Raw genomic sequence first — 57,671 nt, 5'->3', positions numbered from 1 at the left:
TCGTCATCCTGACGCAGGAGAACCGCAGCTTCGACCACTACTTCGGGATGCTGCGCGGCGTACGCGGCTTCGCCGACCGCAGCGCGATCCAGATCGCGGGCGGCTACAGCGTCTTCAACCAGCCCAACGGCCTGCTCTCCCGGCAGTACCCGTGGCAGTTCAGCGCCACCAAGCCGGCCGGCGGCGCCGACCCCGAGCGCCTGGCGCAGTGCAACGGCGACCTCGCGCACGGCTGGTCCGACCAGCACCGGGCCTGGAACGGCGGCAAGATGGACTCCTGGGTCGCCGCCAAGGGCAACGTCCGCACCCTCGGCTACCTCACCCGCCAGGACATCCCGTTCCACTACGCGCTCGCCGAGAACTGGACCATCTGCGACGCCTACTTCTGTTCCATCCTCAGCGCCACCGGCCCCAACCGCACCTACCACTGGTCCGGCCAGATAGACCCGGCCGGCGCCGCGGGCGGACCGGCGTACGACGGCGGCGACGAGAAGGGCCTGCGCTGGCAGACCTACGCCGAGGCGCTGGAGAACGCCGGCGTGAGCTGGAGGGTCTACCAGAACGCGGCCGACAACTACGGCGACAACGCGCTCGCCTACTTCACCCAGTTCAGCTCCGCCCCGGCCGGCAGCCCGCTCGCCGTCAAGGGCATGGGCTCCGTCCCCAAGAAGACCGGGAAGACGCCGGACGACATCGTCGCCGCGATCAGGGCCGACGTGCTGAACGGCACCCTCCCGCAGGTCTCCTGGATCGTCCCCGACCAGGGCTCCTCCGAGCACCCGTACTCCACCCCGGCCGACGGCGCCCACTTCGTCCACAACGTGATCGACGCGCTCGCCGCCGACCCGGACGTGTTCAACTCCACCGTCCTCTTCCTCAACTACGACGAGAACGACGGCTTCTTCGACCACGTCCCGCCGCCCGCCGCCCCGGCCGGCACCCCGGGCGAGTTCTACAGCGGCACCAACATCGGCCTCGGCTTCCGCGTCCCGATGATCGCCGTCTCGCCGTGGACCCGCGGCGGCTGGGTCAACTCCGAGGTCTTCGACCACACCTCGGTGCTGCGCTTCCTGGAGAAGTGGACGGCCGCCATCGGCAAGCCGGCCACCTGCCCGAACATCAGCGACTGGCGCCGGAAGGTCTGCGGCGACCTCACCGGCCTCTTCGACTTCGCCAACCCGGTCTACGGCCTGCCGGCGCTGCCCAACACCGACGCGGTGATCGGCATGTCGACCTGCGGCCCGCTGCCCAACCCGGCCCCGGTCGACAACAAGCTGCCCGTCCAGGAGTCCGGCACCCGCCAGGCCCGCGCGCTGCCGTACCAGCCGAACGCCAACCTCGACCACCTGGAGTTCGGCTCCGGCGGGGTGATGAAGGTCTGGCTGACGATGGCCAACGAGGGCACGGCCGCGCAGAAGGCGGTCCACTTCGCGGCCTACGCCAACGCCTACCGCAGCGGCGGCCCCTGGCAGTACACCGTCGACCCGGGCGGAAACCAGAGCGACTTCTTCAACTGCGGCACCAACTTCGGCAACGGCCCGTACGACCTTTCCGTGGTCGGCCCCAACCGCTTCCTGCGCCGTTTCAAGGGCGACGCCACCAAGGCGGGCAAGAACGCGGCCGTCACCGCCTCGTACACGGTCGAGCCGGGCACCGGCAAGCCGGCGGTCTGGTTCAAGCTCGCCAACTCCGGCACCACCCCGCTGACCTTCACCATCGCCTCGAACAACTACCGCACCGACGGCCCCTGGACGTACCAGGTGCCGGCCGGCGGCAGCGTCAGCGACTACTTCAACGCGGTCGCGTACAACAACGGCTGGTACGACTTCACCGTCACGGTGGACGCCGACACCACCTGGTCCCAGCGGTTCACCGGTCACCTGGAGACCGGCGCGGCCAGCATCAGCGGCTGAGCCCTCCGCCACGGGCTCCGGGGCGCCACCCCGGGGCCCGTGGCCTGGGGATGCGTTCCTCCCGTCCCGGTGTGAGAGTGGGGACAGCCCGGTATCCGTCCGGAGGAGGAGTCATGGGCATCTTCGACAGGTTCCGCCACAGGGCGCACGACGACGCCGGGGAGGCCAGGTCCTCCCTCGGCGGGAGCCACGAACAGGACACCACCGCGATGACGGACGCCGCCCAGCGGGCCGCCCTCGCCCACGACGAGGCCGCCGACGCGTTCGGGCCCGAGATCGAGAAGGCCCGCGAGGCGCAGGAGGCCGCCGGCCTCAGCGACCGGGAGGCCGAGGAACGGGCCCGGGAGGACATGACGGCCGAGGGCGACCCCTGGGACTGAAGGCCGGCCCCTGAATCCCCGGACCCTGAACCGGCCGCGTGCTGACGTGACGAGGGGCGCGCCCACCGAGGGCGCGCCCCTCGTCACGTCCGCGGTGGCAGCGGCGGCCGCCGCAGGTCCGGGCGCGGGGTGTCGTCCGGTGGCGGGACGGCGGCCGGCGCGTCCTCCAGCAGGTCCAGCGCCAGCCGCACCGCCGTGACCAGCTCGACGTGCCGCCCCCGGGCCCAGTCCTGCGGGGTGCGCAGCACGTGGACGTCCGGCTCCGCCCCGTGGTTCTCGACCGACCAGCCGAGCCCGCCGGTGAACCAGGAGGCGTTCTTCGGCACCGAGATCTGCGTCCCGTCGCCGAGCGTGTGCCGCCCGGTCATGCCGACCACCCCGCCCCAGGTCCGGTTGCCCACCACCGGCCCCAGCCCGAGCAGCTTGATCGCGGTGATGATGACGTCCCCGTCCGAGCTGGTCGCCTCGTCGGCGAGGGCGACCACCGGCCCGCGAGGTGCGTCCCGAGGCCAGCGCACCGGCTGCCGTCCGCGGCTGAAGTCCCAGGCCAGCACCCGCCGGGTGAGCTTCTCCAGCACCAGTTCGGAGACGTTGCCGCCGGCGTTGCCGCGGACGTCGAGCACCAGCGCGGGTTTGTCCAGCTCCCGGCGGAGGTCCCGGTTGAACTGCGCCCAGCCGGAGCCGCCGAGGTCCGGGATGTGCAGGTAGCCGCACCGGCCGTCGCTGAACTCCCGGACCAGGCTGCGGCGTTTGGCCACCCAGTCCTGGTAGCGGATCGGCCGCTCGTCGGTCAGCGGGGAGACGGTGATCCGGCGGACCGGGCCGTCGGGCCCGCTGCGCAGGGTGAGCTCGACCGTGGTGCCGCCGGTGCCGGCCAGCAGCGCTCCCGGGCCGCGGACCGGGTCCAGCGGGCGCCCGGCCACCGCGAGCAGCTCGTCGCCGTCGCGGACGCCGTGGACGGCGAGCGGGGCGCGGGCCCGCGGGTCGGAGGACTCGCCGGGCAGGACGCGGTCGACCAGCCAGCGCCCGTCGGCCGCGCGGTGGGCGTTGGCGCCGAGCAGCCCGAGCGGCTGCTGCGCGAGCGAGGGCCCCTCGCCGCGCCGGGAGGGGGTGACGTACGCGTGCGAGGTGCCGAGCTCGCCGAGGAGCTCGCGCAGCAGGTCGGCGAAGTCGTCCGGGCCGGCCACCCGGTCCAGCAGGGGCCGGTACTGGGCGACCAGCGCGGGCCAGTCCAGCCCGCACATCCCGGCGTCCCAGAACTGGTCCCGGACGATCCGGGCCGCCTCGCCGTACGCCTGGCGCCACTCGGCGGCCGGGTGCACGGTGTGGGTGATCCGGCGCAGGTCCACGGTGGTGCCGGCGGAGGGGGCGGTGACCGGGACGATCCGCAGGGTGCCGGCCGAGTAGACCGCGACCGAGCCGCCGTCGCCGGAGACGGCGTAGCCGTCCAGCCTGTCGGCCAGCGTGGAGCGGCTGCCCCGGGCCAGGTCGAAGTACTCCAGGGAGGGGCGGCCGGAGGTGTCGTCCGGGTTGGTGAAGGTCTGCCCGAGGGTGCCGGAGATCGGCCAGCGCAGCCAGAGCAGCCCGCCGCGGGCGGCGTCGGTGGCCGAGTACTTGGAGGCGATCACGGGGAACGGGAGCAGCCGCTCGCCGATGCCCTCCGGGTCGACGTGGACGGTGCCGTCGCCGCCGCCGTCGCCGCGCGGGGCGCCGTCCTCGGCGGGCGCGGCGAACGGGGACGGGGTGTCGGCGGCGAGCGGGACGAGGTAGGGGCGGCAGCCGAGCGGGAAGGAGAGGTCGCCGGTGTGCACGTCGTGGACGGGGTCGAAGCCGCGCCAGGAGAGGAAGGCCAGGTAGCGGCCGTCCCGGGTGAAGACGGGCTGCTCGTCCTCGAACCGGCCGTCGGTGACCTCGGTGATCGCCGAGGGCACGTCGGTGCGGGTGAGCCGGATCCGGCGCAGTGAGCGGCCGGCCACCGGCTGGGACCAGGCGATCCAGCGGGAGTCGGGGGAGAAGCGGGCACCGGAGACCGGGCCGTGGTCGGAGGAGGCCAGTTCGCGGACGGCCCCGTCGGCGGTGGCGACCAGCAGCAGCCGTCCGTCGGAGGCGGCGGCGGCCAGGTGGGCGCCGTCGGGGGCGGCGGTCAGTTCCAGGACGCGGCCGAGCCGGGCGGCGGCGAGCAGCCGGTGTCCGTGGTGGCCGGGGGCGTGCTCGTGCCCGGGCAGCGGAACGATCTCGACCGCGTCCTCGCCCTCGGTGTCGGTGATCCAGCCGGCCTCGCCGGTCTGCCCGAGCACCACCGGCAGCCGGGTGCGCACGCCCGGGGTGTCGGCGAGCGCCCGGGCCGGGCCGTCGCGGTGGGTGAGCCAGTACTGGCTGCCGCGCACGGTGATCACCCCGGCGCGGCCGGTCTGGTCGCAGGCGAGGTCCTTGACGTGCGAGGCGGCGTTCACCTGGTACGGCCGCCGGCCGGCCCGGGCGCCGCCGAGCGGGACGCGCAGCCGGTGCGGGGCGGGGGCGTCCAGGCTCTCCAGCAGCCAGAGGTCGCCGGCGTGCTGGTAGACGATCCGGGTCCCGTCGGTGGCGGCCTCGCGGGCGTAGTAGGAGGCGTGGTCGGTGTGCCGGCGCAGGTCGGTGCCGTCGGGGCGGCAGGAGTAGACGTTGCCGATGCCCTCGTGGTCGGAGAGGAAGGCGACCCGGTCGCCCTCGGCGGCGGTGACCGGCATCGGGGAGGCGAGGTGCCCCCGGTGGCCCTCCAGGACCTGTGTGCCGTCCACCCAGAGCCGCCCGACGGCGCCTCCCCGGTAGCGCTTCCAGGCGGCGGGTTCGTGCGGAGCGGTGCCGGTGAGCAGGACGGTGTGCGCCCGGCTCATCTGGGCGTCGCCGACCGGCCCCCAGGGCATCCGGCGTCCGGGCGAGCCGTCCGGCGGCAGGGCGTGTGCCCAGGTGTAGTGGCCGAACGGCTCTTGGTAGGACGTGACGGCGAGCAGTTCGCCGTCGGGCAGCCAGCCGCGCAGCCGGGTGTCCTGGCTGCCCCAGTGGCTGATCCGGACGGCCTCGCCGCCGGCCACGGGGGCGGTCCAGACCTCGGGGGTCAGGGCCTGCCAGCCGGTCCAGCCGAGGGTGCGGCCGTCGGGGGAGAGGCGGGGGTGGCTGACCCGGGTGCGGTCGCAGCTGACCCGCCAGGCGCGGCCGACGGTGCCGTCCGGGGTGAGCGGCGCCACCCAGACGTCGTCCTCGGCGGTGAACGCCAGCAGGCCCCCGCGCAGGTGGGGGTAGCGGAGGTAGCCGGGTGACGTCACCTCTCCATGGTTCGACGGGGTGTCACGCCCGGCAACCGGACACCGCCCCGGGGCGGCCCCGGGGCAAGGCCGTACCGGTCTGGACCATTGACACCGCACCGGCGGATCCACTTCAGTGGTCTAGTCCAACTAGGGTGCGCGGTCGGGCCGAACCCCCACTGGCACGACCTTCACCGTGCCCTCGGACGTCCCCCACGATCCGCGCCCCCGCAGGAGTCCCCCGCATGCGCAGAACACCCGCACCCGCACCCGCCGCGCCCGCCCGCCGCCGCCCCCGCACGCTGCTCGCCGCCGGCACCGCCTCGGCCGTCGCCGCCGCCACCGTGGCCGGCCTCGCCCTGGGCCTGGCGCCCACCGCCTCGGCCGGGGAGTTCCTGGCCAACGGCGGCTTCGAGAGCGGCGCCCTGGGCCCGTGGAGCTGCACCGGCGGCACCGGCAGCGTCGTCACCGGCCAGGCCCACGGCGGCGGTTACGCCCTCGCCGCGGCCGCCTCGGCGAGCGACACCGCCCAGTGCACCCAGACGGTCACGGTCGCCCCCAGCACCACGTACACCTTCAGCGCCTGGGTGAAGGGCTCGTACGTCTACGTCGGTGTGAACGGCGGCACCAGCACCTGGACGCCCGGCACCGGCGGCGCGTACCAGAAGCTCAGCGTCAGCTTCACCACCGGCGCCACCCAGACCAGCGCCACCGTGTACACACACGGCTGGTACGGGCAGGGCACCTACTACGCCGACGACCTCTCGCTGGACGGCCCGGGCGCGCCCTCGCCCACCGCCTCGCCCACGCCCACCGCCTCGCCCACGCCCACCGCCTCGCCCACCGCGACGGCTTCCCCGACCGCGACGCCGACGCCGACCGCCACCGCGACCCCGACCGACACTGCCTCGCCGACCGCGCCGCCCACCAGCAGCCACTCCCTGGTCGGCTACCTGCACGCCAGCTTCGCCAACGGCGCCGGCTACACCAGGATGGCCGACGTCCCGGACTCCTGGGACTTCATCAACCTCTCCTTCGGCGAGCCGACCTCCGTCACCTCCGGTGACATCCGGTTCAACCGCTGCCCGGCCACCGAGTGCCCGACCGCCGAGTCCGACGCCGACTTCAAGGCCGCCATCGCCGCCAAGCGGGCCAAGGGCAAGAAGGTGCTGATCTCGATCGGCGGCCAGAACGGCCAGGTCCAGCTCACCACCGCCGCCGCCCGCGACACCTTCGTCGGCTCGGTCTCCGCGATCATCGACAAGTGGGGCCTGGACGGCCTCGACATCGACTTCGAGGGCCACTCGCTGTCCCTGCAGGCCGGCGACACCGACTTCAAGAACCCGACCAGCCCGGTCGTCGTCAACCTGATCTCCGCCCTGAAGACGCTGAAGGCCAGGTACGGCCCGAACTTCGTCCTCACCATGGCGCCGGAGACCTTCTTCGTCCAGCTCGGCTACCAGTACTACGGCTCCGGCCCCTGGGGCGGCCAGGACCCGCGCGCCGGCGCCTACCTGCCGGTGATCCACGCCCTGCGCGACGACCTCACCCTGCTGCACGTCCAGGACTACAACTCGGGCTCCGTCATGGGCCTGGACGGCCAGTACCACTCGATGGGCGGCGCCGACTTCCACGTCGCGATGACCGACATGCTCCTCAAGGGCTTCCCGGTGGCGGGCAACACCGCCAACGTGTTCCCGGCGCTGCCGGCGAACAAGCTCGCCATCGGCATGCCGGCCACCACCAACGCGGGCAACGGCTACGTCGCCCCCGCCGAGGTGAACAAGGCCCTCGACTGCCTCACCAGGCTCGCCGACTGCGGCACCTACGTCCCCAGGGCCGGCGCCCAGCCGAACCTGCGGGGCCTGATGACCTGGTCCATCAACTGGGACCAGTTCGGCGGACGGGAGTTCTCGAAGAACTTCGACGGCTACTTCCGCCGCTGACCGGCCTCCGGCGGACGCCGGACGGCCCTCCCCGCCGTCCGGCATCCGCCGGTGTCCGCCGTCCGGTGCCCGGGGCCCTCACGGCCCGACCCGGACCACCTCCAGGTACTCGGCGATGGCGTCCCGGTTGCGGGTCAGGAACTCGATCCGCCGGGTCATGCCCGTGAGCTCGCCCTCCAGGGTGGCGATCATCTCCGGGGTGGCGTCCGGGAAGTGGATGACCCTGGGCTTGTTCAGGCAGGGCAGGATCTGCTTGATGATCCTGGTCGGCAGCCCGGCGTCGAGCAGGCCCCTGATCTGCAGCACCCGGTCGACGGAGGAACCGTCGTAGGAGCGGTAGCCGTTGGCGCAGCGCTCGGCGAGGATGAGGCCCTGCTCCTCGTAGTAGCGCAGCAGTCTCCGGGACGTGTTGGTCCGCTCCGACAGTTCTCCGATGCGCATCCGAATCCACCTCGTGACCGGGCTTGACCTTCACATCAGTGTGAGGGTTCGAGCATAGCCGTCATGTCGACCATCGAACGTCCAACAGCCGTGGAACAGCGGAAACTTCCCGTGCCCGCCCTGCTGGCACTGGCCACCGCCGTCTTCGTCACCGCCCTCACCGAGACCCTGCCGGCCGGCGTCCTTCCCGCAATGAGCGCCGGCCTGGGCGTCAGCGAGTCCGCCATGGGCCAGTCGGTCACCATCTACGCGATCGGGACGGCCCTCACCGCCATCCCGCTCGCCTCGGCCACCGCCGGCTGGCGGCGCAGGCGGCTGCTGCTCACCGCGATGGCCGGGTTCGCCGCCGCCAACACCGTCACCGCCCTCTCCGGCACCTACCCGCTGACCATGGCCGCCCGGTTCGTCGCCGGCGTGGCGGCCGGCCTGGCCTGGGCGCTGCTCGCCGGGTACGCGCGGCGGCTGGCGCCCGAGCACCTCCAGGGCCGGGCGATCGCGATCGTGATGACGGGCATCCCGGTCGCGCTCTCCCTGGGCGTACCCGCCGGGACCTTCCTGGGGCGGGTGCTCGGCTGGTGGGTGGCCTTCCTGCTGATGACGGCCCTCGCCGTGACCGTGATCGGCTGGATCGCCGCCACCGTCGCCGACCACCCCGGGCAGCGGGCGGCGAGCCGTGCGCCGGTGCTGCGGGCGCTGGCCGTCCCCGGCGTGGTGCCGGTCCTCTTCGTCACCCTGGTCTTCGTGCTGGCCCACACCGTCCTGTACGCGTACGTCGCGCCGTTCCTGGACCGGCTCGGCATGGGCGGCTCGACCGACCTCGTCCTGCTGGTCTTCGGCGGCGCGTCCCTGCTGAGCATCTGGATCACCGGGGCGCAGATCCACCGGAGGCTGCGCGCGCTGACCATCGCCGCCGCCCTGCTGGTCGCCCTGGCGGCCGCGGCGCTGGCCGTCCTGTCGGACAGCCCGGCCATGGTGTTCGCGGCCGCGGCTCTCTGGGGCCTCGGCTGGGGCGGCGCCCCGACCCTCCTGCAGACCGCGGCGGGCAACGCCGGCGGCGAGCAGGCGGACGCGGCGCAGGCGATGCTGGTCACGCTCTGGAACGCCGCGATGGCCGCCGGCGGCGTGGTCGGCGGGATCCTGCTGGACCGCTACGGCGCCGGCTCCCTCCCGTGGAGCGCGTTCGCCCTGCTCGTGCCGGTGCTGGTCGTGGTGGCCGCCTCCCGCGTCCACGGTTTCCCGGCCATGCGGCCCTGAGTCGCGGCGCCCGACACGGAAGTGACGGCCTATCATCGGCGCATGCCCACCGCAGAGTTGATCCGTATCGTCTCCCGTTCCTCGCCGATGGCGCTCGCCCAGGTCGAGCGGGTCCGGGCCGAGCTCGCCGCCCTGCACCCGCGGGTGCGGACGGAGGTGGTCCCGGTGACCACCTCCGGGGACCGCTGGATGGGGGACCTCGCGCGGCTCGGCGGCAAGGGTGCCTTCACCAAGGAGGTGGACGAGGCCCTGCTCGCCGGCGAGGCGGACCTCGCCGTGCACTGCCTCAAGGACGTGCCGGCCGACCGTCCGCTGCCGGCCGGCACCGTCTTCGCCGCCTACCTGCGCCGCGACGACATCCGCGACGCCGTCGTCCACCCCGGCGGCCGCACCCTCGACGAGCTGCCGCCCGGGGCGCGGATCGGCACCTCCTCGGTCCGGCGCCGGGCCCAGCTCGCCGCCTCCCACCCGCACCTGGTCTGCGTGCCGATGCGCGGCAACGCCAACAGCCGCCTCGCCAAGCTGGCGGCCGGCGAGGCCGACGCGCTGCTGCTCGCGGTCTCCGGGCTGGAGCGGATCGGCGAGGAGGCCCGGATCAGCGAGATCCTGCCGCCGGAGTCGATGTGCCCGCCGATCGGCGCCGGCATCCTCGCCCTGCAGTGCCGCGAGGAGGACACCGCGACCATCGAGGCGGTGACCGGCCTCGGCGACCACCTGACGTGGCGCGAGGCGAGCGCCGAGCGGATGTTCCTGCACGTCCTCCAGGGCCACTGCAACTCGCCGATCGCCGGCTACGCCAAGGCCGAGCCGGACGGCCGCCTCTCGCTGCGCGGGCGGGTCTTCTCCCCGGACGGCAAGCAGGTGCTGGACGCCCACGAGTGGGCCGGCTCGCTCACCCCCGAGGACCTCGGCACCGCGACGGCCCTGGCGCTCAAGCGGCAGGGGGCGTCCGATCTGATCGCCGCCATCCCGCACTGAGCGGGCGGCCGGGGCCGGCCGGGTGGACAGGCGGCTGGACGGCCTGGCGGGTGGTCGGCCGTCGGGCCGGCTGGTCGGCCGGTTGGTCGGGCGGTTGGTCGGCCGGGCGGGTGGACGCCGAAACGCCGGAAGGCCCCTCGCTCTCGCAAGGGGCCTTCCGGCTGTCTGTGCGCCGCCAGGGACTCGAACCCCGGACCCGCTGATTAAGAGTCAGCTGCTCTAACCAACTGAGCTAGCGGCGCCTGCTGACGTGGAGAACATTACCTGGTCAGCGGCCGAAACTTCCAATCGGGCCGGCCCGCCCGACCGCCCGCCGGGTCCTCACGGGGTGAGGACGACCTTCCCCCGGACGTGCCCGGTGCCGACCAGCCGGTGCGCGTCGGCGGCCCGCCCCAGGGGGAAGGCGTCGGCGATCTCCAGCCGCAGCCCGCCCGCCTCCCAGAGCTCGACCAGCTCGGCCAGCCGGGCGGCCGTCCGCTGCGCCCGCAGCGAGCGGAGCCCGAGCCGCTCGGCGGTGGCGTGGTCGACGATGGTGCCGATCCGGTCCCTGTCGGCGACCAGCTCGACGGAGGCCTCCAGCGCGCCGCGCCCGGCCGCGTCGAAGGCGGCGTCCACACCCTGCGGCGCCACCGCCCGCACCCGCTCGACCAGTCCCTCGCCGTAGCTGACCGGGATCGCGCCCAGCTCGCGCAGGTAGTCGTGGTTGCGCTCGCTCGCCGTGCCGATCACGGTGGCGCCCCAGGCACGGGCCAGCTGGACGGCCACCGTCCCGACTCCGCCGGAGGCGCCGTGCACGAGCACCGTCTCGCCCGGGCCGACCTTCAGCTCGGTGAGCCCGACGTGCGCGGTCTGCCCGGAGGCGGAGAGCGAACCCGCCTGCTCCCAGGGCATCGCGGCCGGCTTGGCGACCAGCTGGGAGGTGTCCACGGTGACGAACTCGGCGTGGCTCCGCAGCAGGCGGAAGCCCAGCACCTCGTCGCCGACCTCCCAGCCGTAGCTGCCCGCACCGAGCTGGTCGACCACCCCGGCGAACTCGTTGCCCGGCACCACCGGCGGCTCGGTCCGCGTCCCCGGGGGCGACCAGCCCTCCCGGACGGCGAGGTCGACGGGCTGCACCCCGGCCGCGTACACCCGGACCCGTACCTCGCCCGGCCCGGCGCTGGGGGTGGGCACCTCGGCCACCCGCAGCACTTCGGGGCCGCCGAACCGGGGAACGGTGACTGCCTTCATGCGGAGCCTGCCTCTCTGTCGGTCCTCGGACGCGCAGTCGATTCTCGGACGCATGGTCGGTCCTCGGATGCGCGTTCCTCCGATGATCAGACTTGAAGTGCGCTTGAGGTCAAGCCCGTCCGGCGTGTTGCGGCAGTTGGGTGCATTGTCAGATTTATCCTGAACGGCGGCCCGCGCCGCGTGGTCCGGGCCGCCCCGCTCGTCCGTCGCCGAGAGGAACCCCCGTGGGCCAGCTGCCCCTGCTCTTCCTGGTGCTGCTCGCCTCCGTGGTGACCATGCCGCTCGCGCGCTGGACCGGCGTGCCCCAACCCGTGCTGATGACCCTGCTCGGCATCGTCATGGCGATCGTGCCGCAGATCCCGGACATCTCCCTCGACCCCGAGCTGATCCTCCCGCTCGTCCTGCCGCCGCTGATCTTCGCCGTCGCCCGGCGCTCCTCGGTCCGCTACTTCCGGGCCAACATCCGCTCCATCCTGCTGCTCGCCGTCGCCCTCGTCGTGGTCACCACGGCGGCGGTGGCCGGCGCCGTGCACTCGCTGCTGCCCGCACTCCCGGTCGCGGCCGCCATCGCCGTCGGCGCGCTGGTCTCCCCGCCCGACCCGGTCGCCGCCGTCGCGGTGGCCGGCAGCGTCGGCCTGCCACGCCGGCTGGTGGCGGTCCTGGAGAGCGAGGGCCTGTTCAACGACGTCACCGCGATCGTCATCTACTCGCTGGCCATCGACGCGGTCGTCGGCGGCGACTTCTCGGCCGGCCACGCGGTGCTCCGCTTCGTGCTCTCGGCGGTCCTCGCCGTGGTCATCGGCGTCGCGCTCGGCTGGGCCAACGCCAAGCTCGCCGCCCTCCTGGAGGACCCGACCCAGCAGGTCGCGCTCAACCTGCTGGTGCCGTTCGCCGCGTACAGCCTGGCCGAGGAGATCCACGGCTCCGGGGTGCTCGCCGTCGTGGTCTGCGGGCTCTACCTCGCCGAGCGGGCCGCCGACGCCGACGCCGTCTCCTACCGGCTGGTCGGCAACGCCTTCTGGGAGATCGTCGAGATCCTGATCACCGGCGTCGCCTTCGGCCTGATCGGCCTGGAGCTGGCCACCGTCCTCAAGGAGGCCGGCAACGGGTGGACCGGCATGCTCGGCGACGCGGCCGTGGTGATCGCCGTCGTCGTGGTGGTCCGGCTGCTCTGGCTGCTGCCCGCCGGCTGGCTCACCAAGAAGCTGCGCGGCGGGGCCGAGGAGGACATCCCGATCAGCTGGCAGGAGAGCGTGGTGCTCTGGTGGTCCGGGATGCGCGGGGTGGCGACCGTCGCCCTGGCCCTGGCCGTCCCGCTCACCGTCGACTCCGGCGCGGCCTTCCCCGAACGCGGCCGGCTGGTCTTCATCGCCTTCAGCGTCGTCCTGTTCACCCTGCTGGTGCAGGGCCTCACCCTGCCCTGGCTGGCCAAGCGGCTGCACCTGGACATCGACCACGACCGGCACGAACAGGCGGTGCGCCAGCTCTGGTGGCGGGCCGCCAAGGCCGGGCTCACGCGGCTCGGCGAACTGGAGGAGCAGGACAGGCTGCCCGCCGAGGTCGCCGACCGGCTGCGGGACCGTCAGCACGACCGGCTGGCCCGGCTCTGCCCGGAGAAGTACGCCGAGGAGGACGCCGCCGAGGCGAAGCAGCGGCTCAGCCAGTGGCGCGCCGCGTACGCCGTCGAGCAGGAGATGATCGCCGCCTCCCGGCGCGAGATGGTGGCCGCCCGCAGCGAACTCGGCGCCGACCCCGAGCTGGTCGACCAGGTGCTGCGCGGGCTCGACCTGCGCTCCGAACGGAAGTGACGCGGCGTCCGGAGGTTCCGTCGCGGCGTCGGGACGGTGACGCGTCGGCGGCGCCCCGGTGGCGGGACCGCGTCGGCCGGGCGCGCGGCAGTGACACGGGCCGGTGACCCGGGCGGTGACCTCGGCGGGCGCCGGTGGAGCGTCGGCGAACGGAATGTGCGCGGGTGGTCCCGGCGTTGCATAGGCTGGTCCCGGGCAGGCCGTCAACGGAGTCGGCGCACCACCAGTACCCGCACGACCTCGCGAAACCCTCCCGCCTGGCCCTGCCGGTATCTGCACCCAGATGAATCGAGGAGCCACCGATGTCGGAGACCCGTGCCGACGCCCGTACCCCGCTGGACCGCACCCCGCAGTGGGCCGCCCTCGGCAAGCACCGCGCGGAGCTGGGCGAGACGCACCTGCGCGAGCTGTTCGCCGCCGACCCGGAGCGCGGCCGCCGCTACACCCTCCAGGTCGGCGACCTGCACGTGGACTACGCCAAGCAGCTGGTCACGGACGAGACGCTGACCCTGCTGCGCGAGCTCGCCGAGGCCACCGGCGTCGCCGGGCTGCGGGACGCCATGTTCCGCGGCGAGAAGATCAACACCACCGAGCACCGCGCCGTCCTGCACACCGCGCTGCGCGCCCCGCGCGGCGCCGTCATCGAGGTCGACGGCGAGAACGTGGTGCCCGCCGTGCACGCCGTGCTCGACAAGATGGCGGCCTTCGCGGAGCAGGTCCGCGGCGGGCAGTGGCGCGGCCACACCGGCAAGCGGATCCGGGCGGTCGTCAACATCGGCATCGGCGGCTCCGACCTCGGCCCCGCCATGGCCTACGAGGTGCTCCGCTCCTACACGCAGCGCGACCTCGACGTCCGCTTCGTCTCCAACGTCGACGGCGCCGACCTGCACGAGGCCGTCCGCGACCTGGACCCGGCCGAGACGCTGTTCATCGTCGCGTCCAAGACCTTCACCACGATCGAGACGATCACCAACGCGGTCTCCGCCCGCGACTGGCTGCTGGCCGGCCTCGGCGCCGGCGGCGCGGCGGTGGCCAAGCACTTCGTCGCGCTCTCCACCAACGCCGAGGGCGTCGCCGACTTCGGCATCGACACCGCCAACATGTTCGAGTTCTGGGACTGGGTGGGCGGCCGCTACTCCTACGACTCGGCGATCGGCCTCTCGCTGATGATCGCCATCGGCCCGGACGCCTTCCGCGAGATGCTGGACGGATTCCACCTGGTCGACGAGCACTTCCGCACCGCGCCCCCGGAGGAGAACGTCCCGCTGCTGCTCGGCCTGCTCGGGGTCTGGTACGGCGCCTTCTTCGACGCCCAGGCACACGCCGTGCTGCCCTACTCGCACTACCTGTCGAAGTTCACCGCCTACCTCCAGCAGCTGGACATGGAGTCCAACGGCAAGTCGGTGGACCGCGACGGCAACCCGGTCGGCTGGCAGACCGGCCCGGTGGTCTGGGGCACCCCCGGCACCAACGGCCAGCACGCCTACTACCAGCTGCTGCACCAGGGGACGAAGGTCATCCCGGCCGACTTCATCGGCTTCGCCGAGCCGGTCGCCGACCTGCTGCCCGGCCTGGTGGCCCAGCACGACCTGCTGCTCGCCAACTTCTTCGCCCAGACCCAGGCGCTGGCCTTCGGCAAGACCCCGGAGGAGGTGGCGGCGGAGGGCGTGCCGGCCGAGCTGGTCCCGCACAAGACCTTCAAGGGCAACCACCCGACCACCACCATCCTGGCCGGCCGGCTGACCCCGTCGGTGCTCGGCCAGCTGGTCGCGCTCTACGAGCACAAGGTGTTCGTCCAGGGCGCCATCTGGAACATCGACTCCTTCGACCAGTGGGGCGTCGAGCTCGGCAAGGTGCTCGCCAAGCGGATCGAGCCGGTGCTGCTGACCGGCGAGGGCACCGACGCGCTGGACAGCTCCACCGCGGAGCTGGTCGCCCGCTACCGCGCGCTGCGCGGCCGCTGAGGCGGACGACGGCCGGCCGGGGCCTTCCCCGGCCGGCCGCCGCTGTCCGGTCCGAGCACGCGGAAACGCCGGAAGGCCCCTCGCTTTCGCGAAGGGCCTTCCGGCTGTCTGTGCGCCGCCAGGGACTCGAACCCCGGACCCGCTGATTAAGAGTCAGCTGCTCTAACCAACTGAGCTAGCGGCGCCTGCTGACAGAGAAGACTTTAGCAGCGGGGCGCGGCCCGGCCAAAATCGAATATCCGCGGCCCGGGGCGGCCCGGCGCCCCCGGTCGCTCAGGCCGTCGGCAGGGCCACCGGCTCGGCCCGGCCGACCGGCTCACGGGTCGCCCGGACGCAGGCCCAGAGCACCACCGATGCGCCCGGCAGCCACGGCTCCCGGCTCTCCGGCGCGACGATCCACCGCCCGGCGCCCAGCCCGGGCGAGTCCGGACTGTTCACCATCCGCTGCACCGGCGGGACCGTCACCGCGTCGCCGCGGCCGTGGCAGAGCAGCGGCGGCACGTCCCGGGCCCACTCCTCCCAGGCCAGCAGCCGGCGCAGGCGGGGCGCCGTGCCGGGCTGGACGAAGAGCAGCGTGCGCCCGCGGTAGGCGGCGACCGGTCCGCAGCCCGGCCCGGAGGCCCACAGCTCGTCCAGCACCCGGCGGCCGAACAGCGACGGCATGCTGATCACGTCGAAGGCGCGCCCGCAGGGCAGCACCGAGGGCGCCCACGGGCGTGACTCCCAGAGGGCGCGCATGCTGCGCGGGTACTCACTGGCGGAGGCCAGCCAGGCCTCCCCGGCCACGGTGACGTACTCCACCGACTGATACGTCCAGATGTCCACAGAGAGCAGCGTGGAGCGTCCGGAGCGTGATCGTGAGGGAAAGGGCGGTTTGCCGGACAGCGCGGCGGGGAGCGGCGTACCCTTCCCCGGCGCATATGCCACTGGCGAGGTTGCCGGCCCGGGAACCGCGGCCGGTGGCGAGGTCGGCGGCCGGGAAACGTGGCCGGTGGCGAGGTTGGCGGCCGGGGGCCGGGTGGGCGTCAGCCGTCGTGACGGCGGGGTGGGCGTCAGCCGTCGTGGCGGCGGGGCTGGAGAAGGCCGCGGCCGTACTCGATCATCTTGGCCGCGTAGTCCGGGGTCCAGTCCGCCCGCTCCGCGATCTCGGCGTCCGAGAGCCTGTCGAAGCGGCGGGTGTCCGCCAGCTGCGCGGCGGCGACCGCCTGGAAGTCGGTGGCCCGGTCGGCGGCCGCGCGGAACGCCAGCGCCAGCTCGGTGGAGCGGCGCAGCAGCTCCGCCGGGTCGTCGATCGACTCCAGGTCGAAGAAGCGCTCCGACTCCGGCTCGGCGGCCTGCGGCTCGAACAGCAGCTGCACGGGGCGTCGCCGGGGGGCGGGCGCTTCACCGGCGCCGGCGCCCGGACCGGCCGGCGCGGTCGAACCGCTCGGGTCGGAAGCCTGGGCGTGGGAGTCGGGCATGGACGGACACCTCCGGGTGCTCGGTGGGGGCGGACGACGGCCTCCGGGAACGGCGCCGCCCGGTCGTGGCCGTCGTCCATTGTCTCGCGACGATGGCGGGTAACGGAACGGTGCGAGTCCGAGCGCTATTCCCTCCCCGCGCGCCGGGGGAGTGACTCCAGCGCCGTCCGGTACCGCCCGCCGCCGGCCACCGGCCTCTGTTTCGGTCCTGTGCTCAGTGCTGTGCGCTTCGGCCCTGAGCTTTGGGCCGTCTGCTTGAGCCCTGCGCTCTGGCCCTGTGCTCAGCGCTGTGCGCTTCGGCCCTGTGCTTCGGGCCGCGCGCCCGCGCCGGATGTGCCGGCACTGGTCCGCAGGCGTGGCCGCGCCGGCCGCCTCACAGCCGGACGCGGTGCCCGGCGAGGTGGTGCAGCACCTGGTGATTGGCCTCCCAGCCGTCGGGGAACTTGACCGAGACGCCCAACTGCACCGGTTCGGTGGACGGATGCTCGTCCAGCAGCTCGGCGATCCCGGCCCGGGCCACCACGATGCAGGCGTGCCGGTGCCGGGAGGCGAGCACGCAGAGCCGGCCGGTCTCCAGGTGGAAGGCGGTCGCGTCCGGCCGCCCGGAGAGCGGGTGCAGCACCACCGTGACGTCGTACTCGCGCCCCTGCAGCCGGTTGGCGGTGTCCACCGTCACGGCCGGCCCTGCGGTCGGATCGACCGGGACCCCGGCCTTGACCAGCGCCGCCCGGACCGCCGCCGCCTGGTCCCGGTGCGCCGTTCCGACCGCGATCCGGCTCGGCGTGAGCGGCGCGGACCCCTGCTCGGAGTGCGCCGTCAGCCCGCGCTCCAGCAGCCGCCGGACGGTGGCGGCCACCGCGGCCACGGCCTGCGGATCGGTCCGGACGGTGTGGCGGGCGGGCAGCTCCAGCAGCGCCCAGCCGTGCTCGGCCGCCCGGTCGATCGCGGCGTCCAGGGCCGTGCCGTCCGGCCGCACCGCGGCGGTGAGCCGCCGCTCCTGCGGCCCGGTGCCGGAGCGGAACGGCGTGTACGGGTAGAACGCGCCGGAGATCAGCGGTGCCGCACTGGCCGGCAGCCGCCAGGAGACCGGCAGCCGGTGCGGCTCGATCTGCGGGTTGTGCGCCAGCAACGTCACGACCGCACTGCTCGACGGGTCGTACGACAGGCCCGACCACTGCTCGGTGCCGACCACCGTGAACGGGTCCAGCTGGCCCGGATCCCCGACGAACAGGGCCCGCTCGAACAGCCGGGCCACCGCGAGCAGCGCGTCCGAGCGCATCTGGTACGCCTCGTCGACGATCGCGTGCCGCCACGGCGCCTCGGCCCTCACCCACTGCCACTTCGCCGCGGTCGAGATCACCACGTCGAGCTCGGCGAGGTCGGCCACCTTGTCCGAGGGCGTCACATTGGCGTGACGCAGCACCTCGGGCCCGGGGCGGGAGTCGGCCGCGTGCAGGCGTCCGATCGTCAGATCCGGTGCCTTCTCGGCCAGTCGGCCCACCAGGTCGTCCACCTGGCCGTTGGTCTGGGCCACGATCATCAGCCGCTCGCCGGCCCCGACCAGCTCCCGGGCGGCACGCACCACCAGGGTCGACTTGCCGGCGCCGGGCGGGGAGTCCACCACCACGCCGCGCGGGGCGCCGACGGCCGGGCGGACGGTGGCCTCCAGGATCCGGGCCACCGCCGCGTCGGCCGCCGCGCCGGGGGCCTGCTCGCTGCTCATCTGCCGGATCACTCCCACTCTTCGAAGACTGCGGACGCGCCGGCGGCCGCCGTGGCCACGGCCGGACCGGCCGCGGGCGCGGTGGGCGGCACGACGGCGGGCGCGGCGGTGCCGGGCGGGCCGCCGTGCGTCCACGGGGTGTCGTCCGGCTCGGGCAACGGCGCGGACTGGCGGACCGTCAGCTCGAAGAGCGTGAAGGTGATCCGCTCGCCCGGCTCGGGCAGGCTCCCCGGCTCGGGCTCCTTCTTGCGGCCCATCCCGGAGAGCACCCGCAGTGTGACGGTGCCCTCGGCCTCGTCGACGGCCGCGATCACCGCCTTCTGCGCGCTCGGCCCGTGGACGCGGTGCGCCTCCCGGCCGAGGTCGGCGTGCGGCCGGTCGGTGGTGCGGACCGTCACCAGCGGGCGCGGCTTCGGCGAGCGGCCCGACGTGTCGTAGTCCGGCACCACCTCCGTCACCACGCCCGAGAACGCCTCGCCGGCCAGCCGGTGCTCGGCCATCGCCAGCGGGTCGTCCAGCGCCTCCTGGACGTCCAGCCGGGCCTGCTCGCGCTCGCGCTGCGCCAGCTTCCGGGCCGCCGTCACGGCGTCGTCCTGCCGGGGCTGCGGCGGCTCGCCGGCCGCCAGCCGGTCCCGGTGGCCGGTGTAGGACCAGCGGTCACCCGTCCACCGCTCCTCCAGGTGCCCGGCGGGTGGCAGCGTGCGGAGCAGGTCCAGGCCGGTCCAGACGTCGTGCCAGGTGGGCAGCAGCACCTGCTCCAGCACCGTGCGCAGCTGCTCGACCGCGGTGCGGACGGAGGCCCTGGCCTGCTCGGCGGCCGCGGCGCTCCGCCCTCCGGCATCGTGCAGCAGGGTTGCGGCGGCGGTGTCGTAGCGGGCGATCGCCGGGCCCAGCACCAGCTCGTCGAAGCGCGGGTCGGTGGCCGGACCGGCCGGCGGGTGGAGCAGCCGGCCGTGGTCGTCCCGGGCGGACTCGGCCAGCTCGGCGGCCTCGGCGCCGGACAGGCCGGGCGGCGGCGCGTGCCAGGCCAGCCGGGCGGCCAGGTGCTGGTCCTCCAGGTGGCTCTGTCCGGTCGCCCAGTGCCGGGCGAGCAGACCGGTCATCGGCAGCAGCAGGCTGGAGCCGGGTACCTGGGCCCGATCGGTGAGGTGGGTCAGCCAGCGGCCGAGCAGCGGTACCCGCGCCGGCGCCGGGTACGGGCCCGGCTCGTCGTCCTCGATCGTGCGGCGGAACCGGGTCGAGCGGCCGATCAGGGACAGGTGGTGCACGCCCGCGCTGTTCGGCACGATCAGCTGCGGCGCGTCGGTGCACAGCTCGCGGAAGACCTGCGTCTTCTCGCCGGTCTCCGGGTCCTTCTCGGAACCCTCGATCTGCTCCACCCCGGCGGCGAAGGACTCCAGGTAGGGCAGCAGGTCCGCGGCCACCTCGGCCAGGTAGTCGAAGCGCAGCGTGCGGTTGAGCGGCTGCGGGACGAAGTGCAGCCGGGGCGCGGACGGGTCGGTGCCGAGCATCACGGCCAGCGGCGCGCCCGCCTCGCCCGCGGCGGTCAGCGGGACGAGCACCATCGGACGTTCGGAGAGGTGCCGGTGGCGGACGGTGGCCAGGGGCTCGGCCCGGCCGCTGCGGACGGCCTCCAGCCGGGCGAGGGTGCCGAGCAGGCTCATCCGGCACCTCCGGGTGCGGCCGGGGTGAGGGCCATGGCCGCACCGGGAGGTGCCGCCGGCCCGGTCGGCGCGGCCGGCGTCGCCGGGGCGGTGGTGCGCCCCAGGGCCTCGGCACGGAGCGCGGCGGCGTAGGCCAGCCGGGCCGCGGCCTCGTCGGCTTCGGCGTCGTTCGCGTCGGCTTCGTCGGCTCCGGTGCCGTGGTCGCTGCCGTGACCGGTGCCGCGGCCGGCGCCGGCCGTGCCCTCGGCGGCGGCCAGTGCCGCGGTCACCGTCCGGATGGTGCCCAGTTCACCGCGAACCCCCCGGCCCAGCTGCTCGACCCGGTCCCCGCAGCGCGCCTCGGAGCGGCAGTGGAAGCCCAGCTCGCAGGCGGAGAGGCAGTCCGGGCTGTACGCGGCGGGCACCGCCTCGACCGACGTGGCCAGCTCCTCGCCGGAACGGGCGGGCACGCCGTCCTCGCCGGGTGCGAGGTCGAAGCCGACGCCCGGCGGCAGCGCGTCCAGCAGCCGGCCGATGCCGGTCATCCGGCTCAGCTGGCGGCGGGTGGTGGCCAGCTCGCGGCGGATGTCCACCGGGACGGCGGTCGGCCGGTTGCTGAAGTCCTTCGGACAGACCAGCAGCACGCTCAGCCACGGACTGCCGGGCAGCCGCTGCTCGGCGTACGGGTCCGCGTCCACCGGGCGGCCGGCCAGCGCGGCGGCCGTCTCCTGGAGCGCCAGCACGTAGACGGCGGCCTGACGGGCGGCGGCACCGACCTTGGCCGGGTCCGCGCTGCCGTCGAGCACCGGGAACGACTTGATCTCGACCACGGTGCACCGCCCGCCGTGCACCACGACGGCGTCCGGCTCCAGGTAGGCGGTGCTGCCGGCCACGTCGAGCCGGAGCAGCGGGTGGTCCAGCAGCGTCCAGGCCTCCGGGTCGGCGGCCGCCTCGGCCAGCGCGGCCGCCGTACGCTCGGCCCGGACCGCCGGGCCGGAGCGGCGCAGCAGGTCGGGCACGGTGAGCGGGGCGCCGCCCTCCACCGGGAGACCGAGATGGCGGCGGAGCGGCTCCAGGAGGGCCGCGTAGCCGTCCTCCTTCAACCGGGACTCGAAGATCACGCCGCGCGCGATGGCGAACGGCGACTGCCCGAACGGTGCGGGGCGACCGAGCCGGGCGGCCAGGGCCGACTTGTCGACCCCGGCGGCGTCGAGCACCGCGCGGCGCTGACAGCCCGGATTGGCGGCGAGCGCGGCGAGGGCACGGGCGGTCAGGCTGCGCTGCGGCGCCGGACCGCGCAGCTCGGCGAGCCGCTGGGCGAGCGGCTCAGAGTGCCCGCTGGGCGGGACGTTCGTCGAGACGTTCATGGTGCGGCCCAGTGTCGCATCAGGGTCCGACAATCCGGTCCGGCCCGGGCCATCCGTGGCCATCGGCGTCCATCCGCGGCCATGCGTGACGATTCCGGGCGGTATCGGGACGGCAGTGGTGGTGCGCTCGCGGCACGCGGGTGGGTGCTGGTGGGTGCAGCTGGGTGCGGGTGAGCGCAGGCGGGTCGCTGACGGCCGGCCGGCGAGGTGGTGTCCGGGGTGGCAGCCGCCCCGGGTGACACCCGGCCCGGGATCGTGGACGGCCCGGGATCGTGGGCGGCGCACGGGTGAGGGATCATGGAGCCCGGTGCTCAATGGTGAGACCGACCGTTGCCGCCGCCCCGCTGCGAGGAGCCTCCATGCCCGCCCGAATCGTGCTGGTCCGCCACGGCGAGACCGAGTGGTCGGCCACCGGCCGTCACACCGGCCGAACCGACATCCCGCTGACCGAGGAGGGCCGCGCGATGGCCCGGGCCCTCGGTACCCGCCTGGCCAAGGCGCCCTGGAACGGCCTGCCGGACGCCCTCGTCTACACCAGCCCGCTCGACCGGGCCAAGGAGACCTGCGCCCTGGCCGGCTTCGGCGACCGCGCCGTGGACCGGCCGGAACTGCTGGAGTGGGACTACGGCCAGTACGAGGGCCGGACCGGCCAGGACATCCGCGCCACCGACCACCCCGGCTGGCTGATCTGGCGGGACGGCGTGCCCGGCGGCGAGAAGCTGTCCGACGTGGCCGCCCGCGTGGACGCCTTCCTCGCCGACCTCAACGACGAGCACGGTGTGCCCGAAGCGGACACCACCGTCATGCACTGCGCCGACCGCGACGTGGTGCTCTTCGCCCACGGCCACCTGCTGCGCATCCTGACCGCCCGCTGGCTCGGCCTGCCGCCCGAGTACGCCCAGCGCTTCAAGCTCGGCACGGCCGCGCTCTGCGTCCTCTCGTGGGAGTACGGTGCGCCGGCGGTCGAGGTCTGGAACGACCTCGGCCACCTGGAGGGCCTGAAGCACTGAGGTCTGAAGGGCCGCGGCAGGGAGCGCCTCGGCCTGATCCACGGCCGCTGCCCCACTGACGCCCCGGGCCTTCCCCGACGACTCGCCGGGGAAGGCCCGGGGCGTTCCCGGTCCGGGCGTTCCTCGTTCGGGCGTTCCCGGGCCGGATGTGCTGGGGCCGGGCGGTCCCGCCCGGACGTGCGGGCTCAGGCCGCCGCCAGGTCGTAGTCGACCAGGAACCGGCCGACCTCCGGGACGCCCCGGTGCGGGCGCAACCGGTCGGCGGTGTCCGCCAGCATGCTCCTGATCCGGGCCGAGCGGACCTCGCCGAACAGCGCCACGGCGGCCGTGCCGTGGTGGGCCGCACCGGCCAAGTCCCCCCGGCCGAGCCGGTCGTGCGCGAGTTCGGCGGTGTACAGCACGCGGTTGCGTACGAAGCGCGGCTCCTGGAGCGTTATGGCCAGCCCGGCCTGCTCGCTGGCGCGGTCCCAGTCGCCGAGGGCGGACCAGCACTGGGACTGCAGCCCGGCGATCTCGGCCTCGCCGAAGAAGGACATCCACTCCGGGTCGGCCTCGGAGGGGCCGCGGTCGAACAGCCGGTACGCCCGGGCGAGCGCCCGTTCGCAGCCGGACCGGTCCTGCAGCAGCGCCCAGCCGCCGGCCTCGCGCATGGCGAGCAGGGAGAGCAGCCGGTCGGAGTCCAGGTTCCGGGCGGCGGCCTGCCCGGCCTGCGCGGCGCGCAGCGCCTCGCGCGGACGGCCGGCGTCCCGGGCGAGGAAGGCGCTGTTGCAGAAAACGTGCGCCTCCAGGGCGGCGTCACCCGCCATCCGGGCGGTGGCGAGCGCCTCGGCGTAGAGCGAGCGGGCGTCCGCCAGCCGGTTCGAGTCGTGCGCCAACCAGCCGACCGAGATGGCCAGTTCGCCGGCGCCGGCCTGGAGTCTTCGCTCCGTCTCGGCACTGTAGTCGCCCTCGTTGAGCAGCACGTACGCGGTGCGCAGCGACTGCCCGGCCCGTTCGTACAGGGCGTCGGCGCCGTGGGCGTCGTCGGCCAGCCGGATCTCCCGGACGGCCTGCTCGACGCCGAGCACCTCGGCCGCACCGACCTTGCGCGGCGGCGGGACCGGCCCGGGCCGGCCGGGTACGAAGGCGGACCCGGGGTCGAACAGGGCGGGGCCGGCGTCGAACCGGCCTGCCCCGGGCCGCGGTTGGGCCGGGATGAACGCGCCGGCGGGGCTCTTCCCGGCGCCGGGTGCGGCCGGGAAGGACACCGTGTGGGCGGGTGGGGCGGTGGCGGCTTCGGCCGGCGGGTCGATGCCGATCACGGTGGCCAGCGCGGCGGAGCCGCCGGCCAGGAACGTACGGCGACGCACGTCGTCGTTCTCCTCGTCGAAATGGTGCGGTCCAGCGGGCCCCCGAGGCGGCGCCGCGGGCCTCGGCAGCAGGGGCTCGTCCGGTGGGGGTGGTTCCGCATACGGCGAGGCAGCGTACGGGAGTTGGGCGGGGAGCGGCGAGCGCGGGGCGGGCAGGGGCGGGAACTGCGGGTGGAACGGGGGCGGCACGGGTTCCCCGCCGCCGTCCGCTGAGCGGCGGCGGACGGCGGTGCGGGGGGAGAACCCGAGTTCGGTCAGCGAGCGGTCCGGCCACATGTGCCGGAAGACCCGCTCGTATGCGTAGTTGGGACAACGGATCTCGCCGGACTCGACCCGTCCGACGTAGCGGGCGTCGCAGGAGACGTGCTCGCCGATCTCGCGGGCGGCCCGGCGCACGGCCAGGGCGAACTCGCCCGGCGAACGGTCGCCGCGCAGTGCGCGTATCACGGTGTTGGGTGACGGGCGGTTCGGCTCGGCCGGTGGGGTGGCTGCCATGGTGCGCTCCGTGGTCGTACTGGGGTGGTCGTGCTGGGTGTCGATCCTGCGGACGGTGGACTCGGCTCGGCTGGGGACTGCGGTGGGACCGGGCGGGTTCGGCGGGGTTCGGCGGGTTCGGCCGGGGATTTCGCCTTGTGGATGCCGGGGGGTCGGGGGCAGGGTGTTCGGCCGTGGGCGGGCCGAAGGGGTGCGGCGCCGGCGGGCCAGGGGTGCGTGTGGGCCCGGCCCGGGTTTCGGGTGGGCCCGGTGAGGCCGGATGGACCACCGGGCACGCAACCGACAGTACCGGGAGTCACCGACCGGCCACAGCGTGTTTGCGGATGATCTGTGGTCAATTACGGTCAAATCGGTCGCTGTTGCCGGGATCTGCCATGAAATGCCATGCCTTGCTGTAAGGCGCCCCGTGGCCTGGAACGCGCCCTCGCCGTTGTCCTGGTACGAGGAAGCCCCGGCCACCGCTCCGGCGCGCCGCCCGTAGCGGCGGCCCCCCACCCGCCGGGCGGCGGGGCTTCCGATCGGACGAGGTGACAGGAGGGCCCATGATGGCCACCGGAGTACCGCAGTACCACCGCCTGGTCGCCGGAGGAGTGCTCGCCGCCGCCCCCGCCCTGCTGCCCGAACCGGCCGACGACCGCGGTCAGGGCCGCGGGCCCGTCGAGGGCGGCCGCGGCCCGTGCGGCGGCGGCGGGCCGCTCCGCCGCCTCGCCACGAACGGCGACGCCGTGGTCGTCACCGGCTGCGACACCGTGACGGTCGCCCTGCGGCACGGCCTGGAGGCGGTCGACATCCTGCGGCTGCGCCGGGCCTGCGGCGCGGTGCTGCAGAGCCGCAACGGCAGCGCCGTCTCCTTCTTCGTCCCCGCCGGCACCGCGGAGACGTGGCACCTGCCCGGCAGCTCCTGTACGGCGGGCGCCCTGCTCGTTCCCGCCGCCGACCCGCGCTGGGTGATGCCTCCGGCGGGCCCCGACCCCGTTGTCCGCCCCACCGACGCCTGGGTCCTGCGGTCGGCCCTCTGCGAGGCGGCCTGCACACTGACCGCCGGCGGCCTCGGCCCGTTCTGACACCGGCCGCCGAGCCCTCGGCCTCCCCCCGCCGGGCTGCGGAGCCCTCCGCCGGTCCGGCGATAATGGCCGGTATGGGACGAAGCAGCAGAGCCGGCCGCAGCACCGACAGGGGCCGTACGGCGGCGGAGCCGGAGCCGGCGGCCACCGGCCCCGGTGGCCGGACGCATGCCCAGGGCCCGCTCACCCGCCCCGTCGACTCCGGGCTCGCCGAACTCCGCCCCGACCGCGACCGCCCCTCCGCCTGGTCGTTGCTGATCGACGGCGCCCCGCAGTCCATGGTCGACCTCGCCGACCCGACCCATCTGGGCTTCGAGTACCAGCGCCGGCTCGGCCACCTGATCGACCTGGTCGCCCCGTCCGGTCGTCCGCTGACCGTCCTGCACCTCGGCGGCGGCGCCCTCACGCTGGCCCGCTACGTCGCGGCCACCCGCCCGCGCTCCCGCCAGCAGGTCGCCGAGATCGACACCGCGCTCACCGAACTCGTCCGTGCCGAACTCCCGTTGGAGCGCGGCTGGCAGATCAAGGTGCGTGGCTCGGACGCCCGCAGCGTCCTGGAGCGGACCCCGGAGGGCACCGTCGACCTGGTGATCGCCGACGTCTTCTCCGGGGCCCGGGTGCCGGCGCACTGCACGACCGTCGAGTTCACCACGTTGGCCGCCAGGGCCCTGGCCCCCGGCGGCTGGTACGCGGTGAACATCGCCGACGGTTCGGCGCTGCCGTTCGCCCGTTCGCAGATCGCCACCCTCGGTGCGGTCTTCCCAGAAGTCTGCCTGGTCGCCGATCCGGCGGTGCTGCGCGGCAAGCGATTCGGCAACCTGATCCTGGCCGCCGCCCACGCCCCGCTCCCGCTCGCCGAACTGGGCCGCAAGGTGGCCTCCGACGCCGCCCTCGGGCGGGTCGAACACGGCCGGGCCCTGGCCGATTTCGCCGCCGGCGCCGTCCCGGCCACCGACGCCACCGCAGCACCCTCCCCGGCCCCGCCACCGGAGGTCTTCCACTGAGCTCCGCCCGACCGGCTCCGCCCTGGGCGCGGCACGGCCGCCGGCCCCTTGGCGGGCAGGCTCGGCCGGGGCGCACGTCCACCCGACGTCCGGCGCCCGCCGTGCGCCCGGTAAATCGTTTGGTGCGCGACGGGCGGATGCCGAGAATGGGCCCGTCCGTCCGGAATCCGGACGGACGGAGCAGGCGGGAGGGGTGTGGCGTGCGGATCAGACCGGCCCGGCCGGACGAGGCGGAGCAGCTCAGCGCGCTCGCCCTGCGGTCCAAGGCGTACTGGGGCTACGACGAGGCGTTCCTGGAGGCCTGCCGGGAGGAGCTGACCCTGGACGCCGCCGGGATCGAGCGGCGCCGGACGGCGGTGGCCGAGGACGGCGGCCGGGTGCTGGGCTTCATCACCCTCGTCGGGGCGCCCCCGCAGGGTGAGTTGGGCATGCTCTTCGTCGAGCCCGACACCATCGGCCGGGGCGTCGGCCGGCGCCTGGTCGAGCACCTGCGGGCGCAGGCCACGGCCCTAGGCTTCCGCCGGCTCACCATCGACGCCGACCCGTACGCCGAGCCGTTCTACCTCGCCATGGGGGCCACCCGGATCGGCACCACCCCGTCCGAGTCGATACCGGGCCGTGAACTGCCGCTGCTCGCCCTGGAGATCACCGCCGCGCACTGACGGCCCCCGGTGGGCCGGTGGCCGGCGCCGGGGGCCCGGGCATCGGCGTCCAAGCGGCGGAAGGGCCGCAGTGACCTCGGTGACCTCGGTGACCTCAGTGGCCGCGTGGCAGGCCCCGGTGCTTGCACATCGCGGCGCCGGTGAGCAGCAGCCCCGCCGCGATCGGCGCGAGGACGGCCGTCCCGGTGCCCGCGAGCCCGTGGCCGGCCGGAGCGGCGAGCGCGCCGGTCAGCGCGAGGTCCTCGTGCGGGGCGGACCGGCCCGGCGCGGTGGCCCGGGTGCCCTCGGCGTCACCGGGGCCGGGTTGTCCGGCGCTCCGGACCCGCAGGCCGGCGTCCTCGGGCGCGGGTGGCGGAGCGGCCGGTCCGTGCTGCCCGGCGGTGGGCGGGACGGACCGTGCCGTGGCGGTCCCGGACGGGTCGGCCGTCGCCGATGCTTCGGCGGAGTCGCTGTCGGTGGTCCGGGAGGCGCGTGCCGACGTGGTGCGATCCTGTGCGGGGGCGGTCCCGAGCAGCCCGGAGGCGATCGCGAACGCGTCCGGGACGGAGGCCCGCTGGCCCGGCAGTGGCAGGTCGCCCGCCCTGATCCGGTCCTGGAGCGCGCTGCCGACCGGTGCGGTGACCGCGTCCAGGCCGGGGACGGGTGCGGGCGCGGGGACAGCGCCGGTCGCGTCGGCGAGCTGACCGAGCAGCCCCGGCGAGGAGGCCTGGCCCGGGGAGTGCCGCGGCTGCCCCTCGTGCGCCGCCGGGCCCGGTCCGGGCGAGTCGCCGGCCCCCCGGCCCGTTCCGGCGGTACGTCCGGCTGACTCCCCGTCGGCGGCCTGCCCGGGGGCGGCCGGCGCCCCGGTGGTCCGCCCGTCCGCGTTCTGCCCGTCCGCGCTCTGCCCGTCGCCCAGTGCCCGCCCGACCGTGCGGCTCACCGGGCCGGGCAGCGGATCGGTCGTCGCCGCGTACGCACCGGGCGCCCCCAGCCCCCAGAGCTGAGCGAGGAGCGCCCCGCCCGCTGCGACGGCACGCGGCCGGGGCAGCCACCGGCCGCCCGCGCGCCGTGCGCCGCCGCCGACGGCGCGTCGGGCGGGTTCCAGGGCCTTGCTCGCGTGATTGGCTCGCACGTGAATCGAGAACGAGCGGACGGGCCGTGAGGTCACGGCGGCCGTCACGGACAGTCATCATCCCGGATGCCGACCCGCCGACCCGCCGACCCGCCGACCCGCCGGCCCCGAGGCCCGGGGCCGGTTGCCCGTGTGGCGGTCAGGAGTTGGGGCGCAGGGTCCAGATGACGGTCATGACGCCCGTCACAGCGCCGTCGGCGCGGGTGATCTCGACGGTGACGGGGAACTCCGGCCGCTCGCCCTTGTCCAGCTCGGCGACGATGTCGGCGGCCGGACGGCCCAGCACCGCGGTGGCGGTGACGGCGCCCATGGCCAGCTTCTTGTACGCGATCTCGGCGCTGACCGCGAGCGGCACCGCGCGCGAGAGCTGGTCACCGAAGGCGCCCAGCACGATGCAGCCGCTCGCGGACTCGGCGAGCGTGAACATCGCGCCGGCGTGCGGCCCGCCGACGTGGTTGTGGTACTCGGGCTGGTCGGGCAGCCGGAGGACGGCGCGCTCCGGCGTCGTCTCCAGGTACTCCAGCTTGAGGGTGTGTGCCATCGGCACGGTGGAGTCGAGCAGCTGGCCGATCGAAGGTGTGGTCATGGCGGCAATGTTACTGGCAGGTAGCTTCGGGCGGCAGACCTGTTGGCAGATCTCTTGCCGAGAGCCCGACCGGGACGTCGGGACACCGAGGGCCCTGAGGGTGGGGGGTGATGTGAGGGAACGCGAAAACGCCTGAGGGGCCGATCTCTTGAAGAGATCGGCCCCTCAGGCTCTGGGGTGAGTGACGGGACTCGAACCCGCGGCCACCTGGACCACAACCAGGTGCTCTACCAACTGAGCTACACCCACCATCTGTCCGGTCCGTTCCCGCTCTTCGCGTTCCCGTTCCGACAGGAAGAACTCTACAGGATCCGAGAGGGTGCTCGCGCCAGGGTTCCGGCCGGGCGGTGGAGGCCTCCTCCCCGGCCCCCCGGCGGCCCCGGACCGAGGCCGCCGCCGGGCCCGGGCGGGAGGGTCAGTCCGTCGGCGCCTGGTACTTCTCGGCGATCGCCCGCGCGGTGTCGGAGTCCGGACCGGGCTGCGGGACGAACACCGCCTCGCGGTAGTACCGCAGTTCGTCGATGCTCTCGCGGATGTCGGCGAGCGCCCGGTGGTTACCGCCCTTCTGCGGGCTGTTGTAGTACGCCCTCGGGTACCAGCGGCGGGCCAGCTCCTTGATCGAGGAGACGTCCACGATCCGGTAGTGGAGGTGGCCCTCCAGGGCCGGCATGTCCCGGGCCAGGAAGCCGCGGTCGGTCGCCACCGAGTTCCCGCAGAGCGGCGTCCGCCCGGCCTCCGGCGCGTGCTCGCGGACGTACGCGAGGACCAGCGCCTCCGCCTCGGCGAGCGTGACGCCGTGCTCCAGTTCGTCGAGCAGACCGGAGGAGGTGTGCATGGTGCGCACCACCTCGGGCATGTTCGCCAGCGCCTCGGCGGGCGGGCGGATGATGACGTCCACGCCCTCGCCGAGGACGTTCAGCTCGGAGTCCGTCACCAGTGCCGCGACCTCGACCAGGGCGTCCCGGTCGAGGTCGAGGCCTGTCATTTCACAGTCGATCCATACCAAACGGTCATTCACGCCACTCACCCTACGGCGCGATCACGCGCCGCGGGCACCGGAGGAGCCGAGCGCGGCGCCGGGGCGCAGCCCTCCGCGGCGTGCTCGTCCTGGCCGTGGCCGTCCGGCTCGTGCGTCTCTCGGGCCGGTGCGGCCTGGTCGGCCTGGCCCACCGGGTGGGCCGGGTGCGCCTGGTGGCCGTCCCGAGCGGTCCGCGGGTCGCGCGGCTCCCGGACGCCGTCCGGGGCTCCGGCGCGGCCGCCCTGCGGACGGACCTGCGGAGCGCGGCCCTGCCGGGCCCGGCCCTCCGGCGTCCCCGAAGTCGAGGGCGCCGGCATCCGGCCGGCGGCCGAACCATGACCCCGGCTGCCGGCCGCGCCGCCGGAGCCGACTCCGGTGGCACCGGTCCCGCCGCCCTCGTCCGACGGTCGCTCGGCCGTACTGCGATGCCCCTGCCCCTGACCGCGGGCGCCCGGCTGCGGGTGACCGTCCTCCGCTGCGGCGTGCTCCGCCGTGCGCGGCGGACGGCCCGCCCCCGGCCCGGCCTGCGCCGGAACCAGCGGCGGCCGTCCCGGACCGCGCCCGGCCACCGGCTGGCCGGGGTGCGACGGGTGCGACGCCTGCTGGTGCGGGTACGGCTGCGCGGCGCGCGCGTGGTACCCCGGGGCGGACGGCTGCCCGTGCTGCCCCAGCGGACCGTGCTGGCCCGGGTGCCCGGCGTTGCCGGCCCCGAGCGGATGCGCGGACGGCTGGCCTGCCGGACCGTGCTGCCCGGGCTGTCCGAGCAGCGCCCCGCCCGCCGCGGCGGCGGCAGCCGCGGCATGCGCTCCCGCCGACTGCGGTGCGGCCCCGGCCAGCCGGAGGTCACCCGGGTGCGACGGAGCCTGGGCCAGCGACGCCGGCCCAGGGCGACGGGCCCGGTAGCTGGTCCGGTACGCGGCCGGCGAGACCCCGAGCTGGCGCCGGAAGTGCCCGCGCAGGGCCACCGGCGACCGGAACCCGCAACGGCGGGCGACGTCGTCCACGGACAGCTCCGAGGTCTCCAGCAGCCGCTGCGCCTGGAGCACCCGCTGGGTGATCAGCCACTGCAGCGGGGCACTGCCGGTCAGCGTCCGGAACCGCCGGTCGAAGGTCCGGCGGCTCATGTAGGCACGGGCCGCCAGCACCTCGACGTCGAACTGCTGGTTGAGGTTCTCCAGCGCCCAGGTGACCACCTCGGCCAACGGGTCGTTGCCGATCTCCTCCGGTAAAGACTGATCGATGTACTGGGCCTGTCCGCCGCCGCTGCGCCGACTGGGCACCACCAGCCGGCGGGCCAGCGCGTTGGCCGCCTCGGCGCCGTGGTCGCTGCGCACCACGTGCAGGCAGAGGTCGATACCGGCGGCGGTGCCGGCCGAGGTCAGTACGTCACCGTCGTCGACGAAGAGTTCGCGCGGGTCGACGTGGACCCGGGGGTAGCGCTTGGCCAGGGTGGGCGCGTACATCCAGTGCGTGGTCGCCGGGCGGCCGTCCAGCAGGCCGGCGGCCGCGAGGACGAACGCACCGGTGCAGAGCCCGATGATCCGCGCGCCCTCGTGGTGCGCCTTGCGCAGTGCGGTGATCGCCTCGACCGGCGGCGGCTGCGAGATCGAGCGCCAGGCCGGCACCACGATCGTGCCCGCCCGGGCGAGCGCCTCCAGCCCGTACGGCGCCGAGAGCGTGAGGCCGCCGGTGGTGGCGAGCGGCCCTTCCTCCCCGGCGCAGACCAGCAGGCGGTAGCGCGGGACCCCGGCGTCCTGGCGGTCGACGCCGAAGACGGAGAGCGGGATCGAGCTCTCGAAGATCGGGGCGCCGCCGAAGATCAGTACGGCGACGGTCTCGCGTCGCCGCCGGCCGGACAGCTTCCGGGGTGCGGCGGCCATCACGGCGGCCGAGGAGCCGGTCGCACCTGGTCCGCCGCCGACGCCGTGACCGGCCGGGCCGTGGCCCGTCCCGCCCAGTCCGAGCGGGCCGGACGCGCCGCCGGGCGCCATGCCGCCGCCCGCCATGCCCCCGGGCGTCAGGCCCGTGGACGGGGAGCCGGGTGCGGGGCCGCCGGAGTAGACGGGGAACCCCGCGTCCTGGCCGCCCTGACTGTGGCTCGGGGCGCCGTACTGGCCGTGGTTCTGGCCGTGGCCCGGAGCACCAGGATGGCCGGGAAGCGACTGGCCGGAGTGGCCGCCCGGCCCGCCGCCGTGAGCGGCAGACGGATTGACGGCCGGTCGACTGACGGTCCGTCCACCCTGCTCCGTGGCCACCGGAAAGCCCGGCGCTCCGATGGAACCGGATGCCGCGGAGGCCGCTGATGCGGAAGGGGCGGAGGCGGCCGCAGAGGTGTACGAGGGGTACGGGGCGGCGCTGGAGGTGCTGGAGGAACGGGGGTTGGCAGCGATGGCCGAGGCGCCGGTGGCTCTCGGGGAACGACCCGTGATACCGGCCACGGCCTGGCCGCTGTCAGGACCCGCGTCGCTCCTGCTCACCCTGCTCAAGGCGCTCAAGCCCCCTCGGTGGTGTGGTGTGGTGGTGCGGCACTGCTAGCCAAGATCGAATCTATCGGGTGGACCGTTGCCGTTGTGACAAGTTCACCATCCGACGCTATGTCGACATGGCAATTTGGCGTGATGCATTCGATCACGAAGCGTGGCACCCGTCGACCCTTCTGGGAAGGGGGCCGGTGCAACGGTGGCTGGTTGTCGCGGGACCGGTCCTGGGGCGTCCGGCTTCGGCGCGCCCGGCCGGCGGGTCTGGGCTGCGACTTTGCCCAAGGCCGGGGGAGCCGCGTGAGATTGACTGAAAATAGGCGGTGCACAGGAGGGCGCACGTTGGTCGAACCGTGCGCCTCCCTGGCTTCATCCGGCCAGTGCCGGGGCGGCAGAGCGACGATCGGCGGCCCGCGCTACCGTCCAGGCGTGGACAACATCAGCCGGCTCGAACAGGCCAACGACAACGCCGCCGCATTCTGGCTCGCCCAAGCCCGTGCGCACGGCTGGCAGCAGCTCATAGACCCCCGGTTCACCGCCGTCCGCTGCGACCGTTCGCCGGACGACGCCCACCGCATCGTGATCACCCGCCCCTACGGCGATTCCGCACCCCTCGAAGACGAATTGGCGGCCCTCCTGCGCGAGTGGTCCACCGTCCGGCTCACCCTGGAAGACCCTTACGGCCGCCTGGACATGACGCGCCACGGCTGCGGCCACGGCCGGGGCATGGCCGTGATGGTCCGCGAACCCGGTCCGCTCGACGCACCCCTGCCCAGCTCGCTCCCGCGCTCCGGCGACCAGGGCGGCGGCCCTCTGACGGTCGATGAGGTGGTGGACGCCGACGGCTTCGCCGAGGTCGAGCACGCAGTGGTCGAGGGCTTCCCGATCGAGGCCCACCAGCCCTGGACCCGGGGCGGGATGCTGCCCGCGGAACTCCTCCGGGAGCCGGGCCTCCGGGCCTGGCTCGGCCGCATCGACGGTGCACCGGCCGGCGCCTGCCTCACCTACGACGACGGCCGGGCCACCGGCGTGTACTGGGTTGCGACGGTCCCCGACCACCGCTCTCGCGGTGTGGCGCGCGCCGTTCTGGAGACCGCCCTGGCCGCCGCGCATCCCGACCGCCCGGCCACCCTGGTCGCCACCCAGCTCGGCGAACCGCTGTACCGCAAGCTCGGCTTCACCGAGTGGGGCCGCACCCACTGGTGGACGCTCACCGACCCCTCGGACGCGTAGCGACTCCGCGGCCGGCGGGGTGGCGGGCCGGCGGGGTGGTGCGGTGCGGTGCGAGGCGGGGTTGGCGGGGCGGGGGTGCGACGGGTCGGCAGCTCGGCGGCCGGCACGTTGACGTGCCGGTGGGCCTGTCAGGTGGCCGGTCGGCCGGTCCGGCTCGGTGCCGAGCTGCGCTCCCGCGGTTGCCGGCCAGAGACCCGGCCACGGAGGTCCCGGGTCACGGCGAGACCGCCGCGGCTTCCACCGCAGGCGCGGCCGGACGCGGGCCGAACCACGCCTGCGGCTTGACGAACCTCGTCCGAGCAGGGTGGCCGGAAGTGGCGTGCCCGGAGGCGGGGAGTTCGGCGGCCGCTTGGACAGTGGCGGGTTGGGCAGTGGCGGCGTCGACGCTCGAGTCAGGGGCGCCGGTCGCGATGGGGCGGTCGGGATGGAGCCCGGACCGGTCCGAACGCGTACCCGACGGGTCCGCCAATCCCGACCGGCCCGCCGTCGCCGACCGGTCCGCGGTGCCGGGCAGCCCGGTGCCGGCGGAGCGACCGTCGTCGCTGACCGCAAATTCGCCGGAACGGTTTCGGACACCGACCTCCGCCGTCGCGCCCGGAGCGCCGCCGTCCGGTCCGTGCACGGGAACAGGCGCGCGCGGGCCGTCCTGGGCGGACGGCGGGAACTGTGCGCCGGACCGCGCGCCGGGCAGCGCCGCCACAGTCCCGTTCCGGGACCAGAGGCTCCCCGGTGCCGCGCCCGCGGCCCTTCGGCGGTCCGCCCCGCCCGCCCGGATCCCCGGCCGCGGCCCCGGCGCGCTGCGCGCGGACAGGACCAGCCGGACGGCCTCCGGCAGGCCGGCCGCCTTGAGCGTCGGCCGGTAGCCCGGTTCGGCCCAGGGGCGGCCGTGGTGCAGCCAGACGCTGCGAAGCCCCGTCAGCTCCGCCCCCGCGATGTCGGCGGGGGCGTGGTCCCCGATCATCCAGGTCTCCGCGGCCCAGTTGCCGGTGGGTGCGATGCCGCAGCGCTGCGCGGCGATCTCGAAGATCAGCGGGTCCGGCTTGATGCAGTCCGCCTCCTCCGAGATGACCCAGCCGTCGACCATCGGACCAAGCCCGGTCCGGCGGATCTTCTCCAGCTGGGGCCGGGTGCCGCCGTTGCTCACGATGCCGAGCGTCCACCCGGCCGCGCGCGCGGCCTGCAGCGCTTCGACGTGCCTGGACGGGCAGTGGATATGGGAGTTGATGCCACGTCGGTAGTGCGCGAGCAGGAATTCGAGGGAGTCGTCCAACCCGTAGCGGCGCTGCGTGGCGGACAGTACGGTGCTGCGCGGCACGTAACCGCCGCCGTCGATGGTGACGAGCCAGTCGAGGTCGCCGGGCGGCAGCCCTCGTTCGGCCAGAAAATCCTGAGCCCAGGCCCGGAAAGCGGCATCCCTGGGGAGCAGCGTGTTGTCGAGGTCGAGCAGGAGCAGGGGCATGCTGAGCATGGTGCCAGCGGCCGCGCGTATGCACTTGGCAAATGCCAGACGCCGTCGCGAACCCGTGTGAATTGGCTGAAACGGATGCCGGCGCCGCCGGAGCGCCGGCGGGTCAACCCCATCTTGGGAACAGCGGCCAGTGACGGGTGGCAACCGATCGTTGTCGATCCATGACAGTCCGGTCACGGTGTCCCGGTGGCCTGTTGCGTCGCCCGGTCCGCTCAGTCAAGCTCCAGAGAACCTCCCGTTGCCAGAGGGGGCGCAATCGTTCGCGGGCGGGGGCGCACTGCGGCCTGCGGGCGCATCCTCCGTTAGCGGGAACAATGGCGGTCGGAGGCTTCGCCGCTGTGCTGAGGCTCCCGCCCGTCGTATTCTGAAAGGAAATAGGTCACAAACGGTGGTGCTCGGCGCAGACCGACGTCGTCCCGTGGGCGGCCCTGCTGTCCGGGCAGCGTTGTCCTCTCCTGTCGGCCCATCTCCCTCGAAGAGCCTTGAGCCATGGCTGGTATTGAGTCCTCCCGACCGGTTGAGCCGGACGCTGTCCGTGGCATGGGCGCAGCGGCCGGTGGAGTCGGTGGTGACGGCCGTGTCGGCGGAGGTCCGGGGGGAGAGCCGGTCGCCGTGGACGCTCGGGCTCTCTCCCGCATTGTTCGCAACATCGCGCGCCGGGGTCGCCCCGGCTCCCGCCAGCGACGGGACCAGCACCGGGCCGACCCTGCGGAGTCGGCGGTGACGGGCCGGCTGGGCCCGGGTGCCGAGCACCCGAAGGCCCCGGGCCTGCCCAGTGAGTCGGGCGTGCCGGAGCTCCAGGACGCGCCGGTCCGTTCCTGTGATCCCGCGTTCCAGCACGGTGTGGTGGTGGGTTTCGACGGCTCCCTGTCGAGCGAGCGCGCCCTCGCCTACGCGGTGGGCATGGCCCGTCGCTCACAGTGCGGCCTGGTGATCGTGCATGTCGCCAACCGCCTGCCCGCCACGGTCTGGGCCGGCTGTGAACCTCCCGTCTTCGTCGACCTCCCCGACCACCGGACCGAGGTCCTCGGTCTGGAGCTCGCCTGTGCGGACTTCCTCGCCGGCGTCCCCTGGATCCTGGTCGAGCGGGGTGGCGACATCTGCCATGAGATCGAGGAGGTCGGCCGCGAGTACGCCGCCGACGCCATCGTGGTCGGCAGCACCCACGGCCTGCTCGGCAAGATCTTCGGCTCGGTCTCCGGCCGGCTGGCCCGGCGTGCCAACCGCCCGGTGATCGTGATCCCCTGACGGCCTGACATGCGGCCCGTCAGCCTCGCGTGGCATGTGTGGCCTGTGCAGCCCGGTGCGCCGCGTAGGCGCGTGGGCCGCCCCGATTCTCCGACGGACCCGGAATCGGCCGAGGTAGGGGTCGGCAGTCCGGGCAGCCGGAGAATCGGAGAACGAGCCTCTTCAGGATGGGAACGGCGTCAGGAGGGAATGCCCAACTCCCGGGCGATGAGCATGCGCTGGACCTCGGACGTGCCCTCCCCGATTTCGAGAATCTTGCAGTCGCGCCAGAAACGTGCGACCGGGAATTCGTTCATGAAGCCGTACCCACCGTGGATCTGGGTTGCCTCGCGGGCGTTGTCGACGGCGGCCTCGGACGAGTACAGCTTGGCGATCGCGGCCTCCTTCTTGAACTTTTCGCCGTGCAGCAGCCGGGAGGCGGCGTCCCGCCAGGCCAGGCGGGAAGTGTGGGCGCGCATCTCCATGTCGGCGAGCTTGAACTGGATGGCCTGGTTGGCGCCGATCGGCCGGCCGAAGGCGCGGCGCGTACCGGCGTAGGCGACGGACTGGTCGACGCACCCCTGGGCCAGGCCGGTGCCCAGGGCTGCGATCGCGATGCGGCCCTCGTCGAGGATCCGCAGGAACTGGGCGTAGCCGCGGCCACGCTCGCCCAGCAGGTTGGCCGCGGGGACGCGGCAGTCGGTAAAGGACAGTTCGCGGGTGTCGGATGCGTTCCACCCGACCTTCGAGTACTTCTTCGACACCTGGAACCCCGGGGTTCCGGTAGGCACGATGATGGAAGAGATTTCGCGCTGTGGCGAGGAGAATTCACCCTCTTCACTCGAACGAGCGAGCGGTTCGGTGAGGGCGGTGACGGTGACCAGGCCGGTGATCTCGGTGCCGGAGTTGGTGATGAAGCACTTGGTGCCGTTGATGACCCACTCGTCGGTGGCCTCGTCGTACCGCGCCGTGGTGCGGGTCGCGCCGGCGTCGGAGCCGCCCTCGGGCTCGGTCAGGCCGAACGCCCCGAGCATCTCGCCGGAGGTCAGCCGGGGCAGCCACTCGCGCTTCTGCTCCTCGGTCCCGAACCGGTAGATCGGCATCGCGCCGAGCGAGACCGCGGCCTCCAGGGTGATCGCGACCGACGAGTCGACCCGGGCGAGCTCCTCCAGGGCGAGGCAGAGCGCGAAGTAGTCGCCGCCCATGCCCCCGTACTCCTCGGAGAACGGCAGGCCGAAGAGGCCCATCCGCCCCATCTCCCGGACGATCTCGTAGGGGAACTCGCCCTGCTCGTAGAACTCGCCGATCTTCGGCGCGACGACGTCCTGGGCGAACTCGGCGACCGTGCGCCGCAGTTCCTCGTACTCGCTGTTCAGCCGGTGATCGAGCATGGTGATCCTCCTGTGGCCCGGCCGGGTTGGCCGCGGGCGTGATCGGGATGACCGCACGCCGGTCGGATGGTGTGACCGGCGTACGGAGCGCGGAGAGAGAAGGGGTGGTGCGCGGCGGGCGCCGGCCGGGCAGGGCTCCGGCCGGCGCCGGACCGTCGCGGGGACAACGGAAGTCGCAGAGGGGCGCGTGGAGTTACGAGGGGGCGCTGGGAGCCGGGCCGCCGGCGCGTCAGCCCCGGTTCGCGCCGAGCAGTGCCTGGACGGTGCGGGACGGGCTGGGGCGGCCGAGCCGCTCGGCCATCCAGCCACTGGTGGCGACCAGGGCGCGGAGGTCGACGCCGGTCCGGATGCCGAGGCCGTGCAGCATCCACACCAGGTCCTCGGTGGCCAGGTTGCCGGTGGCGCTCTTGGCGTAGGGGCAGCCGCCGAGGCCGCCCGCCGAGGCGTCGACGGTGGTGACGCCGCTGCGCAGTGCGGCGAGCGTGTTGCTGAGCGCCTGGCCGTAGGTGTCGTGGAAGTGCACCGCGAGCCTGCCGACCGGCACGCCGGCCTTGGCGAAGCCCTCCAGCAGTGCCGTGACCTGGCCCGGGGTGGCCACCCCGATGGTGTCGCCGAGGCTCAGCTCGGTGCAGCCCATCTCCAGCAGCCGCACGCCGAAGCCGACCACCTGATCGGCGGGCACGGGGCCCTCCCACGGGTCGCCGAAGCACATCGAGAGGTAGCCGCGCACCCGGACCCCGTCCGCCGTGGCCCGTTCCACCACCGGCCGGAACATCGCCATCGCCTCGTCCGCCGAGCGGTTGAGGTTGCGGCGGGCGAAGGTCTCGGTGGCGCTGGCGAACACCGCGATGTCGGCGGCGTGGTGGGCGAGCGCGCGGTCCAGCCCGCGCTCGTTGGGCACCAGTACCGGCAGGCGCAGCCCGGGGTGACGCTCCGGCAGTCCGGCGAGCCGGGGCACCAACTCCTCGGCGTCGGCGAGCTGGGGTACCCATTTCGGGTGAACGAAGCTGGTCGTCTCGACGGTGCGCAGCCCGGCGGCCGCGAGCCGGGCGATGAACTCGGCCTTGACCTCGACGGGGACGAGTGCGCTCTCGTTCTGCAGTCCGTCGCGCGGTCCGACCTCGTGGATCCGGACCTCCGCGGGCAGGCCCGCGGAGCGGACGGGGTCCGGCAGGCCCAGGTCGAGCGCGTCGGGCTCGTGCGCGGGGGAGGCGGCGGTGCTCATGACCGCACCTCGGCCGCGACCGCGCCGAGCGCCCCGCCGTCGGCCGACCCGTCCGCCGGGCCGTCCTCGGCCGGGGCCACCACGACCAGCAGCTCCTCCATCGCCACGGTGGCCCCGGCGGCGACCCGCAGCTCGCTCACGGTGCCGTCGTGCGGGGCGGCGATCACGTGTTCCATCTTCATGGCCTCCAGGACGAGCAGGGGTTGGCCCCGGCGGACCTGTTCGCCGAGCGTGGTCTTCACGACCGTGACGGTGCCGGGCATCGGGGCGGTGAGGCCGCCGTGATGGGCGGCGCCGACGGCGGTGCTCTCGCCGACGGGGTCGTAGGCGTGCACCGGCCACGCGTCGCCGTCGATCCCGAGCCAGGTGACCGGGCCGCCGAGGGGCCCGCCGGGCCGGCCCGGAGCGTCGTCGGTGGTCAGGGCGAAGGTCGTCTGCAGGCCGTCGACGGTGAGGTGCAGGCGGTCGCCGGTCCGCACGGCCCGGGCGCGGTGGGCCGGTCCGGAGCCGAGTCGGATGTCCACCTCGGGAGTGACGCCCGGGGGAATGTCAGTGCCCTCGGCTACGTTGCTCGCAGTGATCGGGCGGATGCGCACCGACACCGGGTCCTGGCCGGGGGCGCGGAGTCGGTGGGTGGTCCAGGCGGCTTCGCCGCCCAGGCGCCACCCGGAGGGCAGGGAGAAGGGGTCGGTCCAGCCGCCGCCGTCGGTGGCGGGGGTGAGGTCCAGCTGCCGCGCCAGTGCGGCCGCGTAGTAGAGGAGGTGGGTGGGTGTCGGAGCTTCGGCGGGCCGGGAGCCGGTGATGTCCGCGGTCTCCGCCGGGTCGGCGGCGGAGGAGTCGGAGCACGCAGGCGAGTAGGGCGAGGCGAGCAGAGCGGGTTGCTGCTGGGCCGTCTGTTCCACCAGTCCGGTGTCGAGTCGGCCTGCGGTGACCTCGGGGTGTGCGAGCAGTCGCCGCAGGAAGCCGGTGTTGGTGGTCACGCCGAGGATCCGGGTGTCGGCCAGCGCGGCACGGAGGCGGCGCAGCGCGGTCGGGCGGTCGGGCCCGTACGCGATGACCTTGGCGAGCATGGGGTCGTAGGCGCTGGTGATGACGGTGCCCGCGGTGACACCGGAGTCCACCCGGATGCCTTCGCCCTGCGGCTCGTCCAGGACCAGGATGCGTCCGCCGGTGGGCAGGAAGTCGCGCTCCGGGTCCTCGGCACAGATACGGGCCTCGATGGCGTGGCCCAGGAAGGAGATGTCCGGCTGGGAGAAGGTGAGGCTTTCGCCCGAGGCGATCCGCACCTGCCACTCGACCAGGTCCAGTCGCCCGGTCTGGGCGGCGGCCGGTCCGGCGGCCGGGGTGGTGACGGCGACGGCGAGTTCGGTGACGGGGTGCTCCACCTGGAGACGCGTGTTCATCTCCATGAAGAAGAAGTCCCGTACCCCCTCGGCGAGGGCGGGGGAGTCCGGGTCGATGCCGGGGACGATGAACTCCACGGTGCCGGCCCCGGTGTAGCCGCAGGACTCCGCGGCGCGGACGGCCGCGGCGCCCATCGCGGCGCGGGTCTCGGCATTGAGCAGAACGGAGGGTGCCTCTTCGATCAGCTTCTGGTGGCGGCGCTGCAGACTGCACTCGCGCTCGCCGAGGTGGACGGTGGTGCCGTGGGCGTCGGCCAGCACCTGCACCTCGATGTGGCGGGGCCGGTCGATCCAACGCTCCAGCAGGAGCGTGTCGTCGCCGAAGGCGGTCCGGGCGACCCGCCGTGCGGCGGCGATCTCGGTCGGCAGGTCGGCGGGGTCCCGCACGAGGCGCATGCCCTTGCCGCCGCCGCCGGCGGACGGCTTGAGCAGCACCGGGTAGCCGATCTCCTCGGCGGCCGCGACGAGTTCCCCGTCGGTGGGCGCGGTCGCCCGGCTGCCCGGGACGACCGGCACGCCGGCGGCGCGGACGGCCTCCTTGGCGTTGATCTTGTCGCCCATCAGCTCGACCGCGGAGGGAGGAGGTCCGATGAAGACCAGGCCGGCGTCGGCGCAGGCGCGGGCGAAGGCGGCGTTCTCGGCGAGGAAGCCATAGCCGGGGTGGACGGCCTGGGCGCCGGTGCGGCGGGCGGCGGCGAGGATCTGGTCGGTCCGCAGGTAGGTCTCGGCGGCCGAGCTGTCGCTGCGGTCGGCCGGTCCGAGCCGGACGGCGGTGTCGGCCTCGCGGACGTGGGGTGCGTCGGCGTCCGCGTCGCTGAACACGGCGACGGAGCGCACGCCGAGCCGCCGCAGGGTGCGGATCACCCGGACGGCGATCTCGCCGCGGTTGGCGACCAGAACTGTGTCGAACATGGGAGGCGTTCCTCCGGGTCGAGGGGAGCCGTACGAAGGAGGTGGTGGAAGGGGACGGCAGCGCGGGGGCGGCCGGCGCCGGGCGCGGTCACGTCCGGCGCAGGCCTGCCGCCGGCGCGCGGCCACGCCCGGCGGGGCTACATGCGGAAGACGCCGTACGGGCCCGGCTGCGGGAGCGGGGCGTTGGCGCAGGCGGTGAGCGCCAGCCCGAGGACGGTGCGGGTGTCCATCGGGTCGATCACCCCGTCGTCCCAGAGGCGCGCGGTGGCGTAGTAGGCGTTGCCCTGGCGCTCGTACTGTTCGCGGACCGGGCGCTTGAACTCGTCCTCCGCCTCGGCCGGCCACTCCTCGCCGTGCGCCTCCAGCTGGTCACGGCGGACGGTGGCCAGCACGGATGCCGCCTGCTCGCCGCCCATCACCGAGATCTTGGCGCCCGGCCACATCCAGAGGAAGCGGGGTGAGTAGGCCCGTCCGCACATCGAGTAGTTGCCGGCTCCGTACGAGCCGCCGATCACCACGGTCAGCTTCGGGACGCGGGTGCAGGCGACGGCGTTGACCATCTTGGCGCCGTGCTTGGCGATGCCGCCCGCCTCGTACTGCCGGCCGACCATGAACCCGGTGATGTTCTGGAGGAAGAGGAGGGGGATGCCCCGCTGATCGCACAACTCGATGAAGTGGGCGCCCTTGAGCGCGGACTCGGCGAAGAGCACGCCGTTGTTGGCGACGATGCCGACCTGGTGGCCGTGGATCCGGGCGAACCCGGTCACCAGGGTCGCGCCGTACTCGGCCTTGAACTCGGCGAAGCGGCTGCCGTCGACGAGCCGGGCGATCACCTCGCGCACGTCGTACGGCGTGCGCGGGTCGACCGGGACGGCCCCGTACAGGCCGGCCGGGTCGACGGCGGGCGGCTCGGCCGGGGCGAGCGGCCACGGCCGGGGTGCGCGCGGGCCGAGCCCGGCGACGATGGTGCGGACGATCGAGAGGGCGTGGGCGTCGTCCTCGGCCAGGTGGTCCGTCACCCCGGAGGTGCGGGAGTGGAGGTCGCCGCCGCCCAGTTCCTCGGCGGTGACCACCTCGCCGGTGGCGGCCTTCACCAGCGGCGGCCCGCCGAGGAAGATCGTGCCCTGATTGCGGACGATGACGGCTTGGTCACTCATCGCCGGGACGTACGCGCCGCCCGCCGTGCAGGAGCCGAGCACGGCGGCGATCTGCGGGATCCCGGCGGCCGAGAGCCTGGCCTGGTTGTAGAAGATCCGGCCGAAGTGGTCGCGGTCCGGGAAGACCTCGTCCTGCATCGGGAGGAAGGCGCCGCCGGAGTCCACCAGGTAGATGCAGGGGAGGCGGTTCTCCAGCGCGACCTCCTGGGCGCGCAGGTGCTTCTTGACCGTCATCGGGTAGTACGTGCCGCCCTTGACGGTGGCGTCGTTGGCGACGACGACCACCTCGCGCCCCGCGACCCGGCCGATGCCCGCGATCACGCCGGCTGCCGGCGCGGCCCCGTCGTACATCCCGTCGGCCGCCAGCGGGGCCAGTTCGAGGAAGGGGGAGGCGGGGTCGAGCAGGGTGTCGACGCGGTCGCGCGGAAGCAGCTTTCCGCGTGCGGTGTGCCGGGCCCGGGCCTTGGCCCCGCCGCCGAGGGCGGCCGCGCCGAGCTTCTCACGCAGTTCGGCGACCAGCGCACGGTGTGCCTCGGTGTTGGCCCGGAAGGCCTCCGAGCCCGGGTCGACGGCGGTGCCGAGCCGGGGTGCGGGAGCGGCGGCTCCCGGGGCGACGGATCCTGCGGCCGTACCGGACGGCGAGCCGCCCGCGCCTGCCGCGGCTCCGCCTGCCGCGCTGCCGTTGACGCCGGTGGGTACACCGGCGGTGGAGATGACCATTCCCAAGAGCTCCCTTGCCCTCGGCACCAGGTGGGCGGCAGGGCCGGATGAGCCCGCGACCCCCACGTTAATGAGCGTTAACTCGTGCGGCCCAGGTTAACGGCCGATAACCCCACTGTCTACGATGGGCAGCATGCCGAACGTCCCAGCCGCCTCCGCGCTCCCACGCCGTGACCAGATCCGCAAGGAGGCTGCCCGGCTGTTCGCCGCGCGTGGCTTCCTGGGCGTGGGGGTCGACGAGATCGGCAAGGCGGTCGGCATCAGCGGGCCGGGGCTCTACCGGCACTTCGCCGGCAAGGACGCGATGCTCGCCGACCTGCTGATCGGCATCAGCGAGCGTCTCCTGGAGGAGGGCCGCCGCCGGGCGGGCGGGGGCGACGGCGCGGCCGCCGCGCTCGATGCGCTGATCAGCGGGCACGTCGACTTCGCGCTCGACGACCGGGACCTCATCACCCTGCACGACCGTGAGCTGCTGAACCTCAAGGAGGAGGACCGCCGGACCGTCCGCCGACTCCAGCGCGGCTACGTCGAGCTGTGGGTGGACGTCGTCCGGCAGGCCTACCCGCCGTTGGCCGGACCGGACGCCGAGCCGGTTGCGCGGGCCTCCGTGCACGCCGTCTTCGGTCTGATCAACTCGACCCCGCACAGCGCCGGCCCCAACCCCGCCCAGGGCGACCGGGCCGCCCTGCAGCGCGACGGCATGGCCGCCCTGCTCCACAGCCTGGCGCACGGCGCCTTCTCCGCGGCGGCCGACGCCGCGGCGCGCAGCTGAATCGGCCGGCGCCCCCGGCCCGGCCCGCCCGTTCATGCCCCGGCGCCCCCTGCCCCGGCGCCCCTGCTCCTACTCCGGCGCTCCTGCCCCAGCCCCCCGGTCGCCGGGCATCCGGTGCGCTGCCTCGTGGTGCGCTGCGGCATGCGGCCTAGGTCCAAAGGAGGGCGGCCCGCTGCGCCGGTGGAGGGTGGGCGTTCGGCGCGCCATCGTCCACCCTGGTAGCAGGGCGCGGGCCGACGGCCGGCCGGGAATCACCGCAGGCTGCGGGCTGTTGGCCCCTCAGCCGGGCCGGACACCCGGCGTGCTCTGGCCGGATAAACCATGGCGGCCACTCGACGGAATGGTTAGCATCCCTAAATATGCCTGAGACTCACGGATCTACGGTGGAGCTTTCCCCGAGCGGCCCCCGAACCGGCACCCGGGGTGCGCCGAACGGTGCCGACGGCACGCGGAGCAGCGACAGCGAGCAGAGCGCCGGCAGCACCCAGAGCGCCGGCGGCGGCAGCCCGAGTGGGGCCGAGGCCCCCGACGGCAGCGGTCAGGGCTGGCTGCGGCGGCTGGTCGGCTACTGCTGGCGCTCGCGCCGCAGCCTTCTGCTGGCCTTCGGGGCCTCGCTCGTCGGCATGGCCGTCACCGCGCTGGTCCCGCTGGTCACCAAGCTGATCATCGACGACGTCATCACCCAGCACACCCGTTCGCTGGCCCCGTGGGCCGTGGCGCTGCTGGCGGCGGCCGCCCTGGTGTTCGCCTGTACCCAGGTGCGCCGCTACTACGGCGGTCAGCTCGCCCTCGACGTCCAGCACCACATGCGCAGCGACCTCTTCCGCTCGCTCGGGCGGCTCGACGGGCACCGGCAGGACCGGCTGGACACCGGCCAGGTGGTCGGCCGTGCCACCTCCGACCTCCAGTTGATCAACGGCCTGCTCTCGATGCTGCCGATGATGACCGGCTACCTGCTGATGTTCGTGATGTCGCTGGCCGTGATGCTCTGGCTCTCGCCGCCGCTCACACTGGTCGCGCTGGTCATGGGCCCGGCCCTCTGGTGGGTCTCGGTCCTGAGCCGCAAGCGGCTGTTCCCGTCCACCTGGGCGGCGCAGCAGGAGGCGGCGGCCGTCGCGGGCGTGGTCGACGAGGCGATCGGCGGCGTCCGGGTGGTCAAGGGCTTCGGCCAGGAGGCCCAGGAGCTGGGCAAGCTGGAGGCGGCCTCGCGCAACCTCTTCGCGGCCCGGCTGCGCTCGATCCGGCTCAACAGCCGCTACAACCCGGCGATGCAGGCGATCCCGGCGCTGGCCCAGGTCGCAGTGCTGGCGTTCGGCGGGTGGCTGGCGGTCGACGGCCAGGTCTCGCTCGGCACCTTCGTCGCCTTCTCCACCTACGTGGCGCAGATGACCGGTCCGGTCCGGATGCTGACCATGGTCATCACGGTGGGTCAGCAGGCCCGCGCGGGCGTGGAGCGGGTGCTCCAGCTGATCGACGAGCGCCCGCTGGTGCAGGAGCGCCCGGACGCGGTCGCCCTCGACCTCACCGCCGCCCACCTCTCCGCCGGGCACGCGGCCTCGGCGGCCGGCACCGTTTCCCCCGCCGCCGAGATCACGACGGCCACCCCGGCCATCGCGGCCGCCGGGACCGCGACGGCCCCCGAGCGCACGACGGCCCCCGAGCGCACGACGGCCATCGGGACCGCGACGGCCCCCGAGACCGCGACGGCCACAGGTACCGCCGAAACCGGCGCGCACGGCGAACCGCAGCGCACCGTCGGCCCGCGCACGCCGGACACGGCGCTGGAGTTCGACCAGGTCGAGTTCCGCTACGACCCCGAGCACCCGGCACCCGTCCTGCACGGCCTCAGCCTGAAGCTGGCCCCCGGCGAGACACTGGCCCTGGTCGGCGCCTCCGGCTCGGGCAAGTCGACGGTGGCCCAGCTGGTGCCCCGCTTCTACGACCCGGCGGCCGGTGCGGTCCGCCTCTACGGCCACGACCTGCGCGATCTCACCCTCGACTCGGTCCGGGCAGCCGTCGGCATCGTCCCCGAGGAGAGCTTCCTCTTCTCCGAGACGGTCCGCACCAACATCGCGTACGGGCGGCCCGAGGCCACCGACGAGCAGGTCGTGGCGGCGGCCCGCGCGGCGCAGGCGGACGAGTTCGTCCGGGAGCTGCCCAACGGCTACGAGACCAAGGTCGGCGAGCAGGGCCTCACGCTCTCCGGCGGCCAGCGCCAGCGCATCGCCCTGGCCCGGGCCATCCTCACCGACCCGAGCATCCTGCTGCTGGACGACGCCACCTCGGCGGTCGACCCGCAGATCGAGGCGGAGATCCACGACGCCCTCCGCTCGGTCATGACCGGCCGTACCACCCTGCTGATCGCCCACCGCCGCTCCACCCTCCAACTGGCCGACCGGATCGCCGTGCTGGACCACGGCCGGCTGCTGGACATCGGAACGCACGAGGAACTCGACGTCCGATGTCCCCAGTACCGGGTCCTGATCTCCGACCCCGAGGCCGGCAGGACCGAGCCCCCGGCCACCCTCGAATCACCGGCCCAGGCGCTCACCGGACCGCTCGCCGAGAACCCCCCGGCCGAGGGCACCACTCCCGAGCGCACCACCACCGAGCCCGCCGACTCGCAGCCCACCGACCCCACCGACCCCACCAAGCTCACCAAGCTCACTGACCCCACCGGGCCAAGCGAGCCCACCGCGGACACCGCGGACACCCCCGCGGCGCAGCCCCTCCCCGAGCTGCCGACCCCGGCCCTGGCCAAGGCGGCCCGCGCCGCCGACCCGGACCTCCTGGCCCAGGTCGCCGCCCTCCCGCCGGCCACCGACAACCCGGCGATCTCCCGGGCCGAGGCCGAGGCGGGCGACCCCGACTTCTCCCTCCGCCGCCTGCTGCGCCCGTTCCGCGGCCCGCTCGCCCTCGCCCTTCTGCTGGTCGCCCTGGACGCGGGCGCCGGCCTGGTGCTGCCGATCCTGATCCGGCACGGCATCGACGACGGCGTGAGCAAGGCCCTGATGTCGGGCGTCGCCGTCGCCGCCCTGACCGCGCTGGCGATCGTCCTGTTGGACTGGCTGGTGCAGGGCGCCGAGAACCGGGTCAGCGGCCGTACCGGCGAGCGCGTGCTCTACACGCTCCGCCTCAAGATCTTCGCCCACCTCAACCGGCTCGGCCTGGACTACTACGAGCGCGAGCTGTCCGGCCGGATCATGACCCGGATGACCACCGACCTGGACTCGCTGACGTCCTTCCTGCAGACCGGCGTGGTCACGGCCGTGGTCAGCCTGCTCACCTTCCTCGGCATCTTCGCCGTCCTGCTGGTCATCGACGCCGGCCTGGCCCTCGTGGTCTTCGCCGTGCTGCCGCTGCTGGTGGTCGCGACACTGGTCTTCCGCAAGAAGTCCAAGACGCAGTACGAGATCTCCCGTGACCTGATCAGCACGGTCAACGCCGACCTCCAGGAGAACGTCGCCGGCATGCGGATCGTCCAGGCCTTCCGCCGGCTGGACGCCAACACCGACCGCTTCGTCGCCCGGGGCATCGCCTACCGCGAGGCCCGGGTCCGGGCGCAGCTCTACATCTCGCTGTACTTCCCGTTCGTGCAGTTCCTCTCCAGCGTCGCCGCCGCGCTGGTGCTGATCGTGGGCGCCTCGCGCGTCGAGGCCGGGACGCTCACCGTCGGTGCGCTGGTCGCCTACCTGCTCTACATCGACCTGTTCTTCGCGCCGGTCAACCAGCTCTCGCAGGTCTTCGACGGTTACCAGCAGGCCGCGGTGGGCCTGGGCCGGATCCGCGAGCTGCTGCGCACGCCGACCACCACCGCCGAGGCGGCCGATCCGGTGCCGGTGCACAAGCGGCTCCGCGGCGACATCGACTTCGAGGACGTCAGCTTCGCCTACAACGGCGGCGCCGACGGGGCCCCGTCCGTGCTCACCGGCGTCAGCCTGCACATTCCCGCCGGCCAGACGGTGGCGCTGGTCGGCGAGACGGGGGCGGGCAAGTCGACCCTGGTCAAGCTGGTTGCCCGGTTCTACGACGCGACCGCCGGCACCGTCCGGGTGGACGGCGTCGACCTGACCCGGTACGACCTGGCGCGGTACCGGCACCGGCTCGGCGTGGTGCCGCAGGAGGCGTACCTGTTCGCGGGCACGGTGCGCGAGGCGATCGCGTACGGCCGGCCCTCGGCCTCGGCGGCCGAGGTGGAGGCGGCGGCCCGGGCGGTGGGCGCGCACGAGATGATCGTCCGGCTGTCGGGCGGCTACGACCACGAGGTCACCGGGCGGGGGCGGAACCTCTCCGCCGGGCAGCGCCAGCTGATCGCGCTGGCCAGGGCCGAACTGGTCGATCCGGACATCCTGCTCCTGGACGAGGCCACCGCCGCGCTCGACCTCGCCACCGAGGCGGCCGTCAACCACGCCTCGGACCGGCTCAGCGGGGGCCGCACCACGCTGGTCATCGCCCACCGCCTCACCACCGCCGAACGCGCCGACCGTGTCGTGGTCCTGGACCACGGCAAGGTGGTCGAGGACGGTACGCACGCCGAACTCGTCGCACAGGGCGGCGTTTACGCCCGGCTCTGGCAGGCGTTCATCGCCGACGGCCACCCGGCGCCGGAACCAGTGGCCCAGCCACTGCACGGCCGCTGAGGCTGCACGGGCGTGGAGGCTACGCGCGCTGGGGCTGCGTGCACTGGGGCTGAACAGGCGTTCAGGCTGCACGCGCGCTGGGGCTGCCGAACGGGTCAGGCCGCGAGCAGTGAGGAGAGCAGCCCGGAGGCGTCGATCCCGCGCGGCAGGTCGCTGACCTGTCCGTCGCCCACCTCGACCACCCGCCAGCCGGAGCCGTCGGCCCGGCTGGCGAGGTCCGTGGTGACGAAGCGGCAGCCGAGGGCCCGGACCAGCGGCCGGACCCCGGTGAGATCGGGTTCGGCGGTCTGCCCGGGCGCGTCCGGGTGCGGTCCGACCAGTACGGGCTCACCGTCCAGCCACCACACCCGGGCTTCCACCGGCCGTTCCCCGGTCCCGCCGCGCCCCGGCGCATCCGAGGACCCGCCCGACGACCTGCCCGAACGCCCCGCCCCTGTTCCGTCGCCCTGCCCCGCCCCTGCCCCCGGTCCGTCGCCCTGCCCGTCGCCCGGCGCGTCCCCCGGCTCCGCCACCGCTCCGGTGCCGCCCCCGTCCCCGGCCCGCGCGAACTCCTCGTAGCGGCGCAGCACCACGCCGCCCGCCAGGTACTCGCCCTGCAGCTCGACGAAGCGCGCCACCACCCGCCCGACGGCGGCCAGGTCGGAGAGCTCGGGGAGGTAACAGGCCTCGTGCCACTCGTGCTTGCGGGACTTCACGTAGTCCTTGACGATCGCAGGCCCGCGCCCGCCCAGCCGGGCGACGGCGGCCGCCAGCTGCTCGGGACCGGGCCGGCCCGCCGCCGGCGCCATCGGGATCCAGGTGCTCGGCGGTGTCGCACCCTCGAACACGCCGTACCAGCCGGGCAGTTCGTGCGCCGAGGCGTAACCGGGAGCGCTGGTCAGCAGGTTGGCGCCGCGGTCGGCCAGGGCGCGGGCGAAGGAGGCGTAATCGGCGGAGGGGATCATCCAACCCCGGTACCAGAGCGGGCCGGCGTCCCTCGGCACCCGGCGGACCGCCTCCGCGACGTCGCCGGCGAGCAGCGCGTCGTGGTCGACGAGGTGCTGCTCACCACCCAACTCCCGCAGCGTCCGGGCCTCCCAGGCGAAGTGCGGGTCGGGCCGGCGCGGGTTGAGCGGGTCGGCCGGGAAGAGGATCGCTGGTGCGGGCATGGGCGTCAGAGTACGGCCACCGGACGTTCGCGTCGCCGCCAACACCCTTCGCCCCGCGGTCGGTGCGGCACCGATGACCCCCGACTCCACGTCGGCAGGCCGCACTCGGCGCTCGCCTCCAAGGCCGCCCTCAATCCCGCTCGACGCCCCGGCACCGGCCCTGCGAGAGTGATCCGATGCGAAATCTGCTGCGTCGTGCGAGGCGGACCCCCAGACAAGCGGCCCGGACGGTGGTGCTGGACGGGAGTGGTTCCGTCTTCCTGCTCCGCTCGGACAACAGCGAGGTCGGTGTGCACTGGACGATGCCCGGCGGCGGCATCGAGGCGGGCGAGACACCGTGGGCCGGCGCCCGTCGCGAGCTCTGGGAGGAGACCGGCTGGACGGACCTCGAACCCGGGCCGCTGCTCTGCACCTGGGAGCACGACTTCACCTGGCACGGCACGCCCGTCCGCCAGCACGAGCACATCTACCTCACCAGCGGGCCGCACCGGGGTCCGGTCGGCGACGTCAGCGCGGTGCACGCCGTCGACCGGATCCTCGACTGGCGCTGGTGGACCCGGGCCGAGCTGGCCGACGAGGACGCCGACGCCCTCTGGCCGCCCAGACTCCCGGAGTTGCTGGCCGATGTCCGGGACGGCTGGCTCACCGACCGACGCGAACCGGTGCCCGTCCACCTCGGCTACATCCCGAACGCCCCCACCCCGGCCGCCTGACCGCCGAAACCGCACCGCACGGGCCCCGCACCACGGGCGGACCCCGCACCACGCCGAGGCCACAGGGCGCCGAAGGCGCACCAGGGCAGAACCCGCCGCACACCGGACCCTTCGGTACGTCGGACCCGCGGTGCGTTCACGCCGGCCCGGTGGACGGCCGGCCCGGATCCTGGAGCGGCGGCCGCCCGCCGCGCCGGCCCGGCCGGGCAGCCTGGCCGGATTGCCAGCCGTGGAGGTCCAGCTCCCGGTCGTGCAACGCACCCGGGTTGATCAGCACCGACAGCTGCGCCCCGGCCAGCTGGTCGAGGGCGAGGCCGGTGGTCTCCAACAGGTGCTCGGTCGGCACCGAGACGGCGATGGCGGGCCGCCACGCGGGCAGCACCACCAGGACGGTGCCGCGGCCGATCCGTACCAGCTCGGCCGTCACCCGGACCGGCTGCCGTTCCTCGGGGCGGCCGGCAACCTCGGGGAGGTTCGGACTGCCGCCGATCAGGATGCCGAGCGGCGTCTCGGCCGCCGTGGTCACGACTCCCACCGCGGCCGTGGTCCCGACCGAAGCCGTGGTCCCGACCGAAGCCGTGGTTCCGACCGCGGCCACTGCGCGGCCGGCGGGCGCGGCTCCGATCACGGGTGCGGCCGGGGCGGGCCCGACCACCGGGACGGCCGCAGACACCGCCGGAGCCGCCGCACCACGCTTCTCCGCGACCGCGACCTCGCCGGGCGACGCCACCTCGGGGTGCATCCGGCGCAGCCGCCGCGAGGGTGAGGGCCGCCTGGCCAGGGCGGTCCGCGAGTCCTCCTGCACGGCTCTCAGAACGGGCACGTCCTGGTCCGCCGTCGCCGGCACCGCTGGCTGGAGCCGTATGAGGCCCCCGTTGGAGACCTGGGCAGACCCCTCCGCGCCGTCGCCGGCTCGCGGCCGGGGAACGGCGTCGCCCCGAGCACCGCCGGCCGCCACGGGCTCCGACGCCGCCACCGCGATCGAGCAGACGGCAGCGGCCGGGGCGGACAGGGCAGCGGCCGAGGCGGACAGGTCAGGGGACGGGGCGACGGACAGGTCGGCGGAGAGTCGGCGGGCGCCGGACACGTCGCCCACGGGAAGGCCGGGGGAGGGCAGGCCGGCTGACGGCGGGTCGGAAGCGGTCGAGGTCTGGTCGAGCGTGGTCATCGGCACGAGCCCTTCGGGGTACGGTCCCGATGATCCTCCCGCACCCCGTGATCAGCTCCAAGCCGCTTTCCGCCCGGTGTGGGCGACGACACCCGTCCGCCCTCCCCGAGGCGGTCGCAGCCGCGGCCCGCCGCCACCCGCCACCCGCCGCCTCACCGCCGTCCGCCTCAGGCACCCGGCGCGACGAAGCCCTTCAGGTCGGCCAGGACGGCGTTGGCGGCGGTGACGCCGAGTCCGAGGAACCAGGTCTCGTCCGAAACCGGCCGGGCCTGACCGGACTTGACCGCGCCGAGGGTCTTCCAGAGCGGCCCGCCGAGCACGGCGTCCTGGTTGGTGGAGCTGGGCGTGCCGTAGACACCGTAGAAGACCCAGTCGGCGTCGGCCTTGTCGATCTGCTCCGGACTGATCTCGACGGCCAGCTCCTTGACCTGCTCGATCCTGGGCTGCGGAAGCGGCACGTCGGCGAGGACGGTGCCGATGAAGGACAGCTCCGCGTACAGCCGGGTCTTGCCGGGCATGAACCGCAGCGGCGTGATCGTGGGCCGCTTGTCGCCCGGCTTGGTGCCGATCGCCGCGGCCGCCGCCTGGTACGCGTCGAGCTGCGCCCTGGCCTCCGCCTCCAGGCCGAACGGGGCGGCGTTCAGCTGGAAGTTCTGCTTCCAGGGGTAGCCGGGACGCAGCGAGAAGACGGTCGGCGCGATCTTGGAGAGCTGCGCGTACTGGTCCTGGGCGCGCAGCTGGCTGCCGAGGATCAGGTCGGGCTTGAGCGCGGCGATGGCCTCCAGGTTGAGGCTGTTGATGGTGCCGACGTTGGCCGGGTTGCCGGCCTTGTCCTTGAGGTAGGACGGCATGTTCTTCGAGCCGTCGGTGTAGACGACGCCGACCGGCTGGAGGCCGAGGGAGACGATGTTGTCGAGCTCGCCGGTGTCCAGCACCACGACCCGGACCGGCTTGGCGGGGATGACGGTTTCGCCCATGGCGTGCTTGATGGTGCGCGGGTAGACGCCGGGGGCGGCGTCCGTCCCGAAGTCCTTCATCCTCTCGATCACGGTGGCGTAGTCGTCGCCGCCCTGCTTGACCGACTTCTGGTCGGGCGCCGAGCCGCCCGAGGCGCCGGAGGAGGCCTTCGTGGAGCCGGCGCCGGACCCGCCGGACCCGCCCGAGCTGCCGCAGCCGGCGAGAAGTCCGCCCAGGCCGAGGGCGGCGCCGCCGGCGAGCCCGGCGGTGATGAGCCTGCGGCGGGAGGGGGTGCGGCTGACGACGGTCCGGTCGGCGGGGTGGGGGGCCACGCGACGCTCCTTCTCGATCGATGTTAGGTGAGGCAAACCTATCCGAACCTCCGGAGGGATCGATCGAGAGGCTGTCCGGGCGAGGGTCAAAACGTCTCAAGTCATGACACAAGGGAGAAATCAACTCGCCATCAACCCTTCGAAATCAAGGTACACGAGTTAACACGCCATTAATCCATCGATCTTCATCCTCTATTGGCAAATGAATCGAAGCAAGTGGTTCAGATCACCAAGGGTTGGCCTACACAACCTTCGGTACACCCACCTAGGGTGCGCTGGTGTTTGATCAGCAGCTCTCAGAGCACGGAAGCAGCGGCCGGGCAATGGCGCCCGCCGCTCCGCAGGGTGCCCCGGTCAGTGGCGCCAGTGGTGGAGCCCCCGACGGGGGCAGCGGGGGACAAGGGCCTACGGGGCAACTCGGTCGGCCTTCTGAGCAGCGTGGTCCTGGGCGTCTCCACGGTCGCCCCGGTCTACTGCCTGACCGCGACGCTGGGCCCGACCGTCACCGCCGTCGGCGTCCAGATGCCCGCGGTCTTCCTGGCCGGTTTCCTGCCGATGCTGCTGGTCGCGTTCGCCTACAAGGAGCTGAACAAGGACTTCCCGGACTGCGGCACGTCCTTCACGTGGACGGCCAAGGCGTTCGGCCCCCGGGCCGGCTGGATGGCGGGCTGGGGCCTGACGGTCGCCACGATCATCGTGCTCTCCAACCTGGCCGGGGTGGCGACCGACTTCCTCTACCTGATGCTCGGCGAGATGACCGGCAGCAGCGGGATCGCCGGACTGAACGACAACCAGGCCGTCCACCTCCTCACCGTGGTCGTGCTGATCGCCGCCGCCACCGCGATGAGCTACCGGGGCATGACGGCCACCAAGTGGTTCCAGTACAGCCTGGTCGGCCTCCAGCTGGCGGTGCTGCTGCTCTTCTCGGCCATCGCCATCGGCAAGGCCGCCGCCGGCGACCTGCCCGACTCGATCGGCTTCTCCGCCTCCTGGCTCGACCCGCTCCAGGTGACCTCGTTCAGCGCGTTCACCGCGGGCCTGTCGCTCTCGATCTTCATGTACTGGGGCTGGGACACCTGCCTCACGATGAACGAGGAGACCCTCGGCAGCGCCAGGACACCCGGCCGGGCCGCGATGATCTCCATGGTCACCCTGGTCGGCTCGTACCTGCTGGTCGCGATCGCCTCCCAGATGTTCGCCGGCGTCGGCGCCACCGGCAACGGGCTCGGCAACCCGGCCACCGCCGACAACGTCTTCGCCGCGCTGGCGCGCCCGGTACTCGGCTCGCCGTGGAGCGTCCTGCTCTTCCTGGCCGTCGTCGCCAGCGCCGCCGCCAGCCTGCAGACCACCTTCATCCCGGTCGCCCGCACCCTGCTCGCGATGAGCTCCTACCGGGCCGTCCCGCCGCGCTTCGGCTCCGTCCACCCGCGCTTCCGCACCCCCGGCTACGCCACCGTGGCCGCCGGCGCCGCCACCGCCGTCTTCTATGTCGGCATGAACCTGATCAGTGAGAACGTCGTCCAGGACACCATCCTGGCGCTAGGCCTGATGATCTGCTTCTACTACGCGCTCACCGCCTTCGCCTGTGTCTGGTACTTCCGCCGCTCGCTCCTGGGCAGCCTGCGCGACCTCGTCCTCCGGGGCGCCGCCCCGCTCCTCGGCGGCGTGCTGCTCAGCGCCGTCTTCCTGCAGACCCTCACCGACGCCTGGGACCCGGAGTACGGCAGCGGCGCCGTCTTCGGCATCGGCTCGGTCTTCGTCATCGGCGTCGGAATCCTGCTGCTCGGCGGCGTCCTGATGACCTGGTACGGCGCGTTCCGGCCGGAGTTCTTCCGCGGCGAGACGCTCCGCAAGGACACGCCCGCCCTCGTCGTGGAGGACTGACGGGTATCCTCGGCACATGAAGTGCTTCGCAGGTCTCACCTGGTGGCCGTCCTAGGACGGCCACCAGCCACGCCTGAACAGGGCCGTCCGGATGGACGGCCCTGTTGCGTTTCCCCACGGGACGGGCCCGAGCCCCGGACGGCCGCCACCACCGCCGTACCGAGGAGAAACCCCATGACCGCTCTCGTCTCCGCTGCCGCCGGTCCCGCCGTGGCCACCGCCGTCGATCCGACCGCCGCTCCCGCGGACGATCCGACCGCCGCTCCCGCCGCCGACCTGGACGAGCGCATCCGCCGGGACCCGGGCGCCCACCGCGTCCTCACCGGCGACCGCCCCACCGGCCCGCTCCACCTCGGCCACTACTTCGGCACCCTGCAGAACCGGGTCCGCCTCCAGCGCCTCGGCGTCGAGATGTTCGTCGTCGTCGCCGACTACCAGGTCATCACCGACCGCGACCTCGCCGACCGACTCGCCGAGCACACCGAGAACGTCGTCCTCGACAACCTCGCCGCCGGCCTCGACCCCGAGCGGGCGACGATCTTCACCCACAGCGCCGTGCCCGCCCTCAACCAGCTGCTGCTGCCCTTCCTCAGCCTGGTCAGCGTCGCCGAGCTGAGCCGCAACCCCACCGTCAAGGACGAGATCGCCCACTCGGGCCAGGCCGCCGTGAACGGTCTGATGTTCACCTACCCCGTCCACCAGGCCGCCGACATCCTCTTCTGCAAGGCAGATGTCGTCCCCGTCGGCCAGGACCAGCTGCCCCACCTCGAAGTCGCCCGCACCGTCGCCCGCCGTTTCGACGAGCGCTACCCGCACCCGGACGGCTCCGGCGTCTTCCCCCGCCCCGAGGCGCTGCTCTCCGCCGCCCCGCTGCTGCTCGGCACCGACGGCGGCAAGATGAGCAAGAGCCGCGGCAACGCCGTCTCGCTCTGCGCCGACGAGGACGCCACCGCCCAGCTGATCAAGGGCGCCAAGACCGACACCGAGCGCCGGATCACCTACGACCCGGCCGCCCGCCCCGAGGTCTCCAGCCTCGTCCTGCTCGCCGCGCTCTGCCAGGAACGCGCGCCGGAAGCGGTCGCCGAGGAGATCGGCGACGGCGGCGGCGCCGCGCTCAAGCGCACGGTGACCGAGGCCGTCAACGAACACCTCCGCCCGCTCCGCGCCCGCCGCGCCGAACTCGCCACCGACCGCGGCTACGTCCGGCAGGTGCTGCGGGCGGGTGCCGAACGGGCCAACGCCGTCGCTGACGCCACCCTTGCCGAGGTCAGGGCGGTGATGGGGTCGATCTGAAGCCTGCGGGGCATATCTTGTCTGGTCGGCGCCGCACGGACGTCGCCGACCGGACACGAATCACCTCTTCCCGTAAGGAACCTGGCAATGGATCAGCGCACTCCCGCTCCCGCCCGAGGCCTGACCCGTCCGCCCCGCCTCCTCCCCGGAGACCGCATCGCCGTGGTCGCCCCCAGCAGCCCCATCGACCCCGAGCGGCTCACCGCCGGGTCCGCGATCCTGCGCTCCTGGGGACTGGAGGTCACGGTCGGAGACCACGTCCTCGACACCCACCCCACCCTCGGCCACCTCGCCGGCACCGACGCCGACCGGGCCGCCGACCTCCAGTCCGCCTGGCTCGACCCCGCCGTCGACGCCGTCATCTGCGCCCGCGGCGGCTACGGCGTGCACCGCATGGTCGACCTGCTCGACTGGGACGCCATGCGCGCCGTACCGCCCAAGGTGCTGATCGGTTTCAGCGACGTCAGCTCGCTGCACGAGGCCTTCGCCCAGCGGCTCGGCATCGCCACGCTGTACGGGCCGATGAGCGCGGGCGCCTCCTTCATCGAGGACGGCCCGACCGCCGAACACCTGCGCCGCACCCTCTTCGACCCCGAGGCCACCACGGTCCTCACCTCGGCCACCGCCGAGACCCTCGTCCCGGGCCGCGCCCGCGGCATCACGGCGGGCGGCTGCGTCCACGTCATCACCGCCGAGCGCGGCACACCGTCCGCCCGGCCCTCCTACGCCGGCACCGTCCTCGTCCTGGAGGACGTCAACGAGCACCCGTACCAGCTCGACCGCCTCATCACCCAGCTCCTGCGCTCCGGCGCGCTCGACGGCGTCGCCGGCGTCGCCCTCGGCTCCTGGGAGGGCTGCGGCCGGCCCGAGCGGGTCAGGGAGGTCATGCTCGACCGGCTCGGCCCGCTCGGCATACCCGTGATCTGGGAGCTGGGTTTCGGCCACAGCCCCTCGACCCTGACCGTCCCGCTCGGCGTCCCCGCCCTCCTCGACGCCGACGCCGGCACGCTCACCCTGGAGACCCCGGCCCTCGCTCCGCGGGGGTGACGGCACGAGGGACCGGTCAGGAGGGCGCTCCTCCTCAGTAGGGTGCGCCCATGCACGAGGACACCCTCACCGCCCCCGATCTCGCGGCGCTCGCCCTCGGTCTCCTCCGGGGCCCCGGCAGCAACGCCCGCACCATCCTCGGACTTGCCGGCCCGCCCGGGGCCGGCAAGTCCACCCTGGCCCGGCACCTGGTGTCCGAGGTCGAACGCCGCGAAGGCCCCGGCAGCGCCGCCTACCTCCCGCTCGACGGCTTCCACCTCTCCGCCGCCCAGCTCGACCGCGTGGGCCTGAGCCACCGCAAGGGCGCACCCGCCACCTTCGACGCCCACGGCTACGTCGCCCTGCTGCGCCGGGTCGCGTCGGACCGTTTCCAGGACATCTACGCCCCCGACTTCGACCGCGAGCTCGACGAACCCGTCGCCGCCAGTCACGTCGTCCCCCCGCACGCCCGGCTCGTCATCACCGAGGGCAACTACCTCGCCGCCGCCGAACACCCCTGGCCGGACGCCCGCCGCCTGCTGCGCGAGCTCTGGTACGTGGACGCCGACGACGCCGTGCGCGAGGAGCGCCTGATCCGCCGCCACCGCGCCGGCGGCCGCGACGAGGCCACGGCCCGGCACTGGGTCACCACCAACGATCACCCCAACGGCGAGTACGTGAAGGCCGGCCGCTCGCTCTGCACCCGGATCGTCCGGGCCACCGGTTTGCCTCCCGTCCCAGACGGGCGTAGTGTTCTCTAGTCGCTCGGCAGGGAGCACCGGACACGCATCGGCGCGGACGGTCCCGGGGCGGCCAATCCCTAGAAACACACTTCCCG

General features: G+C 74.1%; 41 protein-coding genes, 3 tRNA genes and 1 pseudogene (1 of these 45 running past the window's edge). 21 read left to right on the top strand and 24 right to left on the bottom strand.

Annotated elements, in window-relative coordinates:
• Both ACZ5WK_RS28715 and ACZ5WK_RS28710 read left to right on the top strand, forming a co-directional pair.
• A protein-coding gene (locus ACZ5WK_RS28715; RefSeq protein WP_465551510.1) for a phosphocholine-specific phospholipase C crosses the window boundary here: on the top strand, positions 1 to 1,913 show its 3' portion. It extends 163 nt beyond the left edge of the window; only the last 1,913 of its 2,076 coding nucleotides appear in the window; the start codon falls outside the window, past its left edge; it ends in the stop codon at positions 1,911 to 1,913.
• Positions 1,914 to 2,026: 113 nt separating this feature from the next.
• A complete protein-coding gene (locus ACZ5WK_RS28710; protein WP_396322642.1) occupies positions 2,027 to 2,293 on the top strand; it encodes a hypothetical protein in 267 nt (88 codons plus the stop codon).
• An 83-nt stretch (positions 2,294 to 2,376) separates the two neighbouring features.
• Here ACZ5WK_RS28710 and ACZ5WK_RS28705 read toward each other — a convergent pair whose 3' ends face one another.
• Positions 2,377 to 5,595, bottom strand: coding sequence for a S41 family peptidase (locus ACZ5WK_RS28705; RefSeq protein WP_465551508.1), 3,219 nt, complete (start codon positions 5,593 to 5,595; stop codon positions 2,377 to 2,379).
• Between the two features lie 224 nt (positions 5,596 to 5,819).
• Between ACZ5WK_RS28705 and ACZ5WK_RS28700 the strand changes: the two genes are divergently transcribed.
• Complete coding sequence (locus ACZ5WK_RS28700; RefSeq protein ID WP_465551506.1) at positions 5,820 to 7,520, top strand: chitinase; 1,701 nt, start codon at positions 5,820 to 5,822, stop codon at positions 7,518 to 7,520.
• A gap of 78 nt (positions 7,521 to 7,598) precedes the next feature.
• On the opposite strand, the gene ACZ5WK_RS28695 is transcribed toward ACZ5WK_RS28700, so the two are convergent.
• On the bottom strand, positions 7,599 to 7,961 hold the full coding sequence (locus tag ACZ5WK_RS28695; RefSeq protein ID WP_396322640.1) for a MerR family transcriptional regulator: 363 nt from the start codon (positions 7,959 to 7,961) through the stop codon (positions 7,599 to 7,601).
• 63 nt (positions 7,962 to 8,024) lie between these two features.
• Here ACZ5WK_RS28695 and ACZ5WK_RS28690 point away from each other — a divergent pair, with 63 nt between their 5' ends.
• Positions 8,025 to 9,215 (top strand): MFS transporter, encoded by a 1,191-nt coding sequence (locus ACZ5WK_RS28690; protein WP_465551504.1) that lies wholly within the window; start codon positions 8,025 to 8,027, stop codon positions 9,213 to 9,215.
• A 42-nt stretch (positions 9,216 to 9,257) separates the two neighbouring features.
• The gene (hemC, locus tag ACZ5WK_RS28685) at positions 9,258 to 10,193 is read left to right on the top strand and encodes a hydroxymethylbilane synthase (RefSeq protein ID WP_465551502.1); all 936 of its coding nucleotides are present in this window, start codon (positions 9,258 to 9,260) and stop codon (positions 10,191 to 10,193) included.
• Between the two features lie 168 nt (positions 10,194 to 10,361).
• Here the strand turns inward: hemC and ACZ5WK_RS28680 are convergent.
• Together ACZ5WK_RS28680 and ACZ5WK_RS28675 are read right to left on the bottom strand one after the other, a co-directional pair.
• Positions 10,362 to 10,435 (bottom strand) — tRNA-Lys (locus ACZ5WK_RS28680).
• A gap of 79 nt (positions 10,436 to 10,514) precedes the next feature.
• Positions 10,515 to 11,423 carry an NADP-dependent oxidoreductase gene (locus ACZ5WK_RS28675; RefSeq protein WP_465551500.1) on the bottom strand — a complete coding sequence of 303 codons (909 nt, stop codon included), beginning with the start codon at positions 11,421 to 11,423 and terminating at the stop codon, positions 10,515 to 10,517.
• Between the two features lie 224 nt (positions 11,424 to 11,647).
• Here ACZ5WK_RS28675 and ACZ5WK_RS28670 point away from each other — a divergent pair, with 224 nt between their 5' ends.
• On the top strand, positions 11,648 to 13,231 hold the full coding sequence (locus ACZ5WK_RS28670) for a Na+/H+ antiporter (protein WP_465551498.1): 1,584 nt from the start codon (positions 11,648 to 11,650) through the stop codon (positions 13,229 to 13,231).
• 302 nt (positions 13,232 to 13,533) lie between these two features.
• Complete coding sequence (gene pgi, locus ACZ5WK_RS28665; protein WP_465551496.1) at positions 13,534 to 15,195, top strand: glucose-6-phosphate isomerase; 1,662 nt, start codon at positions 13,534 to 13,536, stop codon at positions 15,193 to 15,195.
• A gap of 111 nt (positions 15,196 to 15,306) precedes the next feature.
• Here pgi and ACZ5WK_RS28660 read toward each other — a convergent pair.
• The 6 genes from ACZ5WK_RS28660 to ACZ5WK_RS28635 form a co-directional block, all read right to left on the bottom strand.
• Positions 15,307 to 15,380, bottom strand: a tRNA-Lys gene (locus ACZ5WK_RS28660).
• 88 nt (positions 15,381 to 15,468) lie between these two features.
• A complete protein-coding gene (locus tag ACZ5WK_RS28655; RefSeq protein ID WP_465551494.1) occupies positions 15,469 to 16,020 on the bottom strand; it encodes a bifunctional DNA primase/polymerase in 552 nt (183 codons plus the stop codon).
• Between the two features lie 227 nt (positions 16,021 to 16,247).
• Positions 16,248 to 16,655, bottom strand: a complete 408-nt coding sequence (locus ACZ5WK_RS28650; protein ID WP_396322633.1) for a hypothetical protein — start codon at positions 16,653 to 16,655, stop codon at positions 16,248 to 16,250.
• 373 nt (positions 16,656 to 17,028) lie between these two features.
• Positions 17,029 to 18,378 (bottom strand): AAA domain-containing protein, encoded by a 1,350-nt coding sequence (locus ACZ5WK_RS28645; RefSeq protein WP_465551491.1) that lies wholly within the window; start codon positions 18,376 to 18,378, stop codon positions 17,029 to 17,031.
• Positions 18,379 to 18,386: 8 nt separating this feature from the next.
• The gene (locus ACZ5WK_RS28640) at positions 18,387 to 20,042 is read right to left on the bottom strand and encodes a hypothetical protein (RefSeq protein WP_465551489.1); all 1,656 of its coding nucleotides are present in this window, start codon (positions 20,040 to 20,042) and stop codon (positions 18,387 to 18,389) included.
• Positions 20,039 to 21,388, bottom strand: a complete 1,350-nt coding sequence (locus ACZ5WK_RS28635) for a hypothetical protein (protein ID WP_465551487.1) — start codon at positions 21,386 to 21,388, stop codon at positions 20,039 to 20,041. Before ACZ5WK_RS28635 ends, ACZ5WK_RS28640 begins: the two co-directional genes overlap by 4 nt.
• Before the next feature lie 359 nt (positions 21,389 to 21,747).
• Here ACZ5WK_RS28635 and ACZ5WK_RS28630 point away from each other — a divergent pair, with 359 nt between their 5' ends.
• Entirely contained in the window at positions 21,748 to 22,398 is a 651-nt protein-coding gene (locus ACZ5WK_RS28630) for a histidine phosphatase family protein (RefSeq protein ID WP_396322629.1), read from the top strand.
• A 185-nt stretch (positions 22,399 to 22,583) separates the two neighbouring features.
• Here ACZ5WK_RS28630 and ACZ5WK_RS28625 read toward each other — a convergent pair whose 3' ends face one another.
• Entirely contained in the window at positions 22,584 to 24,242 is a 1,659-nt protein-coding gene (locus ACZ5WK_RS28625) for a tetratricopeptide repeat protein (RefSeq protein ID WP_465551485.1), read from the bottom strand.
• 542 nt (positions 24,243 to 24,784) lie between these two features.
• On the opposite strand from ACZ5WK_RS28625, the gene ACZ5WK_RS28620 reads away from it, so the two are divergent.
• The 3 genes from ACZ5WK_RS28620 to ACZ5WK_RS28610 all read left to right on the top strand — a co-directional run bounded on the left by ACZ5WK_RS28620 (position 24,785) and on the right by ACZ5WK_RS28610 (position 26,972).
• Positions 24,785 to 25,306 carry a hypothetical protein gene (locus tag ACZ5WK_RS28620; RefSeq protein WP_465551483.1) on the top strand — a complete coding sequence of 174 codons (522 nt, stop codon included), beginning with the start codon at positions 24,785 to 24,787 and terminating at the stop codon, positions 25,304 to 25,306.
• Between the two features lie 74 nt (positions 25,307 to 25,380).
• Positions 25,381 to 26,310, top strand: coding sequence for a spermidine synthase (locus tag ACZ5WK_RS28615; RefSeq protein WP_396322626.1), 930 nt, complete (start codon positions 25,381 to 25,383; stop codon positions 26,308 to 26,310).
• Positions 26,311 to 26,510: 200 nt separating this feature from the next.
• A complete protein-coding gene (locus ACZ5WK_RS28610) occupies positions 26,511 to 26,972 on the top strand; it encodes a GNAT family N-acetyltransferase (RefSeq protein WP_465551481.1) in 462 nt (153 codons plus the stop codon).
• 94 nt (positions 26,973 to 27,066) lie between these two features.
• Here ACZ5WK_RS28610 and ACZ5WK_RS28605 read toward each other — a convergent pair whose 3' ends face one another.
• The 5 genes and pseudogenes from ACZ5WK_RS28605 to ACZ5WK_RS28585 form a co-directional block, all read right to left on the bottom strand.
• Positions 27,067 to 28,083, bottom strand: a complete 1,017-nt coding sequence (locus ACZ5WK_RS28605) for a hypothetical protein (RefSeq protein WP_465551479.1) — start codon at positions 28,081 to 28,083, stop codon at positions 27,067 to 27,069.
• Between the two features lie 139 nt (positions 28,084 to 28,222).
• On the bottom strand, positions 28,223 to 28,669 hold the full coding sequence (locus tag ACZ5WK_RS28600; RefSeq protein WP_465551477.1) for a DUF4442 domain-containing protein: 447 nt from the start codon (positions 28,667 to 28,669) through the stop codon (positions 28,223 to 28,225).
• Between the two features lie 173 nt (positions 28,670 to 28,842).
• A tRNA-His gene (locus tag ACZ5WK_RS28595) sits at positions 28,843 to 28,918 on the bottom strand.
• A 166-nt stretch (positions 28,919 to 29,084) separates the two neighbouring features.
• Positions 29,085 to 29,687, bottom strand: a complete 603-nt coding sequence (orn, locus tag ACZ5WK_RS28590) for an oligoribonuclease (RefSeq protein WP_396322622.1) — start codon at positions 29,685 to 29,687, stop codon at positions 29,085 to 29,087.
• 880 nt (positions 29,688 to 30,567) lie between these two features.
• Positions 30,568 to 31,567, bottom strand: a pseudogene (locus ACZ5WK_RS28585) (helix-turn-helix domain-containing protein); the annotation flags it as partial.
• Between the two features lie 367 nt (positions 31,568 to 31,934).
• Between ACZ5WK_RS28585 and ACZ5WK_RS28580 the strand changes: the two are divergent.
• Both ACZ5WK_RS28580 and ACZ5WK_RS28575 read left to right on the top strand, forming a co-directional pair.
• Complete coding sequence (locus ACZ5WK_RS28580; protein WP_465551475.1) at positions 31,935 to 32,222, top strand: hypothetical protein; 288 nt, start codon at positions 31,935 to 31,937, stop codon at positions 32,220 to 32,222.
• Positions 32,223 to 32,593: 371 nt separating this feature from the next.
• Positions 32,594 to 33,397, top strand: coding sequence for a GNAT family N-acetyltransferase (locus ACZ5WK_RS28575; RefSeq protein WP_465551473.1), 804 nt, complete (start codon positions 32,594 to 32,596; stop codon positions 33,395 to 33,397).
• A gap of 214 nt (positions 33,398 to 33,611) precedes the next feature.
• Here ACZ5WK_RS28575 and ACZ5WK_RS28570 read toward each other — a convergent pair whose 3' ends face one another.
• Positions 33,612 to 35,042, bottom strand: a complete 1,431-nt coding sequence (locus ACZ5WK_RS28570; RefSeq protein ID WP_465551471.1) for an HAD family hydrolase — start codon at positions 35,040 to 35,042, stop codon at positions 33,612 to 33,614.
• Positions 35,043 to 35,633: 591 nt separating this feature from the next.
• Between ACZ5WK_RS28570 and ACZ5WK_RS28565 the strand changes: the two genes are divergently transcribed.
• On the top strand, positions 35,634 to 36,113 hold the full coding sequence (locus ACZ5WK_RS28565) for a universal stress protein (RefSeq protein ID WP_465551581.1): 480 nt from the start codon (positions 35,634 to 35,636) through the stop codon (positions 36,111 to 36,113).
• Positions 36,114 to 36,292: 179 nt separating this feature from the next.
• Here ACZ5WK_RS28565 and ACZ5WK_RS28560 read toward each other — a convergent pair whose 3' ends face one another.
• The 4 genes from ACZ5WK_RS28560 to ACZ5WK_RS28545 all read right to left on the bottom strand — a co-directional run bounded on the left by ACZ5WK_RS28560 (position 36,293) and on the right by ACZ5WK_RS28545 (position 42,900).
• Positions 36,293 to 37,483, bottom strand: coding sequence for an acyl-CoA dehydrogenase family protein (locus tag ACZ5WK_RS28560; protein ID WP_405359915.1), 1,191 nt, complete (start codon positions 37,481 to 37,483; stop codon positions 36,293 to 36,295).
• A 229-nt stretch (positions 37,484 to 37,712) separates the two neighbouring features.
• Complete coding sequence (locus tag ACZ5WK_RS28555) at positions 37,713 to 38,708, bottom strand: hydroxymethylglutaryl-CoA lyase (RefSeq protein ID WP_465551469.1); 996 nt, start codon at positions 38,706 to 38,708, stop codon at positions 37,713 to 37,715.
• On the bottom strand, positions 38,705 to 41,023 hold the full coding sequence (locus ACZ5WK_RS28550; protein WP_465551467.1) for an acetyl/propionyl/methylcrotonyl-CoA carboxylase subunit alpha: 2,319 nt from the start codon (positions 41,021 to 41,023) through the stop codon (positions 38,705 to 38,707). Before ACZ5WK_RS28550 ends, ACZ5WK_RS28555 begins: the two co-directional genes overlap by 4 nt.
• A gap of 137 nt (positions 41,024 to 41,160) precedes the next feature.
• Complete coding sequence (locus ACZ5WK_RS28545; RefSeq protein ID WP_465551465.1) at positions 41,161 to 42,900, bottom strand: carboxyl transferase domain-containing protein; 1,740 nt, start codon at positions 42,898 to 42,900, stop codon at positions 41,161 to 41,163.
• A 133-nt stretch (positions 42,901 to 43,033) separates the two neighbouring features.
• Between ACZ5WK_RS28545 and ACZ5WK_RS28540 the strand changes: the two genes are divergently transcribed.
• Both ACZ5WK_RS28540 and ACZ5WK_RS28535 read left to right on the top strand, forming a co-directional pair.
• On the top strand, positions 43,034 to 43,672 hold the full coding sequence (locus tag ACZ5WK_RS28540) for an SACE_7040 family transcriptional regulator (protein ID WP_465551463.1): 639 nt from the start codon (positions 43,034 to 43,036) through the stop codon (positions 43,670 to 43,672).
• Between the two features lie 548 nt (positions 43,673 to 44,220).
• Positions 44,221 to 48,312 (top strand): ABC transporter ATP-binding protein, encoded by a 4,092-nt coding sequence (locus ACZ5WK_RS28535; RefSeq protein WP_465551579.1) that lies wholly within the window; start codon positions 44,221 to 44,223, stop codon positions 48,310 to 48,312.
• A 95-nt stretch (positions 48,313 to 48,407) separates the two neighbouring features.
• Here the strand turns inward: ACZ5WK_RS28535 and ACZ5WK_RS28530 are convergent, their stop codons facing one another.
• Complete coding sequence (locus ACZ5WK_RS28530; RefSeq protein ID WP_465551461.1) at positions 48,408 to 49,460, bottom strand: ATP-grasp domain-containing protein; 1,053 nt, start codon at positions 49,458 to 49,460, stop codon at positions 48,408 to 48,410.
• A gap of 176 nt (positions 49,461 to 49,636) precedes the next feature.
• On the opposite strand from ACZ5WK_RS28530, the gene ACZ5WK_RS28525 reads away from it, so the two are divergent.
• Positions 49,637 to 50,173, top strand: a complete 537-nt coding sequence (locus ACZ5WK_RS28525; RefSeq protein ID WP_465551459.1) for an NUDIX hydrolase — start codon at positions 49,637 to 49,639, stop codon at positions 50,171 to 50,173.
• A 136-nt stretch (positions 50,174 to 50,309) separates the two neighbouring features.
• Here the strand turns inward: ACZ5WK_RS28525 and ACZ5WK_RS28520 are convergent, their stop codons facing one another.
• Both ACZ5WK_RS28520 and ACZ5WK_RS28515 read right to left on the bottom strand, forming a co-directional pair.
• On the bottom strand, positions 50,310 to 51,341 hold the full coding sequence (locus tag ACZ5WK_RS28520; protein ID WP_465551457.1) for a hypothetical protein: 1,032 nt from the start codon (positions 51,339 to 51,341) through the stop codon (positions 50,310 to 50,312).
• 167 nt (positions 51,342 to 51,508) lie between these two features.
• Positions 51,509 to 52,630, bottom strand: coding sequence for an ABC transporter substrate-binding protein (locus ACZ5WK_RS28515; RefSeq protein ID WP_465551456.1), 1,122 nt, complete (start codon positions 52,628 to 52,630; stop codon positions 51,509 to 51,511).
• A gap of 369 nt (positions 52,631 to 52,999) precedes the next feature.
• Between ACZ5WK_RS28515 and ACZ5WK_RS28510 the strand changes: the two genes are divergently transcribed.
• From ACZ5WK_RS28510 to ACZ5WK_RS28495, 4 genes are all read left to right on the top strand, one after another.
• Positions 53,000 to 54,514, top strand: a complete 1,515-nt coding sequence (locus ACZ5WK_RS28510; RefSeq protein ID WP_465551455.1) for an APC family permease — start codon at positions 53,000 to 53,002, stop codon at positions 54,512 to 54,514.
• 174 nt (positions 54,515 to 54,688) lie between these two features.
• Positions 54,689 to 55,807: a tryptophan--tRNA ligase gene (trpS, locus tag ACZ5WK_RS28505; protein ID WP_465551454.1), complete on the top strand. Its 1,119-nt coding sequence runs from the start codon at positions 54,689 to 54,691 to the stop codon at positions 55,805 to 55,807.
• A gap of 87 nt (positions 55,808 to 55,894) precedes the next feature.
• Positions 55,895 to 56,854: a S66 peptidase family protein gene (locus ACZ5WK_RS28500; protein WP_465551453.1), complete on the top strand. Its 960-nt coding sequence runs from the start codon at positions 55,895 to 55,897 to the stop codon at positions 56,852 to 56,854.
• A 50-nt stretch (positions 56,855 to 56,904) separates the two neighbouring features.
• A complete protein-coding gene (locus tag ACZ5WK_RS28495) occupies positions 56,905 to 57,594 on the top strand; it encodes a nucleoside/nucleotide kinase family protein (protein ID WP_465551451.1) in 690 nt (229 codons plus the stop codon).
• Positions 57,595 to 57,671: the final 77 nt, after the last annotated feature.

The sequence above is a fragment of the Kitasatospora sp. NPDC032757 genome, assembly GCF_055579305.1.
Note: the sequence above shows the minus strand (reverse complement) of the source record. Positions and strands in the feature narration are given on the sequence as shown.

Bases quoted from the DNA above. Each gene is read 5' to 3' on its own strand.
- ACZ5WK_RS28710 (WP_396322642.1), top strand. From the start codon at position 2,027: ATGGGCATCTTCGACAGGTTCCGCCACAGGGCGCACGACGACGCCGGG.
- ACZ5WK_RS28700 (WP_465551506.1), top strand. From the start codon at position 5,820: ATGCGCAGAACACCCGCACCCGCACCCGCCGCGCCCGCCCGCCGCCGC.
- ACZ5WK_RS28695 (WP_396322640.1), bottom strand. From the start codon at position 7,961: ATGCGCATCGGAGAACTGTCGGAGCGGACCAACACGTCCCGGAGACTG.
- ACZ5WK_RS28690 (WP_465551504.1), top strand. From the start codon at position 8,025: ATGTCGACCATCGAACGTCCAACAGCCGTGGAACAGCGGAAACTTCCC.
- hemC (WP_465551502.1), top strand. From the start codon at position 9,258: ATGCCCACCGCAGAGTTGATCCGTATCGTCTCCCGTTCCTCGCCGATG.
- ACZ5WK_RS28675 (WP_465551500.1), bottom strand. From the start codon at position 11,423: ATGAAGGCAGTCACCGTTCCCCGGTTCGGCGGCCCCGAAGTGCTGCGG.
- pgi (WP_465551496.1), top strand. From the start codon at position 13,534: ATGTCGGAGACCCGTGCCGACGCCCGTACCCCGCTGGACCGCACCCCG.
- ACZ5WK_RS28650 (WP_396322633.1), bottom strand. From the start codon at position 16,655: ATGCCCGACTCCCACGCCCAGGCTTCCGACCCGAGCGGTTCGACCGCG.
- ACZ5WK_RS28645 (WP_465551491.1), bottom strand. From the start codon at position 18,378: ATGAGCAGCGAGCAGGCCCCCGGCGCGGCGGCCGACGCGGCGGTGGCC.
- ACZ5WK_RS28640 (WP_465551489.1), bottom strand. From the start codon at position 20,042: ATGAGCCTGCTCGGCACCCTCGCCCGGCTGGAGGCCGTCCGCAGCGGC.
- ACZ5WK_RS28635 (WP_465551487.1), bottom strand. From the start codon at position 21,388: ATGAACGTCTCGACGAACGTCCCGCCCAGCGGGCACTCTGAGCCGCTC.
- ACZ5WK_RS28630 (WP_396322629.1), top strand. From the start codon at position 21,748: ATGCCCGCCCGAATCGTGCTGGTCCGCCACGGCGAGACCGAGTGGTCG.
- ACZ5WK_RS28625 (WP_465551485.1), bottom strand. From the start codon at position 24,242: ATGGCAGCCACCCCACCGGCCGAGCCGAACCGCCCGTCACCCAACACC.
- ACZ5WK_RS28620 (WP_465551483.1), top strand. From the start codon at position 24,785: ATGATGGCCACCGGAGTACCGCAGTACCACCGCCTGGTCGCCGGAGGA.
- ACZ5WK_RS28615 (WP_396322626.1), top strand. From the start codon at position 25,381: ATGGGACGAAGCAGCAGAGCCGGCCGCAGCACCGACAGGGGCCGTACG.
- ACZ5WK_RS28600 (WP_465551477.1), bottom strand. From the start codon at position 28,669: ATGACCACACCTTCGATCGGCCAGCTGCTCGACTCCACCGTGCCGATG.
- ACZ5WK_RS28560 (WP_405359915.1), bottom strand. From the start codon at position 37,483: ATGCTCGATCACCGGCTGAACAGCGAGTACGAGGAACTGCGGCGCACG.
- ACZ5WK_RS28555 (WP_465551469.1), bottom strand. From the start codon at position 38,708: ATGAGCACCGCCGCCTCCCCCGCGCACGAGCCCGACGCGCTCGACCTG.
- ACZ5WK_RS28550 (WP_465551467.1), bottom strand. From the start codon at position 41,023: ATGTTCGACACAGTTCTGGTCGCCAACCGCGGCGAGATCGCCGTCCGG.
- ACZ5WK_RS28545 (WP_465551465.1), bottom strand. From the start codon at position 42,900: ATGGTCATCTCCACCGCCGGTGTACCCACCGGCGTCAACGGCAGCGCG.
- ACZ5WK_RS28540 (WP_465551463.1), top strand. From the start codon at position 43,034: ATGCCGAACGTCCCAGCCGCCTCCGCGCTCCCACGCCGTGACCAGATC.
- ACZ5WK_RS28530 (WP_465551461.1), bottom strand. From the start codon at position 49,460: ATGCCCGCACCAGCGATCCTCTTCCCGGCCGACCCGCTCAACCCGCGC.
- ACZ5WK_RS28525 (WP_465551459.1), top strand. From the start codon at position 49,637: ATGCGAAATCTGCTGCGTCGTGCGAGGCGGACCCCCAGACAAGCGGCC.
- ACZ5WK_RS28520 (WP_465551457.1), bottom strand. From the start codon at position 51,341: ATGACCACGCTCGACCAGACCTCGACCGCTTCCGACCCGCCGTCAGCC.
- trpS (WP_465551454.1), top strand. From the start codon at position 54,689: ATGACCGCTCTCGTCTCCGCTGCCGCCGGTCCCGCCGTGGCCACCGCC.
- ACZ5WK_RS28500 (WP_465551453.1), top strand. From the start codon at position 55,895: ATGGATCAGCGCACTCCCGCTCCCGCCCGAGGCCTGACCCGTCCGCCC.
- ACZ5WK_RS28495 (WP_465551451.1), top strand. From the start codon at position 56,905: ATGCACGAGGACACCCTCACCGCCCCCGATCTCGCGGCGCTCGCCCTC.